Origin of the sequence: Streptomyces sp. RKAG337, from assembly GCF_023701715.1 — a bacterium.
Classification (GTDB): Bacteria; Actinomycetota; Actinomycetes; order Streptomycetales; family Streptomycetaceae; genus Actinacidiphila.
On sequence record NZ_JAJOZA010000001.1, the window covers coordinates 4647844 to 4702836 of the forward strand.

Annotated in this window: 61 protein-coding genes and 1 tRNA gene (2 of these 62 cut by a window edge); 39 read left to right on the forward strand and 23 right to left on the reverse strand. The window is 70.9% G+C overall.

Going from position 1 to position 54993, the window contains the following annotated elements; genetic code table 11:
• Nucleotides 1-193: the 5' end (the start) of a nicotinate phosphoribosyltransferase gene (locus LNW73_RS20625; RefSeq protein WP_250976072.1), read on the reverse strand. The gene continues 1136 nt to the left of window position 1, outside the view; 193 of the gene's 1329 nt are visible here — the first part of the coding sequence; it begins with the start codon at nucleotides 191-193; its stop codon lies off the left edge, out of view.
• Between the two features lie 102 nt (nucleotides 194-295).
• Here LNW73_RS20625 and clpS point away from each other — a divergent pair, with 102 nt between their 5' ends.
• The 7 genes from clpS to LNW73_RS20660 all read left to right on the forward strand — a co-directional run bounded on the left by clpS (nucleotide 296) and on the right by LNW73_RS20660 (nucleotide 5013).
• Nucleotides 296-652, forward strand: coding sequence for an ATP-dependent Clp protease adapter ClpS (clpS, locus tag LNW73_RS20630; protein WP_250990915.1), 357 nt, complete (start codon nucleotides 296-298; stop codon nucleotides 650-652).
• Entirely contained in the window at nucleotides 652-1185 is a 534-nt protein-coding gene (locus LNW73_RS20635; RefSeq protein WP_250990916.1) for a DUF2017 domain-containing protein, read from the forward strand. The genes clpS and LNW73_RS20635 overlap by 1 nt, the downstream gene beginning before the upstream one ends.
• A 263-nt stretch (nucleotides 1186-1448) precedes the next feature.
• Nucleotides 1449-2918, forward strand: coding sequence for an amino acid permease (locus tag LNW73_RS20640; protein ID WP_250976069.1), 1470 nt, complete (start codon nucleotides 1449-1451; stop codon nucleotides 2916-2918).
• 134 nt (nucleotides 2919-3052) lie between these two features.
• A complete protein-coding gene (locus LNW73_RS20645) occupies nucleotides 3053-3463 on the forward strand; it encodes a Mov34/MPN/PAD-1 family protein (protein ID WP_138356598.1) in 411 nt (136 codons plus the stop codon).
• Between the two features lie 58 nt (nucleotides 3464-3521).
• Nucleotides 3522-3665 (forward strand): putative leader peptide, encoded by a 144-nt coding sequence (locus tag LNW73_RS20650; protein WP_374118141.1) that lies wholly within the window; start codon nucleotides 3522-3524, stop codon nucleotides 3663-3665.
• A 92-nt stretch (nucleotides 3666-3757) separates the two neighbouring features.
• On the forward strand, nucleotides 3758-4063 hold the full coding sequence (locus LNW73_RS20655; protein ID WP_250976067.1) for a MoaD/ThiS family protein: 306 nt from the start codon (nucleotides 3758-3760) through the stop codon (nucleotides 4061-4063).
• Complete coding sequence (locus tag LNW73_RS20660; RefSeq protein WP_250976066.1) at nucleotides 4063-5013, forward strand: PLP-dependent cysteine synthase family protein; 951 nt, start codon at nucleotides 4063-4065, stop codon at nucleotides 5011-5013. The genes LNW73_RS20655 and LNW73_RS20660 overlap by 1 nt, the downstream gene beginning before the upstream one ends.
• 55 nt (nucleotides 5014-5068) lie before the next feature.
• Here LNW73_RS20660 and LNW73_RS20665 read toward each other — a convergent pair whose 3' ends face one another.
• Nucleotides 5069-5533, reverse strand: a complete 465-nt coding sequence (locus LNW73_RS20665; protein ID WP_250976065.1) for a type II toxin-antitoxin system PemK/MazF family toxin — start codon at nucleotides 5531-5533, stop codon at nucleotides 5069-5071.
• Nucleotides 5534-5758: 225 nt separating this feature from the next.
• Between LNW73_RS20665 and LNW73_RS20670 the strand changes: the two genes are divergently transcribed.
• Nucleotides 5759-6511, forward strand: coding sequence for an MBL fold metallo-hydrolase (locus LNW73_RS20670; protein WP_250976064.1), 753 nt, complete (start codon nucleotides 5759-5761; stop codon nucleotides 6509-6511).
• Nucleotides 6512-6545: 34 nt separating this feature from the next.
• On the opposite strand, the gene LNW73_RS20675 is transcribed toward LNW73_RS20670, so the two are convergent.
• The 3 genes from LNW73_RS20675 to LNW73_RS20685 form a co-directional block, all read right to left on the reverse strand.
• Nucleotides 6546-7100, reverse strand: coding sequence for a Uma2 family endonuclease (locus tag LNW73_RS20675; RefSeq protein ID WP_250990918.1), 555 nt, complete (start codon nucleotides 7098-7100; stop codon nucleotides 6546-6548).
• 144 nt (nucleotides 7101-7244) lie between these two features.
• Complete coding sequence (locus LNW73_RS20680; protein WP_250976063.1) at nucleotides 7245-8495, reverse strand: PTS transporter subunit EIIC; 1251 nt, start codon at nucleotides 8493-8495, stop codon at nucleotides 7245-7247.
• Between the two features lie 219 nt (nucleotides 8496-8714).
• On the reverse strand, nucleotides 8715-10013 hold the full coding sequence (locus tag LNW73_RS20685) for a PTS transporter subunit EIIC (RefSeq protein ID WP_250990919.1): 1299 nt from the start codon (nucleotides 10011-10013) through the stop codon (nucleotides 8715-8717).
• Between the two features lie 237 nt (nucleotides 10014-10250).
• On the opposite strand from LNW73_RS20685, the gene LNW73_RS20690 reads away from it, so the two are divergent.
• The 4 genes from LNW73_RS20690 (at nucleotide 10251) to rdgB (ending at nucleotide 12720) form a co-directional block, all read left to right on the forward strand.
• Nucleotides 10251-10490 (forward strand): glucose PTS transporter subunit EIIB, encoded by a 240-nt coding sequence (locus LNW73_RS20690; protein WP_138356607.1) that lies wholly within the window; start codon nucleotides 10251-10253, stop codon nucleotides 10488-10490.
• 121 nt (nucleotides 10491-10611) lie between these two features.
• Nucleotides 10612-11334: a ribonuclease PH gene (gene rph, locus LNW73_RS20695; protein ID WP_250976061.1), complete on the forward strand. Its 723-nt coding sequence runs from the start codon at nucleotides 10612-10614 to the stop codon at nucleotides 11332-11334.
• Between the two features lie 354 nt (nucleotides 11335-11688).
• Nucleotides 11689-12078 carry a hypothetical protein gene (locus tag LNW73_RS20700; protein WP_250976060.1) on the forward strand — a complete coding sequence of 130 codons (390 nt, stop codon included), beginning with the start codon at nucleotides 11689-11691 and terminating at the stop codon, nucleotides 12076-12078.
• A gap of 39 nt (nucleotides 12079-12117) precedes the next feature.
• Entirely contained in the window at nucleotides 12118-12720 is a 603-nt protein-coding gene (gene rdgB, locus LNW73_RS20705; RefSeq protein WP_250976059.1) for an RdgB/HAM1 family non-canonical purine NTP pyrophosphatase, read from the forward strand.
• 55 nt (nucleotides 12721-12775) lie between these two features.
• Here the strand turns inward: rdgB and LNW73_RS20710 are convergent.
• The 5 genes from LNW73_RS20710 to bcp form a co-directional block, all read right to left on the reverse strand.
• Nucleotides 12776-12859 (reverse strand) — tRNA-Leu (locus LNW73_RS20710).
• A 50-nt stretch (nucleotides 12860-12909) separates the two neighbouring features.
• Nucleotides 12910-13167: an HNH endonuclease signature motif containing protein gene (locus LNW73_RS36420; protein ID WP_308407696.1), complete on the reverse strand. Its 258-nt coding sequence runs from the start codon at nucleotides 13165-13167 to the stop codon at nucleotides 12910-12912.
• A gap of 213 nt (nucleotides 13168-13380) precedes the next feature.
• Nucleotides 13381-14058: an HNH endonuclease gene (locus LNW73_RS20720; protein ID WP_250990920.1), complete on the reverse strand. Its 678-nt coding sequence runs from the start codon at nucleotides 14056-14058 to the stop codon at nucleotides 13381-13383.
• 164 nt (nucleotides 14059-14222) lie between these two features.
• Nucleotides 14223-15731, reverse strand: coding sequence for a glycine betaine/L-proline transporter ProP (gene proP / locus LNW73_RS20725; protein ID WP_250990921.1), 1509 nt, complete (start codon nucleotides 15729-15731; stop codon nucleotides 14223-14225).
• Nucleotides 15732-15844: 113 nt separating this feature from the next.
• Nucleotides 15845-16312: a thioredoxin-dependent thiol peroxidase gene (gene bcp, locus LNW73_RS20730; protein WP_250976056.1), complete on the reverse strand. Its 468-nt coding sequence runs from the start codon at nucleotides 16310-16312 to the stop codon at nucleotides 15845-15847.
• A gap of 131 nt (nucleotides 16313-16443) precedes the next feature.
• On the opposite strand from bcp, the gene LNW73_RS20735 reads away from it, so the two are divergent.
• From LNW73_RS20735 to LNW73_RS20745, 3 genes are all read left to right on the forward strand, one after another.
• Entirely contained in the window at nucleotides 16444-16767 is a 324-nt protein-coding gene (locus LNW73_RS20735; protein ID WP_138356614.1) for a DUF3618 domain-containing protein, read from the forward strand.
• 49 nt (nucleotides 16768-16816) lie between these two features.
• Complete coding sequence (locus LNW73_RS20740; protein ID WP_250980180.1) at nucleotides 16817-17119, forward strand: GroES family chaperonin; 303 nt, start codon at nucleotides 16817-16819, stop codon at nucleotides 17117-17119.
• A 98-nt stretch (nucleotides 17120-17217) separates the two neighbouring features.
• Nucleotides 17218-17538 carry a DMT family transporter gene (locus tag LNW73_RS20745; protein ID WP_138356615.1) on the forward strand — a complete coding sequence of 107 codons (321 nt, stop codon included), beginning with the start codon at nucleotides 17218-17220 and terminating at the stop codon, nucleotides 17536-17538.
• A gap of 13 nt (nucleotides 17539-17551) precedes the next feature.
• Here the strand turns inward: LNW73_RS20745 and LNW73_RS20750 are convergent, their stop codons facing one another.
• Nucleotides 17552-19819: a transglycosylase domain-containing protein gene (locus tag LNW73_RS20750; protein ID WP_250990922.1), complete on the reverse strand. Its 2268-nt coding sequence runs from the start codon at nucleotides 19817-19819 to the stop codon at nucleotides 17552-17554.
• 287 nt (nucleotides 19820-20106) lie between these two features.
• Between LNW73_RS20750 and LNW73_RS20755 the strand changes: the two genes are divergently transcribed.
• The 3 genes from LNW73_RS20755 to LNW73_RS20765 all read left to right on the forward strand — a co-directional run bounded on the left by LNW73_RS20755 (nucleotide 20107) and on the right by LNW73_RS20765 (nucleotide 22827).
• Complete coding sequence (locus LNW73_RS20755) at nucleotides 20107-20907, forward strand: ABC transporter permease (protein ID WP_250980179.1); 801 nt, start codon at nucleotides 20107-20109, stop codon at nucleotides 20905-20907.
• A gap of 136 nt (nucleotides 20908-21043) precedes the next feature.
• Nucleotides 21044-21808 (forward strand): ABC transporter permease, encoded by a 765-nt coding sequence (locus LNW73_RS20760; protein WP_250992983.1) that lies wholly within the window; start codon nucleotides 21044-21046, stop codon nucleotides 21806-21808.
• 20 nt (nucleotides 21809-21828) lie between these two features.
• Nucleotides 21829-22827 carry an ABC transporter ATP-binding protein gene (locus LNW73_RS20765; RefSeq protein WP_250992984.1) on the forward strand — a complete coding sequence of 333 codons (999 nt, stop codon included), beginning with the start codon at nucleotides 21829-21831 and terminating at the stop codon, nucleotides 22825-22827.
• A gap of 60 nt (nucleotides 22828-22887) precedes the next feature.
• Here the strand turns inward: LNW73_RS20765 and LNW73_RS20770 are convergent, their stop codons facing one another.
• A complete protein-coding gene (locus LNW73_RS20770) occupies nucleotides 22888-24030 on the reverse strand; it encodes an aminotransferase class V-fold PLP-dependent enzyme (protein ID WP_250990923.1) in 1143 nt (380 codons plus the stop codon).
• A 156-nt stretch (nucleotides 24031-24186) separates the two neighbouring features.
• Between LNW73_RS20770 and LNW73_RS20775 the strand changes: the two genes are divergently transcribed.
• The 7 genes from LNW73_RS20775 to LNW73_RS20805 all read left to right on the forward strand — a co-directional run bounded on the left by LNW73_RS20775 (nucleotide 24187) and on the right by LNW73_RS20805 (nucleotide 30224).
• A complete protein-coding gene (locus tag LNW73_RS20775) occupies nucleotides 24187-25518 on the forward strand; it encodes a DUF445 domain-containing protein (protein WP_374118142.1) in 1332 nt (443 codons plus the stop codon).
• Between the two features lie 60 nt (nucleotides 25519-25578).
• Complete coding sequence (locus LNW73_RS20780) at nucleotides 25579-26397, forward strand: class E sortase (RefSeq protein ID WP_250990924.1); 819 nt, start codon at nucleotides 25579-25581, stop codon at nucleotides 26395-26397.
• 29 nt (nucleotides 26398-26426) lie between these two features.
• Nucleotides 26427-26624, forward strand: coding sequence for a DUF3311 domain-containing protein (locus LNW73_RS20785; RefSeq protein ID WP_374118144.1), 198 nt, complete (start codon nucleotides 26427-26429; stop codon nucleotides 26622-26624).
• Nucleotides 26621-28099: a sodium:solute symporter family protein gene (locus tag LNW73_RS20790; protein ID WP_250990925.1), complete on the forward strand. Its 1479-nt coding sequence runs from the start codon at nucleotides 26621-26623 to the stop codon at nucleotides 28097-28099. Before LNW73_RS20785 ends, LNW73_RS20790 begins: the two co-directional genes overlap by 4 nt.
• Nucleotides 28100-28147: 48 nt before the next feature.
• Nucleotides 28148-28456, forward strand: a complete 309-nt coding sequence (locus tag LNW73_RS20795; RefSeq protein ID WP_250976050.1) for a DUF6412 domain-containing protein — start codon at nucleotides 28148-28150, stop codon at nucleotides 28454-28456.
• Nucleotides 28457-28555: 99 nt separating this feature from the next.
• Complete coding sequence (locus LNW73_RS20800) at nucleotides 28556-29284, forward strand: YidC/Oxa1 family membrane protein insertase (RefSeq protein ID WP_250990926.1); 729 nt, start codon at nucleotides 28556-28558, stop codon at nucleotides 29282-29284.
• Between the two features lie 85 nt (nucleotides 29285-29369).
• Nucleotides 29370-30224: a fumarylacetoacetate hydrolase family protein gene (locus tag LNW73_RS20805; protein ID WP_250990927.1), complete on the forward strand. Its 855-nt coding sequence runs from the start codon at nucleotides 29370-29372 to the stop codon at nucleotides 30222-30224.
• Between the two features lie 403 nt (nucleotides 30225-30627).
• Here LNW73_RS20805 and LNW73_RS20810 read toward each other — a convergent pair whose 3' ends face one another.
• Nucleotides 30628-31098 (reverse strand): heme-degrading domain-containing protein, encoded by a 471-nt coding sequence (locus LNW73_RS20810; protein WP_250990928.1) that lies wholly within the window; start codon nucleotides 31096-31098, stop codon nucleotides 30628-30630.
• Nucleotides 31095-32171, reverse strand: coding sequence for a Gfo/Idh/MocA family protein (locus tag LNW73_RS20815; protein WP_250990929.1), 1077 nt, complete (start codon nucleotides 32169-32171; stop codon nucleotides 31095-31097). The genes LNW73_RS20810 and LNW73_RS20815 overlap by 4 nt, the downstream gene beginning before the upstream one ends.
• Before the next feature lie 56 nt (nucleotides 32172-32227).
• Between LNW73_RS20815 and LNW73_RS20820 the strand changes: the two genes are divergently transcribed.
• The 11 genes from LNW73_RS20820 (at nucleotide 32228) to LNW73_RS20870 (ending at nucleotide 42347) form a co-directional block, all read left to right on the forward strand.
• On the forward strand, nucleotides 32228-33322 hold the full coding sequence (locus LNW73_RS20820; RefSeq protein WP_250976045.1) for an ROK family transcriptional regulator: 1095 nt from the start codon (nucleotides 32228-32230) through the stop codon (nucleotides 33320-33322).
• A 31-nt stretch (nucleotides 33323-33353) separates the two neighbouring features.
• The gene (locus LNW73_RS20825; RefSeq protein ID WP_250992986.1) at nucleotides 33354-34109 is read left to right on the forward strand and encodes a GntR family transcriptional regulator; all 756 of its coding nucleotides are present in this window, start codon (nucleotides 33354-33356) and stop codon (nucleotides 34107-34109) included.
• Nucleotides 34110-34247: 138 nt separating this feature from the next.
• Nucleotides 34248-35366, forward strand: a complete 1119-nt coding sequence (locus tag LNW73_RS20830; protein ID WP_250990930.1) for a TIGR03364 family FAD-dependent oxidoreductase — start codon at nucleotides 34248-34250, stop codon at nucleotides 35364-35366.
• An 8-nt stretch (nucleotides 35367-35374) separates the two neighbouring features.
• Nucleotides 35375-36160 (forward strand): phosphonatase-like hydrolase, encoded by a 786-nt coding sequence (locus LNW73_RS20835; RefSeq protein WP_374118145.1) that lies wholly within the window; start codon nucleotides 35375-35377, stop codon nucleotides 36158-36160.
• The gene (locus LNW73_RS20840; RefSeq protein WP_250990932.1) at nucleotides 36157-37305 is read left to right on the forward strand and encodes an ABC transporter ATP-binding protein; all 1149 of its coding nucleotides are present in this window, start codon (nucleotides 36157-36159) and stop codon (nucleotides 37303-37305) included. Before LNW73_RS20835 ends, LNW73_RS20840 begins: the two co-directional genes overlap by 4 nt.
• Nucleotides 37302-38210 carry a 2-aminoethylphosphonate ABC transporter permease subunit gene (locus LNW73_RS20845; RefSeq protein ID WP_250990933.1) on the forward strand — a complete coding sequence of 303 codons (909 nt, stop codon included), beginning with the start codon at nucleotides 37302-37304 and terminating at the stop codon, nucleotides 38208-38210. Before LNW73_RS20840 ends, LNW73_RS20845 begins: the two co-directional genes overlap by 4 nt.
• A complete protein-coding gene (locus LNW73_RS20850; protein ID WP_250990934.1) occupies nucleotides 38197-38994 on the forward strand; it encodes an ABC transporter permease in 798 nt (265 codons plus the stop codon). The genes LNW73_RS20845 and LNW73_RS20850 overlap by 14 nt, the downstream gene beginning before the upstream one ends.
• 52 nt (nucleotides 38995-39046) lie before the next feature.
• Nucleotides 39047-40111: a 2-aminoethylphosphonate ABC transporter substrate-binding protein gene (locus LNW73_RS20855; RefSeq protein WP_250976038.1), complete on the forward strand. Its 1065-nt coding sequence runs from the start codon at nucleotides 39047-39049 to the stop codon at nucleotides 40109-40111.
• A gap of 93 nt (nucleotides 40112-40204) precedes the next feature.
• Entirely contained in the window at nucleotides 40205-40984 is a 780-nt protein-coding gene (locus LNW73_RS20860; RefSeq protein ID WP_138358361.1) for an HAD-IIA family hydrolase, read from the forward strand.
• A 136-nt stretch (nucleotides 40985-41120) separates the two neighbouring features.
• The gene (locus LNW73_RS20865; RefSeq protein ID WP_250990935.1) at nucleotides 41121-41690 is read left to right on the forward strand and encodes a hypothetical protein; all 570 of its coding nucleotides are present in this window, start codon (nucleotides 41121-41123) and stop codon (nucleotides 41688-41690) included.
• Nucleotides 41691-41696: 6 nt separating this feature from the next.
• Entirely contained in the window at nucleotides 41697-42347 is a 651-nt protein-coding gene (locus tag LNW73_RS20870) for a class F sortase (RefSeq protein WP_250990936.1), read from the forward strand.
• Between the two features lie 67 nt (nucleotides 42348-42414).
• Here LNW73_RS20870 and LNW73_RS20875 read toward each other — a convergent pair whose 3' ends face one another.
• The 5 genes from LNW73_RS20875 to LNW73_RS20895 form a co-directional block, all read right to left on the reverse strand.
• Entirely contained in the window at nucleotides 42415-42975 is a 561-nt protein-coding gene (locus tag LNW73_RS20875) for a hypothetical protein (RefSeq protein ID WP_250990937.1), read from the reverse strand.
• Between the two features lie 211 nt (nucleotides 42976-43186).
• The gene (locus LNW73_RS20880; protein WP_250990938.1) at nucleotides 43187-44311 is read right to left on the reverse strand and encodes a PP2C family protein-serine/threonine phosphatase; all 1125 of its coding nucleotides are present in this window, start codon (nucleotides 44309-44311) and stop codon (nucleotides 43187-43189) included.
• Between the two features lie 22 nt (nucleotides 44312-44333).
• The gene (gene mnhG, locus LNW73_RS20885; protein ID WP_250990939.1) at nucleotides 44334-44699 is read right to left on the reverse strand and encodes a monovalent cation/H(+) antiporter subunit G; all 366 of its coding nucleotides are present in this window, start codon (nucleotides 44697-44699) and stop codon (nucleotides 44334-44336) included.
• Complete coding sequence (locus LNW73_RS20890; RefSeq protein ID WP_250976032.1) at nucleotides 44696-44965, reverse strand: monovalent cation/H+ antiporter complex subunit F; 270 nt, start codon at nucleotides 44963-44965, stop codon at nucleotides 44696-44698. Before LNW73_RS20890 ends, mnhG begins: the two co-directional genes overlap by 4 nt.
• Nucleotides 44962-45483, reverse strand: a complete 522-nt coding sequence (locus tag LNW73_RS20895) for a Na+/H+ antiporter subunit E (RefSeq protein WP_250990940.1) — start codon at nucleotides 45481-45483, stop codon at nucleotides 44962-44964. Before LNW73_RS20895 ends, LNW73_RS20890 begins: the two co-directional genes overlap by 4 nt.
• 110 nt (nucleotides 45484-45593) lie before the next feature.
• On the opposite strand from LNW73_RS20895, the gene LNW73_RS20900 reads away from it, so the two are divergent.
• Nucleotides 45594-47051: a peptidoglycan D,D-transpeptidase FtsI family protein gene (locus tag LNW73_RS20900; protein WP_250990941.1), complete on the forward strand. Its 1458-nt coding sequence runs from the start codon at nucleotides 45594-45596 to the stop codon at nucleotides 47049-47051.
• Nucleotides 47052-47208: 157 nt separating this feature from the next.
• The gene (locus LNW73_RS20905) at nucleotides 47209-48708 is read left to right on the forward strand and encodes a M1 family metallopeptidase (RefSeq protein ID WP_374118146.1); all 1500 of its coding nucleotides are present in this window, start codon (nucleotides 47209-47211) and stop codon (nucleotides 48706-48708) included.
• A 19-nt stretch (nucleotides 48709-48727) separates the two neighbouring features.
• On the opposite strand, the gene LNW73_RS20910 is transcribed toward LNW73_RS20905, so the two are convergent.
• Genes LNW73_RS20910 through LNW73_RS20920 form a run of 3 tightly spaced genes read right to left on the reverse strand, consistent with a single transcriptional unit; the run spans nucleotide 48728 to nucleotide 53699 of the window.
• A complete protein-coding gene (locus LNW73_RS20910) occupies nucleotides 48728-50347 on the reverse strand; it encodes a Na+/H+ antiporter subunit D (RefSeq protein ID WP_250990943.1) in 1620 nt (539 codons plus the stop codon).
• Nucleotides 50344-50829, reverse strand: coding sequence for a Na(+)/H(+) antiporter subunit C (locus LNW73_RS20915; RefSeq protein WP_250976027.1), 486 nt, complete (start codon nucleotides 50827-50829; stop codon nucleotides 50344-50346). The genes LNW73_RS20910 and LNW73_RS20915 overlap by 4 nt, the downstream gene beginning before the upstream one ends.
• Nucleotides 50826-53699: a Na+/H+ antiporter subunit A gene (locus LNW73_RS20920; protein ID WP_250990944.1), complete on the reverse strand. Its 2874-nt coding sequence runs from the start codon at nucleotides 53697-53699 to the stop codon at nucleotides 50826-50828. Before LNW73_RS20920 ends, LNW73_RS20915 begins: the two co-directional genes overlap by 4 nt.
• Before the next feature lie 114 nt (nucleotides 53700-53813).
• Between LNW73_RS20920 and LNW73_RS20925 the strand changes: the two genes are divergently transcribed.
• Nucleotides 53814-54653: a metallophosphoesterase family protein gene (locus LNW73_RS20925; RefSeq protein ID WP_250976025.1), complete on the forward strand. Its 840-nt coding sequence runs from the start codon at nucleotides 53814-53816 to the stop codon at nucleotides 54651-54653.
• 76 nt (nucleotides 54654-54729) lie between these two features.
• On the opposite strand, the gene LNW73_RS20930 is transcribed toward LNW73_RS20925, so the two are convergent.
• Nucleotides 54730-54993, reverse strand: partial view of a hypothetical protein gene (locus LNW73_RS20930; protein ID WP_250976024.1) — the 3' portion only. 33 nt of this gene lie beyond the right edge of the window; 264 of the gene's 297 nt are visible here — the last part of the coding sequence; the start codon falls outside the window, past its right edge; it ends in the stop codon at nucleotides 54730-54732.

A 54993-nucleotide genomic window follows, 5' to 3' on the forward strand; every position in this document is an offset into this window, starting at 1 on the left:
GCACCCGTCCGGTGCCGCAGACGACGCCGTACCGGCGGCCCTCCGGCAGCCGGCGGGTGAAGACCTCGAACACCGAGTGCCGGTGCGCCGCCCCGCTGCGCAGCGCGGCCTGCAACATCGTCAACTCGTACCGGTCGGTGAACAGCGCGGTGGACGGTACGGCCACCGGCAGCCCCAGATCTGCAGCGCTCATGGAACGGGATAGTACCCCGACTACTCGTCAGAGTGACGATTTCTCTGCGCTTCCGCGTCCATTTGTGCGAAGCGCCGCCATAGCGGCAGCATTGGAGGAGTGATGAGTGCCCGCCCGTCTCCCTCCCCCGCCCCTCCAAGGACGCGCTCCGCGCGCTGTTCTGTCGCCCCCGCAGAGATCGCACGGCCCGAGTCGACCGAGGCCCCCTTCGAAGTGCCCGACCCGGACGTCCCCTGGGTGACCCTGGTGCACAACGACCCCGTCAATCTCATGAGCTACGTGACGTACGTCTTCCAGGCGTACTTCGGATACTCCAAGGACAAGGCCGTCAAACTCATGAAGGACGTCCACCACAAGGGCCGCGCCGCCGTCTCCAGCGGCACCCGCGAAGAGATGGAGCGCGACGTGCAGGCGATGCACGGCTACGGCCTGTGGGCGACCCTGCAGCAGGACCGCTGATGGCCGGCTACTTCGAACCCGCCCCGGGCGGCGGCGCCGTCATCACCCTCGACACCGTCGAGATCTCCATCCTGCGCAGCCTCACCGTGCAGCTCCTGGAGATGATCGGCCCGGGGGAGGAGCCGGTCTCCGACGACCCGCTCGCCGCGCTGTTCCCGGCCGACGGGCCGACGAAGCCGCCGGCCGACCCGGCGCTGGCCCGGCTGTTCCCCGACGCCTACGAGGACACCGCCCAGTCCTCGGAGTTCCGCCGCTTCACCGAGAACGACCTGCGCACCCGCAAGCGCGAGGACGCGCTGGCCGTGGTCCGCTCCCTCGACGACGCCGCCCCTGAGCTGCTGCTCTCCCCCGAGGACGCCCGCCGCTGGCTCGGCGCCCTCAACGACCTGCGGCTGACCATCGGCACCCGGCTGGAGGTCACCGACGAGGACACCGAGCTCTACCGGCTGCCGGACGACGATCCGCTCAAGCCGATGGTGATGGCGTACCTGTGGCTCGGCGGTCTGCAGGAGACGCTGATCGAGACGCTGTGACGTCCCGCATTCGCTCAGCGGACGCTCAAATCCGGATAACGATCATGTCACCGTGATCATCCGATATGCCGCTTCACTTCACCTTCGGGGCGTTTTTCCTGTGACCCGCGCCACATCCGACCTTTCGGTTGGCGTCTCAGCCCGTGGTACTAATTCCGACCACTGGCCGGGACGCCATCCCTGTTCCGCCAGGCGCTGAGCCGGCCGATCGCCGGCTCGCAACTCCACTGTCCGGGGGATATGGAGAAAGGCGCACCACCACCATGCCGACGGAACACACCCGACACGAGGCAGCCGCGGCCGACGCGGCCGCCGCGCCGGTCACCGAAGAGGGCTACCAGCGAGGGCTCGGCAGCCGGCAGATCCAGATGATCGCCATCGGCGGTGCCATCGGCACCGGCCTCTTCCTGGGCGCCGGCAAGGCCATCCATCAGGCCGGACCGAGCCTGATCATGATGTACGCCATCGCCGGCGTCATCATCTTCTTCATCATGCGGGCGCTGGGCGAACTGCTCACCTACCGCCCCGTATCCGGCTCCTTCGCCGACTACGCCCGCGAGTTCCTGGGCCCGTTCTGGGGGTTCGTCACCGGCTGGACGTACTGGCTGATGTGGGTGGTGACCGGCATGGCCGAGGTCACCGCCGCCTCGGTGTACATCACCTACTGGTGGAAGGACATCCCGCAGTGGATCTCCGCCCTGATCTTCCTGCTGGTGCTCTTCGGAGTGAACCTCATCTCGGTGAAGGTCTTCGGCGAGGTCGAGTTCTGGTTCTCGATGATCAAGGTCACCGCGATCATCGGCATGATCCTCATCGGGATCGGCGTCCTGACCATCGGGTTCTCCGCCGCCGGCGACACCGCCTCGCTCAGCCATCTGTGGGGTGACGGCGGGGTCTTCCCCAACGGCGTCGGCAAGTCCCTCATGACGCTCCAGATCGTGATGTTCGCCTACCTCGCCGTCGAACTCGTCGGCGTCACCGCCGGTGAGGCCGAGAACCCCCGCGAGACCCTCCCCAAGGCCATCAACACGCTGCCCTGGCGGATCGGCGTGTTCTACGTCGGCGCGCTCATCGTGATCCTCGGCGTCGTCTCCTGGACCGAGTTCCAGCCGGGCGTCAGCCCGTTCGTGGCCGCCTTCGCCAAGATCGGCATCCCGTTCGGCGCGGCCATCGTGAACTTCGTGGTCCTCACCGCCGCCCTGTCGTCCTGCAACTCCGGCATGTACTCCACCGGCCGCATGCTGCGCGACCTGGCCGTCAACGGCCAGGGCCCCAGGGCCTTCGCCAAGCTCAACTCCCGCCAGACCCCGGCCGCCGGCATCCTCGTCTCCGTGGCCCTGATGGGCATCGGCGTCTGGATCAACTACGTCGACCCGGACGGTGCCTTCACCTACATCACCGCCTTCGCGACCGTCGCCGGCGTCTGGACCTGGGCGATGATCCTCATCTCCCATCTGCGCTACCGCGCGGCGGTCAAGGCCGGCCGCGCCGCCGAAGCCTGGTTCAAGGCGCCCGGCGCCCCGTACACCAGCTGGATCGCGCTGATCTTCCTGGCCGGCGTGATGGTCCTGATCGGCATTGACAAGGACGCACGGATTTCGCTCTACAGCGCCCCCGTGTGGTTCGCGATCCTCGGCATCGGGTACGCCTGGCTCAAGCGGAAGAACCCGGAGGCGTTCGCCCCCAAGCCGCACGTCGCCCCGGAACCCGCACTGGCCGACGCCGCGAGCTGAGCCACCGCGCGCCGAAACCACCACCTGCCGCGAAGGCCCGCCCCCGCACCCCTGGGGCGGGCCTTCGTACGCACTCCGCGCGCTGTCACCCCCACCCTTATGGCGAGCGCTTCGCGCCCTGTTAGCTTTTCGCCATGCTGACCATCACGCAGGAGATCCACGACGCGATCGTCGCCCACGCCCGCGCCGACCACCCCGACGAGGCGTGCGGCATCGTCGCGGGACCTGAGGGCAGCGGCCGTCCCGAGCGCTTCATCCCCATGCTGAACGCGGCCCGCTCACCCACGTTCTACGAGTTCGACTCCACCGACCTGCTCAAGCTCTACCGCGACCTGGACGACCGCGACGAGGAGCCGGTGATCGTCTACCACTCGCACACCGCCACCGAGGCGTACCCGTCCCGCACCGACATCACCTACGCGAACGAGCCGGGCGCGCACTACGTCCTGGTCTCCACCGCGGAGGAGTTCCAGTTCCGCTCGTTCCGCATCGTGGACGGGGTCGTGACCGAAGAAGACGTGCGGGTAGTGGCCTCCGGCGCCTGACGTCCGAATCGTGGGACGCCTGTCTCGGACGTCGCCCGGGAATCGATACGATGAGCCCATGGTTCCCCACGACGTGAAGAACAACCCGCCGGGCATGCTGCTCGTCGCGCGGCTGCACGTCGACCTCTGCCGTGTCGCCAGCTCTCTGGGGCATCCCCCGCGCAGCGTGGGGACCTGTCCGCGCCACGCGTTCTCTGCGTGACGCGCCCGCCCCCGCGCTCCCGGCCTCCGGTACGTCTGTGCCGTAGGTATGACGACTTGCCTCGCCCTACCCCCGACAGGAGAACACCACCCATGGCCATCGAGGTCCGCATTCCGACCATCCTCCGCACCTACACCGACGGCGCCAAGGCCGTCGACGGTGCGGGCAGCACGCTCGACGAACTCTTCTCGGACCTCGAGAGCCGGCACACCGGAATCCGCGAGCGCATCGTCGTCGACGGCGGCCTGCGCCGTTTCGTCAACGTCTACCTCAACGACGAGGACGTCCGCTTCCTCGACGGCATCAGCACCAAGCTCACCGACGGTGACAGCGTCACGATCCTCCCGGCCGTCGCCGGCGGCTCCAGCTCCGCGGCGATCGAAACGAACGCCGTCTGATGCGCTACGACAGCCCGCTGGCCGCGGTGGGCAACACCCCGCTCGTCCGCCTCCCGCGCCTGTCCCCGTCCGACGCCGTCAGCGTCTGGGCCAAACTGGAGGACCGCAACCCCACCGGCTCGATCAAGGACCGCCCCGCGCTCCACATGATCGAGCAGGCCGAGGCCACCGGCCGGCTCACCCCCGGCTGCACCATCCTCGAACCCACCTCGGGCAACACCGGCATCTCGCTGGCCATGGCCGCCCGCCTCAAGGGCTACCGCATCGTCTGCGTCATGCCCGAGAACACCTCGTCGGAGCGGCGCGAACTGCTCGCGATGTGGGGCGCCGAGATCATCTCCTCACCGGCCGCGGGCGGCTCCAACACCGCCGTCCGGATGGCGAAGGAGATCTCCGCCGAGCACCCCGACTGGGTGATGCTCTACCAGTACGGCAACCCCGCCAACGCGGGCGCCCACTACGCGACCACCGGCCCGGAGATCCTCACGGACCTCCCCACCATCACCCACTTCGTCGCCGGCCTGGGCACCACCGGCACCCTGATGGGCGTCGGCCGCTACCTGCGCGAGAAGGTCCCCGGAGTCGCCATCGTCGCCGCCGAGCCCCGCTACGACGACATCGTCTACGGCCTGCGCAACCTCGACGAGGGCTTCGTCCCCGAGCTCTACGACGAGTCCGTCCTCACCACCCGCTTCTCCGTCGGCTCCGAGGACGCCGTCCGCCGCACCCGCGAGCTCCTCCAGCAGGAGGGCATCTTCGCCGGCGTCTCCACCGGCGCGGCCCTGCACGCCGCACTCGGCGTCGCCGCCAAGGCCCACAAGGCGGGGGAGCGCGCCGACATCGTCTTCGTCGTCGCCGACGGCGGCTGGAAGTACCTCTCCACCGGCATCTACACCGCCCCCAGCACCGAAGCCGCGGTCGAACAGCTGCACGGCCAGCTCTGGGCCTGACCACCCCCGCGCACCCGTGCGGCGCCGGCCGGCCCACCCGGGCGGCCGGCCGCGGTCAGCGCACCATCCGCCGCACCTGCTGCCACAGCGCGGCGTCCAGCACGCCCGCCCGGCGGCGGAACGCCGCGGAACGCACCTCCCGCAGCTCGTCGGTCTCCAGATAACTCGTACGGCCCTGCGCGTCGCCCACGGTTCCCGGCGGCAGGGCGATCACCCCCGGCAGCTCCTCGTGGAACTTGCTGGTGATCTTCGCGACGCGCACCGTGCCGCCCTTCACGGACAGCACCAGACACGGCCGGTCCTTCGCCCCGGACCCGTCCTCGAACGGCACGTTCGCCCACCAGATCTCCCCCGCGGCCGGCGCCCGCCGCCCGCCACGCCCGGGCCCCGGACGATCCGCCGCGCGCGGCGGCCGCACCGGACCACCCGGCCGCCGGCGCCCCGCCGACCGCCTCCACGCCGTGAAAACAGCCAGTACGACCACGGCCGCGACCGCCACCAACCACCAGGTCATGTCCATATGGGCTCCCACAGTCGAAAATCTGTCGAAGAAGATCCTCAATCGGAACCGACCGTACCGGCCGCCCCTCGTACTGGTGATTCCGCCCACAACAGGGCACTGAGGAGGCGCGTCGGCCCGCCCCGCGCCTTACTCTCGTCAACACATGGCGGACCGCACCCGCCTAACCCCCCACTCCAACCGGTATGGGGGCGATCTGTGGCGCGCCCACGGAGGTTTCACGGCATGAAGCTCACCGTCGTCGGCTGCTCGGGGTCGTTCCCGTCCGCGGAATCGGCCTGCTCGAGCTACCTCGTCGAGGCCGACGGCTTCCGGCTGCTGCTCGACATGGGCAACGGAGCCCTGGGCGAACTGCAGCGCCACTGCGGCCTCTACGACCTGGACGCGGTCCTGCTCAGCCATCTGCACGCCGATCACTGCATCGACATGTGCGGCTACTTCGTGGCCCGTTACTACCGCCACGACGGCGGCCCCGCCGACGCCATCCCCGTCTACGGCCCCGAAGGCACCGAACGCCGGCTCTCCACCGCCTACGGCGACATGCCCGACGAGAAGTGCATGAGCGAGGTCTTCGACTTCCGCACCCTGGAACCCGGCAGCTTCACGCTCGGCCCCTTCACCATCACCACCGACCGGGTCAGCCACCCCGTCGAGGCGTTCGGCTTCCGCATCGAACACGCCGGCCGGACCCTGACGTACTCCGGCGACACCGGCCCCTGCGACGCCCTGCTCGGCCTCGCCGAAGGCACCGACCTCTTCCTGTGCGAAGCCTCCTTCACCCACGGCAAGGAAGACATCCCCGACCTGCACCTCAACGGCAGCCAGGCCGGCGAACACGCCGACCGCGCCGGCGCCGGGCGCCTCGTCCTCACCCACATCCCGCCGTGGACCGACCCCGCCCGCAACCTCACCGACGCCCGCGCGGTCTTCGACGGCCCGGTGGAACTCGCCACGTCGGGCGCGGTGTACGAGATCTGAGCCTGCCGGCACCGATCCGCCGCGCGAGCCCGACTCAGAATTCGGACGTGTCCAGGTCCAGATCGAAGGGCTCGGGAAGCCGGATCACCCGGCCGAACGGATGCGGCCCCTCCGCGTGCGTGTACCCGAGCCGCGACGGCTCCGAGTAGAGCGTGCACGTTCGCTCCTGGCGGTCCACCAGCAGATACAGCGGCGCGCCGTACTCGGCGTAGCGGCGCCGCTTGACCGTACGGTCGGGGTCCGCGTTGGACTCCGACGTCACCTCGACGACCAGCAGCGTCTGATCCGGCAGCAGCGCCCCGGCCCCTTTGGTCAGCGCGCGCGGAACCACCGCCACATCGGGCACGTACCAGTTGCTGCTGCCCGGAAGATCCAGATTGCCCGAGCCCGAGACGCATTCCAGCCGACGCACGACCGGCCCGATCTGCTCACGGATGCTGTCGGCGGCGGCCTCATGATCCCAGCTCGGAGACACGGGCTCGATGACTCCCTCGATGATCTGGACGCGATCGCCCTTGATGTGCTGGATGGCGAATTTCAGAGCCGCTTCCGGATCGACGTCGGCGTAGGCATGCGATTCGGCACTCACAGCTCCTCCTTGCACGAGGGCGGCCCGTTCCGGACGCCGGTCTCCTCACTCACCGTAACAGCGCGAGGCCCCCGGAACCGTACGGTTCCGGGGGCCTCGCGCTGTTCTCGACGAGCGGTTCTCAACGAGCGGGGTTCACATGGCTCACGCCTTGGTGAGGTCCTCGATCTCCTCCTCGGGCTCGCGGCCCGGGGTGGTGAGGTTGAACTTGGTGATCGCGAAGCGGAAGACCACGTAGTAGATCACCGCGAAGCAGAGCCCGATGGGAATGATCAGCCACGGCTGTGTCGCGAACTTCCAGTTCAGGACGTAGTCGATGGCTCCCGCGGAGAACGTGAAGCCGTCGTGCACACCCAGGGCCCAGGTGACCGCCATCGAGACGGCGGTGAGGACCGCGTGGATCGCGTACAGCACGGGGGCGATGAACATGAACGAGAATTCGATCGGCTCGGTGATGCCCGTGACGAACGAGGTCAGCGCGAGCGACATCATCATGCCCATGACGGCCTTGCGGCGCTCGGGGCGGGCACAGTGCGCGATGGCCAGGGCGGCGGCCGGCAGGGCGAACATCATGATCGGGAAGAAGCCCGACATGAACTGTCCGGCGGAGGCGTCGCCGTGGAAGAAGCGGTTGAGGTCGCCGTGCCACACCGCGCCGGCGGCGTCGGTGTGACTGCCGATCTCCTGCCAGGCGACCGTGTTGACGAACTGGTGCATACCGATCGGGAGCAGCGCGCGGTTGATCAGGCCGAAGATGCCGGCGCCGACGGCGCCCAGACCGGTCATCCACTCGCCGAAGTCGGTGATGACGTCACCGATCGGACCCCAGCACAGGCCGAATATGACGCCCATGAGGGTGCCGACGAAGGCCATGATGATCGGGACGAGACGGCGGCCGTTGAAGAAGCCCAGCCAGTCCACCAGCTTGGTGCGGTGGAAGCGCTGCCACAGGACCGCGGACAGCAGGCCCATGATGATGCCGCCGAAGACCTTCGGGTCGTTGTACGTCGCGGCGACGTCCGCACCGGCCTGGATCTTGGCGTCGGTGACGGGGAACGCGGTCAGCACGTTCTTGTAGACCAGGAAGCCGACCAGCGCGGCGAGCGCGGTCGAGCCGTCGGCCTTCTTCGCGAAGCCGATGGCCACGCCGATACAGAACAGCAGCGGGAGGTTGGAGAAGACCGCGTCACCGGCGGTGGCGAAGACCGTGGCGACCTTCCCCCAGCCGAGACCGTCGGCCCCGAACACATCGGGCTGGCCGAGGCGGAGCAGGATGCCCGCGGCCGGCAGAACGGCGATCGGCAGCTGGAGGCTGCGACCGACCTTCTGCAGACCGGAAAAGAGACCGGAGCCCCGCTTCTTCGCGGGGGCCGCCGTAGCGGTGGCCGTACTCATCAGATTCCTCCTGGTGAGGCGGGCACTTCAAGGGGGACGGCCCGCCGCTATGGTCTATACCACTGAGTGGTGTAGACCAGTTTTAACACGTCGGGGCGGGATAAAGGAATCCCCAGTTCCGGTGGTCTAAACCACATGCCGAACGGCCCCCGGGTCCAAGGACTCGGGGGCCGTTCGAGGCGGGACTTTATGCCCGGATTTCTCCGGTCCGCTCACGCACTACTTGATGTTCTCCTGCACCAGTTCCTCCTCGACCTCCTCCGGCTCACGGCCGGGCGTCGCGAGGTTGAATTTGGTGATCACGAAGCGGAAGAGGACGTAGTACACCACCCCGAAGGCGAGCCCGATCGGAATGATCATCCAGGGCTTGGTGGCCAGCCCCCAGTTGATGACGTAGTCGATCAGACCCGCCGAGAAGCTGAAGCCGTCATGGACCCCCAGCCCCCAGGTGACCGCCATCGAGACACCGGTCAGCACCGCATGGATCGCGAACAGCAGAGGGGCGATGAACAGGAACGAGTACTCGATCGGCTCCGTGATACCGGTGATCAGCGACGTCAGACCGATCGACAGCATCATGCCGCTGACCTCCTTGCGGCGGTGCGGCTTGGCGCAGTGCGCCATCGCCAGCGCGGCGGCCGGCAGCGCGAACATCATGATCGGGAAGAAGCCCGAGGTGAACTGACCCGCGGTCGGGTCACCCGCCAGGAACCGGGTGATGTCGCCGTGCACGACCGTCCCGTCCGGCTTGGTGAAGTTGCCGAACTGGAACCACACGAACACGTTCAGGAACTGATGCAGACCGATCGTCAGCAGCGCGCGGTTGGCGACACCGAAGATGCCAGAACCGCCCGAACCCAGGTCCACCAGCCACTCGCTGAAACTGGTGAGCGCATCCCCGATCGGCGGCCAGATCCACAGGCAGAGCACCGCGAAGACGATCGCCACGAACGACATGATGATCGGCACCAGTCGGCGGCCGTTGAAGAACCCGAGCCAGTCCACCAGCTTGGTGCGGTGGTACCGCTGCCAGAAGTAGGCCGTCGCCAGACCGATCACGATGCCGCCGAAAACCCCCGGATTCTGGTAAGCGGCCGCGGTGACCGACGTGCCCGCGAGACAGACCCCCTGAAGGAAGTCGCCGGCCTCGCAGTCCTGCGGGAACTGCCGCAGCACGTTGTAGTAGACGAGGAAGCCCGCGACCGCCGCCAGCGCGGTCGAGCCGTCCGCCTTCTTGGCCATACCGATCGCCACACCCACGGCGAACAGCATCGGCAGACCCAGCGAACCGTCCAGCAGCGCCCCGCCGGCACCCGCGAAGACCTTCGCGACCTTGTCCCAGCCCAGCCCGTCCGCGCCGAAGACATCCGGTTGGCCGAGCCGGTTCAGGATGCCCGCCGCGGGAAGCACCGCGATCGGCAACTGCAGGCTGCGCCCCATCTTCTGCAGCCCCTGGAAGAAGACGCTGGTCCACTTCTTCCGGGGTTGCTGCCCGACGGCGGCGTTCTCCGAACTCATCGGTGGCCTCCTGGTGGCTGCCGGCCCGGCAGCTGTCGCGTCGCCTGTGTTTTGTCGCCAGGCCCAAAGTGGTGTAGACCATTTACGACGTGGGTGGCACTACGCCCCCGAGGGCACGGCACCAGTGATCGTTATCTTTCGTCACAAACCGGAACCCTGCCCGCGAAGATGGGCCAAACGTGCGTTACCGTTTGAAACCGGGCCGGGCCGCCGGGCCGAGACACTCAGGAGTGAGCAATGGCCACCAAGGCTGAGCAGATCGTCGCCGGACTCGGCGGACTCGACAACATCGAAGAGGTCGAGGGCTGCATCACCCGCCTCCGCACCGAGGTGAAGGACCCCGGCCTCGTCGACGAGGCCGCCCTCAAGAAGGCCGGCGCCCACGGCGTCGTCAAGATGGGCACCGCGATCCAGGTCGTCATCGGCACCGACGCCGACCCCATCGCCGCCGACATCGAAGACATGATGGACAACTGAGCTCACCGGACAACTGAGCCCACAGCACAACTGAGCTCACCCCTCAGCGCACCACCCACACCCGCAGGGGCCCGTTCCGACACCGGAACGGGCCCCCGCCGTTTGTCGATAGGCTCGAACCATGTCTCGATTCGATGGCCGCACCCCCGAACAGCTCCGCCCCGTCACCATCCAGCGCGGATGGAGCAAGCACGCCGAGGGCTCGGTCCTCGTCTCCTTCGGCGACACCAAAGTCCTCTGCACGGCCAGCGCCACCCAAGGCGTACCCCGCTGGCGCAAGGGCAGCGGCGAAGGCTGGGTCACCGCCGAATACTCCATGCTCCCGCGCGCCACCAACACCCGCGGCGACCGCGAATCCGTCCGCGGCAAGATCGGCGGCCGCACCCACGAGATCTCCCGCCTCATCGGCCGCTCGCTCCGCGCCGTCATCGACTACAAAGCCCTCGGCGAGAACACCATCGTCCTCGACTGCGACGTCCTCCAGGCCGACGGCGGCACCCGCACCGCCGCCATCACCGGCGCCTACGTCGCCCTCGCCGACGCCGTCACCTGGATGCAGCAGAAGAAGCTCATCCGCGCCAGCGCCAAACCCCTCACCGGCACCGTCGCCGCCGTCAGCGTCGGCATCGTCGACGGCGTACCCCTCCTCGACCTCGCCTACGAGGAAGACGTCAAGGCCGAGACCGACATGAACGTCGTCTGCACCGGCGACGGCCGCTTCATCGAAGTCCAGGGCACCGCCGAAGGCGCCCCCTTCGACCGCACCGAACTCAACGCCCTCCTCGACCTCGCCGTCGGCGGCTGCGCCGAACTGACCGCAGCTCAGCTCGCAGTACTCGGCTAGGCCGGGTCTGACAAATAGCGGCGTCCGCCCGGAGGGCGGGGCCCGGGGCGTCTGGTGCGTGCGATCGCAAGGCGGAGGGTCGTCCTCGTACCGGGGTACGTGGATGAGCCCGACAACTGGGGGCACCTCCCAGCGGTAGCTGGGGGAGAGCGTGCGTGCCAGGCGCCCCGGGCTGGGGGCACCTCCCAGCGGTAGCTGGGGGAGGGATTTGTCTGACACGGCCTAGGGCCTGTTCGGCTCGAGCACCCACCACGAAACCTGTCACTTTCGCGCAACCAGGCAACTGGGGCGGTGCGCGGCGCGTGTCTACCGATACAGATCTCACACGGAGATCCCCCGGGGAGGAACCCACCCATGGCCACGCGCCGCCGCATCACCGTCGCCGCCCTCGCGGCGGCCGCCGCCCTGACGCTCCCGGCCGCCGCCGGCTGCAGCGCCATCGACAAGGCACTCGACTGCGCCCACGTGGCCGCCGCGGTCGCCGGCGACGTCCAGAACCTGCAGAACGCCGTCGGCAACGCCGGCAACAGCCCCCAGGACGCCGTCAACGCCCTCGACCAGATCTCCCGCGACCTCAAGGACGTCGGCAACAAGACCGGCAACGCCGACGTCAGCAAGGCCGTCAACGACCTCAACACCGCGGTCAAGAACGCCCGCACCGCCGCCAACAACGGCACCACCCCGGACGTGACGCCGGTCGCGGACGCGGCCGGCGAACTCACCAAGGTCTGCACCCCGGGCTGACGGCCGGGCCGCGCTTCCCGCCAGGAGATAATCGACGCCATGCAGCGCCTTGTCCTCGCGACCCGAAACGCCCACAAAGTCACCGAACTCCGCGCCATCCTCGCCGACACAGGTCTCGCCGTGGACCTCGTCGGTGCGGACGCCTACCCCGAGATCCCCGACGTCAAGGAAACCGGCGTCACCTTCGCCGAGAACGCCCTCCTCAAGGCCCACGCCCTGGCCCAGGCCACCGGCCTGCCCGCCGTCGCCGACGACTCCGGCCTCTGCGTCGACGTCCTCGGCGGCGCCCCCGGCATCTTCTCCGCCCGCTGGGCCGGCACCCACGGCGACGACGCCGCCAACCTCGCCCTCCTGCTCGCCCAGCTCTCCGACATCGACGACACCCACCGCGCCGCGCACTTCGCGTGCGCGGCCGCCCTCGCCCTCCCCGACGGCACCGAACGCGTCGTGGAAGGCCGCCTCCCCGGCACCCTCCGCCACACCCCTGCCGGGAGCGGCGGCTTCGGCTACGACCCGATCCTCCAACCACTGGGCGACACCCGCACGTGCGCGGAACTGACCCCGTCGGAGAAGAACGCGATCAGCCACCGGGGGGAAGCGTTCCGTGGGCTGGCGCCGATCGTGGCGGAACTTCTCGGCTGAGAGCCAACGAAAAACGACCTGCGGATCAATCCTTCGATCCGCAGGTCGTCTGCTGTGCGGCGGAAGGGATTCGAACCCTCAAGCCGTTTCACGGGCCACAGATCCTAAGTCTGCTGCGTCACCACTGCGCCACCGCCGCTAGCCGCCGCCCATGATATCGGGTGGCGGCTCTTCCGGTGAAAGGTGCGGCTACGAACGTGTCCGGCGCCCTCCCCGGCACCAGGTGTCGGTGATCGCGTGGCAATTGGGGCAGAGCAGCCGCAGATTGTGAGGCCGGTCGTCGCTCCAGTCGCCGTTGATGTGGTCGATCTCCAGAGTCATCGGCCTTCCACCCCACACCGGGCCGGTGTCGCAGATCGCGCACCGTTCCAGAACGCCGATCTGACGCAGCGCCCGACGCAGCATCACCGTCCTGGTACGGCGGTTGCTGTCGTGCTTGACCAGCACCTGCTCGGGGGCTTCAGCGGGGTCGGCGACGCTTTGCCACGCTGGTGCGCCTGTCCGAGAAAGTGCGAGGTGTCGATACCGTCCTCGGCGATCCAACGACGGAAGTGGGCGCGCGCGGTTGCGTTGTCGGCTCGCTCCAGCCGTCGCAAGGCATCGGCGATCGACAGGGATTGAGCAACGGCGCTGAGCAATTGTGTTGCCGACGGGCGCTGCCTACTCATCAGGCCCACCACCGGCCACCGGCTCGTGCCGCCCCTTGTTGCGGCCCCGGTAGGTGTCTGTCGCCGAGTGGCAGTTGGGGCACAGGATGCGCAGGTTCTGCCTGCGGTTGTTGCGCCAGTTGCCGTCGACGTGATCCACCTCCAGCGGAAGCGGCCGGTCGCGCCAGCGAGGGCCGGTCCCGCACAGCGCGCAGCGGTGCTCGGCGCCGGACTCCAGCATGGCCCGCTTGAGTCGCTCGCTGGGCACGCGTCGGGCTTGGTGGGAGTCCTGCTCGACGAACAGTTCATCGGGGGTTCTGCGACGCCGGTTCGCCTTCATCGCCTCAGTTCGGGGCAGGGCGACGAAGTGTGAGGTGTCGAGTCCGTATGCCTTGATCCGGCGACTGATGTTGGTGTGATGACCGCCGACGACCTCGATGCCGAGATGGCGCAGTACGCCGTAGACGCTGGTGGACGAGGCGACCGCCGGCTCGAGGATCTCCCTGGTCCAACGGGATCCCTCCCGCTCGAAGTGGGAGACATCGACCCCCAGTCGCTTCATCCGCCCGAGAACGTAGCGGCGGCGCGAGCTCTTCGGGTCGATGCCGAGTTTCGACAGCGCCTCGGTCAGCGTCCGCGACGATGTGGCCGCCTCTTCGAGGCGTTCGCGGGTGTACGGGCTGGGTGGCATGGGATCCCCCTCCGGATCGGGTCGGTGGGAGGGGGATTCCGTGCAGCCGTGGGCGGGGGGAATCCCTCGCTCACCGGTGGTGGCTGCAGAGCCTGGGTGCGGCCGTGTGTCGCAGCCTCGTACGTATTAACGAGGCATTCGGGTGACGGTCACGCCGGGGTGGGTCAGAAGCGGGGGGACGGGGCCTGGGCGGCGCAGAGTTCTGCGGCTTCGGCGTCGGTGGCGACGGCGGGTGGGGAGCCGGCCAGGGGCTTCTGGGCGGTTTCCTTCATGCAGGCGACGGCGATGACGCCGACGAGGGCCGCGGCCATGGAGTAGTACGCGGGCATCATGTCGCTGCCGGTCAGGCTGATGAGGCCGGTGATCACCAGGGGGGTGGTGCCGCCGAAGAGGGAGGCGGAGAGGTTGTAGCCGACCGAGAGGGAGCCGTAGCGGACCTGGGTGGGGAAGAGCGCCGGGAGGGCGGCGGACATGGTGCCGAGGAGGCAGACGAGGGAGAGGCCGAGCATCAGCATGCCGGCGGCGACGGCGGGCAGGCTGCCCTGTTTGACGAGCAGGAACGCGGGGGCGGTGAGGACGAGGAAGCCGAGCATGCCGGTCATGAGGAGCGGTTTGCGGCCGAAGTGGTCGCTGAGGCGGCCGACCTGATTGATCACCAGCATCAGGAAGACCATGACGGCGAGCAGGATGAGCAGGCCGTGGGTCTCGTTGTAGTGGAGTTCGTCGGTGAGGTAGGTCGGCATGTAGGAGAGCAGCATGTAGTCGGTGATGTTGTACGCGCCGACGAGGGCGATGCAGAGGATGAGCGTCGGCCAGTAGTTGGTGAAGATCTTGGCGAGGTCGCCCTTGGCGGTGGTCTCGACGCCGTTGGCGGCGTCGGAGGCGCGGGCGGTGTCGTTGCCGAGTTTCTGGAAGGCGGGGGTCTCCTCGAGCTTGAGGCGGAGGTAGAGGCCGATCAGGCCGATCGGGCCGGCGACGAGGAAGGGGATGCGCCAGCCCCAGCTCTGCATGCTGCCGTCGTCGAGGACGGTGGTGAGGATCGTGACGAGTCCGGCGGCGCCGATGTAGCCGGCGAGGGTGCCGAATTCGAGGAAGCTGCCGAAGTAGCCGCGGCGTTTGTCGGGGGCGTATTCGGCGATGAAGGTGGAGGCGCCGCCGTATTCGCCGCCGGTGGAGAAGCCCTGGACCAGCCGGAAGAGGATCAGCAGGACGGGTGACCAGAAGCCGATGGCGGCGTAGGAGGGGATCAGGCCGATCGCGAAGGTGCCGACGGCCATCATGATCATGGTGAGGGCGAGGACCTTCTTGCGGCCGACCTTGTCGCCCATGGGTCCGAAGACCATGCCGCCGATGGGGCGGACGAGGAACGCGACGGCGAAGGTCGCGAAGGACGAGAGCAGCTGCACGGTGTCGCTTCCCGAGGGGAAGAAGACATGGCCGATGGTGACGGCCAGGTAGCTGTAGATGCCGAAGTCGAACCACTCCATGGCGTTGCCGAGCGACGCGGCTTTCACGGCGCGCTTGACGGCGGCCTCGTCGGTGACGGTGATGTCGCTGCGGCGCAGGGGTGGGTTCTTGCTGCGCCGGATGACCCGGAAGAGGCCGGGGTGGCGGCGGCGGGCGCCGTGCTCGGCCTCGGTTTCGGCCGTGGGGTCGGCTTCGCGGGTCGGCACAGGGAGTCCTCTCGTTCGGTGGTTCTCGTCCGAGGGTCTCTTCTGCGCGATGGGTGCGGGAGTAAACCAAAGCCCCGTTTTCCGGGACTTTGGTCACTCCGCCGCTGATCTGCTCAGACCTTGAGGTCCTTGATGAGCTTGGCGACGTGGCCGGTGGCCTTGACGTTGTAGAAGGCGTGTTCGACCTTGCCGTCGGCGCCGACGATGACGGTGGAGCGGATGACGCCGGTGACGGTCTTGCCGTAGAGCTTCTTCTCGCCGAAGGCGGCGTAGGCCTCGAGGACCTTCTTGTCGGGATCGCCCACCAGGGTGACCTTCAGGTTTTCCTTTTCGCGGAACTTGGCGAGCTTCTCGGGCTTGTCGGGGGAGACGCCGATCACGTCGTAGCCGGCGGCGGCGAGCAGGTCGAGGTTGTCGGTGAAGTCGCAGGCCTGCTTGGTGCAGCCGGGGGTGAGGGCGGCCGGGTAGAAGTACACGATGACTTGGCGGCCCGCGTGGTCGGCGAGGGAGACGGGTTTGCCGTCGGCGTCCGGGAGGGTGAAGGCGGGGGCGGTGTCGCCGGGCTGGAGGCGTTCGGTCATGGGTGGTGGCTCCTTACGCGGTACACGCGGGGTACTCCCGGGTACGCAAACGGGGTGCCGACGGGGCGCGGTCCGCGTCGGGCTGACAGACTGTCCGTCACGGTACCGGTCTAGGCGTTGGAGGCAGTGCGGTGTCGGAAGGCAGGACTCCCGCCCAGATTGAGGCGGAGATCTCCCGTAGGCGGCAGGATCTGGCCGCGACGCTGGACGAGATCGCGGTAAGGGTGCATCCGAGCACGGTCGCGCGGGACATGAAGGCGAAGGCCTTCTCCGCGGTGGACCGCACGGCGGGCCGGGCCTTCGTGGGGGTGAATCGCGCGGTGAGTGATGCGCGCGGGCACTTCGTGTCGGAGGACGGTGTGCTGCGGGTGGACCGGGTGGTGCCGGTGGCGGTGGCCGCGGTGGCGCTGGTCGCGGTGGTGGCCGGGCTCTCGGTCCGCCGGCGTCGCCGGTAACGTCGTCGCCGTGAGTTCCAAGAATGAGCACGACAAGCTGCCGATCCGGATGCTGCATGACCGGGTGCTGGTCAGGGCCGAAGGTTCCGAGGGGGAGCGCCGCTCGGGTGGCGGCATCCTCATTCCCGCCACGGCCGCGGTGGGCCGCCGGCTGGCGTGGGCCGCGGTGGTCGCGGTGGGCCAGAACGTGCGGACGGTGGAGGTCGGGGACCGGGTGCTGTACGACCCGGAGGACCGGGCCGAGGTCGAGGTGCGGGGTGTCGCGTACGTGCTGATGCGTGAGCGGGATCTGCACGCGGTCGCGTCGGAGCGGCTGCAGGGGTCGGAGGACTCTACGGGCCTTTACCTGTAGTTTGCTATGGTCGGAGAGAGCCCGACGAGACGCGCCGTACCGGGACCCATGCAAAGACGACGCACCCCCTGGAAGCAAGCAACCATGGAGGTGCCGTCATGGCATGGGTCCTTTTGTGCGTCGCGGGTCTGGTCGAGGTCGCCTGGTCGATCGGTATGAAGTACACCGAGGGGTTCACCCGGCTGTGGCCGAGTGTGTTCACGGGTGCGGGCATCGTGGTGAGCATGGTGCTGCTGGCGCAGGCCGCGAAGACGCTGCCGATCGGTACGGCGTACGGCGTGTGGGTGGGCATCGGTGCCGCCGGGGCGGCGGTCCTGGGCATGGTGGTGCTGGGTGAGCCGGCGACCGCCGCCCGGATCTTCTTCATCTGTCTGCTGCTGGTGGCCGTGGTGGGCCTGAAGGCCACCTCGGGCCACTAGGCCCGACCGGGCGCTAGCCCCCGTCCGGGCCGCCGTCCCCGCCGTCCCCGCCGCCGCCTCCGACCGCGCCGCCGCTGGGCAGCAGGGTCGGGGGTCCGCTGGTCTCGGGCGGGGTCTCGGTGGGGGTTTCCGTCGGGGTTTCCGACGGTGTCTCGGACGGGGTCCGGGACGGTGTCTGCGACGGGGTCCGGGAGGGCGTTTGCGACGGGGTCTCGGACGGTGTCGATGACGTGGGCGGTGTGCTGGGGGCCTCGGTCGGGGCGGTGGCGCCGTCCTGCAGTTGGAGGTCGAAGTCGATGTCCTCGGTGCCGCTGAGGGCGGCCTCGGTGTAGGCGGCCCAGACCTCGCCGGGCGCGCCGCCGCCGTTGACGCGCGGTACTCCGAGTGCTCCGTTGAGCGATTCCAGTCTGCCGGTGTCGGAGTTCTGGCCCATCACGGCGACGACGGTGACGAGGTTCGGGGTGTAGCCGGCGAACCAGGCGGCCTTGTCGTCGTCGATGGTGCCGGTCTTGGCGGCGGAGGTGCGGCCGGACTCCTGGGCAACGGAGGCGGTGCCGCCGTCGACGACGCTCTGCAGGATGGACGTGGTGGTGTCGGCGGCCTCACGGGAGACGGCCTGTTTGGCGTCGCGCTTGGGGAGGCCGAGGTCGCCGCCGTCCTTGGTGATCTTCTCGACGAGGGTGTACGGGATGTACTTGCCGTGGTTGGCGAGGGTCGCGTAGCCCTGGGCCATGGCGAGGGGACTGGCTTCCATGGTGCCGAGCGCCATCGAGGGAAAGGCGTTGAGCGACTTGGTGGCCGGCAGGCCCAGCGCGTGCACGGTGTTGACGACGTTGTCGGGACCGACGTCCTGGGCCATCTGGGCGTAGACCGCGTTGACCGAGTTGTCCATGGCCTTGGTGACGGTGATGTCGCCGTAGTCCCGCTGGTCCTCGTTGGGCGGCGCGTAGCCGACGGGGCCGTTGGGGCCGATCACCGGGCGGCGGTTGTCGCCGTCGTAGATGGTGCGCGGGGTGATCGTGCGGCCGTCCTGCGTCTGGGAGTTGTTCTGGACGGCGGAGGCGAAGATGTAGGGCTTGAACGTCGAGCCGACCTGGTAGTCGGTCCTGGTGGCGTTGTTGACGTACTGCTTGGTGTAGTCGATGCCGCCGTACATGGCGACGACCTTGCCGGTGGCGGGGTCGATGGAGGCGCCGCCGGCGCGGACGTAGCTGTCGGCCTTGGTGGTGCCGAGCTGGTCGTAGACCTTTTTCTTGGTGGCGGCGACGAAGGCGTCCTCCTTGTCCTTCTGGATCGTGGTGACGATCCGGTAGCCGCCGGCGCGCAGGGTTTCCGCGTCGATGATGTTGTTGTCGGCGAGGTAGTCGTTGACGGCTTCGATGAGGTAGCCGCGCTGGCCGGTCTTGCTGGCGGCGGCCTTGGGCTTGCCGGGGGTGGGGAAGGTGATGACGGCGCGTTCGGCGGCGTTGAGCCAGCCTTCCTTCACCATGCCGTCGAGGACGTAGTTCCACCGGGCCTGGGCCTTGGGGATGTTCTGCGGGTGGGCGACGACGTCGTACTCGCTGGGGGCGTTGAGGAGGGTGGCGAGGTAGGCGCCTTCGGCGGTGGTGAGTTTGTCGGCGTCCTTGCTGAAGTAGGCCTGGGAGGCGGCCTGGATGCCGTAGGAGTTGCGGCCGAAGTAGCTGGTGTTCAGATATCCCTCAAGGATTTCGTCCTTGGTTTCATTGCGGTCGAGTTTGATCGCGATGAAGAATTCCTTGACCTTGCGAAGTGCGGTCTGCTCCTGGTTGAGGTAATAGTTCTTCACGTACTGCTGGGTGATCGTGGAGCCGGACTGTTTGCCCTTGCCGGTGACGGTGTTCCAGGCGGCGCGGATCATCGCTTTCGGGCTGACGGCGGACTCGTGGTAAAAGCCGCGGTCCTCGGCGGAGAGCGCCGCGTACTGGGCGGTCCTGGCGATCTGGGCGAGGGTGACGTTCTCGCGGTTGATCTCGCCGTCGCGGGCCAGTTCGGTCTTTCCGTCGGCGTAGAAGTAGACGTTGCTCTGTGCGGTGGCGGCGGCGTTGGGGTTCGGGATCGGCACCAGGGCGTAGCCGATGAAGAACCCGCCGATGCTGATGAGCAGGACGACGATGACGGTGCTGGTCACCATCCGCCAGGTCGGGATGAGCCGGCCGAGGCCGGTGCGCTTGGGCCGTCCTCTCCGGTTGAGGACCGGCGGTCGGGGCTCCCAGCCTGGCGAAGCGTTACTGCTTTTCTGCTGCTCCGGCTCGTCGCTCATGTCTGTCAGGACTCCTCCGCCGCCGCCGGGGTTGGTCCGCGACGGAACATCTTGGGTCAATCGTTACGTACGCCCCGTTGAACACTGTCGCATCATCCGTGCTTGTGCGATCAACGGCGCGCACCCGTGACAGGGCTGTGACAGGCCGAATGGCTGATCCGGTGCACTCGAAAGGGTGGAAAACCATTGGCAGGTCCTCCCGATGGGCGATTAAGCTCGGCAGCTTTGGCGCGAACGGCGGGTGCGGGACCAGGCCCTGACAGAGGGGACGTGGGGGAGTGGGCGGCATCCGGCTGTACGCGGCGGTCGCGCTGAGCGGGTTCCGGCGGTTCGCGACGTACCGGGTGGCGACGGCCGCCGGTGTCTTCACCAACACCGTCTTCGGCTTCATCCTCGCCTACACCTACGTCGCGCTGTGGGACGCGCGTCCGGGGCTGGGCGGTTACGACCGGTCCCAGGCGCTGACGTATGTGTGGGTCGGCCAGGCGCTGCTGATGACCACGGCGATGATGGGCGGCGGTTTCCAGGACGAGTTGATCGAGCGGATCCGTACCGGGGACGTGGCGATCGATCTGTACCGGCCCGCCGACCTGCAGTTGTGGTGGCTCGCCACCGACCTGGGCCGGGCGGCCTTCCATCTGCTGGGCCGGGGCGTCGTCCCGCTGCTGATCGGCTCGCTCGCCTTCGATCTGGCGCTGCCGGCCGGCCCGCTGACCTGGCTGTTGTTCCTGGTGTCGGTGGCGCTGGGGGTCGTCGTCAGTTTCGCGCTGCGCTATCTCGTCGTGCTGAGCGCGTTCTGGCTGCTCGACGGTGCGGGGGTGAGCCAGATCGCCGGGCTGGCCAGCATGTTCTTCTCGGGCGCGCTGCTGCCGCTGACGCTGTTCCCGGGCTGGCTGGGGGAGCTGGCGCGGGCGCTGCCGTGGGCGGCGCTGCAGCAGATCCCCGCCGATGTCTTCCTCGGCCGGCACACCGGCACCGGTCTGCTGCGGGTGTTCGCCTTCCAGGCCGGCTGGGCACTGGCGCTGCTCGCCGCCGGGCGGGCGCTGCAGTCCGTGGCGACCAGGAAGGTGGTGGTGCAGGGTGGTTGAGGGCGGAGCAGTCGAGAACCGGGCGGCCGAGCGGGCGGTGGCCGGCGGCGGTGCGGCCGGGTTCCGGGCGGTCGACCACAGCGCGCCCGAGCGCCGGGTGGTCGACGGGCTGCGGGTGTACGGGCTCATCGTCGCGATGTGGGTGCGGTCGACGATGGCGTACCGGGCGTCGTTCCTGATGACCGCGCTCGGGAACTTCGCGACCACCGGACTGGACTTCGCCACGATCCTGTTGATGTTCTCCCACGTCACGACGCTGGGCGGGTTCTCGCTGCCCGAGGTGGCGTTCCTGTACGGGACGACCAGCACCGCCTTCGGGCTGGCCGATCTGACGATGGGCAGCATGGACCGGCTCGGGCGCCGGGTGCGGGACGGCACGCTGGACACGCTGCTGCTGCGCCCGGCGCCGGTGCTCGCGCAGGTGGCCGCCGACCGGTTCGCGCTGCGGCGGCTGGGGCGCATCACGCAGGGCTCGCTGGTGCTGGGGTGGTCGCTGAGCCGCCTTGACATCGACTGGACGGTGCTGAAGGTGCTGATGATGCCGATGATGCTGCTCAGCGGGGGTGCGATCTTCGGGGCGGTGTTCGTGGCCGGGGCGGCCTTCCAGTTCTGGGCGGGCGACGCGTCCGAGGTGCAGAACTCCTTCACGTACGGCGGGAACACTCTGCTGCAGTACCCGCCGTCGATCTTCGCCAAGGACCTGGTGCGCGGCGTCACCTTCATCGTGCCGCTGGCGTTCGTCAACTGGCTGCCCGCGCTGCGGATCCTGGGCCGCGACGATCCGCTGGCGCTGCCGGGGTGGCTGGACTTCGCGTCGCCGCTGGTGGCGGTGGCGTGCTGCGCGGTGGCCGGGCTGGCGTGGCGGACGGGTCTGCGGTCGTACCGGAGCACGGGAAGCTGAGGGAACGGAAGGTGGGGACAGTGGACGGCGACGGCGCGCACATCGAACTCGACGCGGTGGAGAAGGTCTTCGACGTACGCCGCAAGGCCGGGCGGTGGCGGCGGGAGCGGCATCAGGTGCGGGCGGTCGGCGGGATCTCGTTCTCGGTGCCGCGCGGCGAGATGGTCGGTTACATCGGGCCGAACGGGGCCGGGAAGTCCACCACCATCAAGATGCTGACGGGGATCCTGATGCCCAGCGGCGGGCGGGTGCGGGTCGCGGGGATCGACCCGTCGCGGGACCGGACGAAGCTGGCGCGGCGGATCGGTGTGGTCTTCGGGCAGCGCACCACCCTGTGGTGGGACCTGCCGCTGAAGGACTCCTACCAGCTGGTGCGGCGCATGTACCGGATCGAGGACGGGCGGTACGCGAAGAACCTCGCGCGCTGCGTCGACCTCCTCGACCTCGGCCCGCTGCTGGACGTGCCGGTGCGCCAGCTGTCGCTGGGGCAGCGGATGCGCGGCGACATCGCGGCGGCGCTGCTGCACGATCCGGAGGTGCTGTACCTGGACGAGCCGACCATCGGTCTCGATGTGGTCAGCAAGGCGAAGGTGCGGGAGTTCCTGCGGACGGTCAACGCCGAGCAGGGCACGACGGTGCTGCTGACCACGCACGATCTGACCGACATCGAGCAGCTCTGCGAGCGGGTGATGGTCATCGACCACGGGCGGCTGATGTACGACGGCGGGCTGAGCGGGCTGCACGCGGTGGGGGAGAGCGAGCGCACGCTCGTCGTCGACTTCGAACGCGAGCTGCCGGCGGTGGTGGTGGCGGGCGCGCGGTGCGTGAAGGTCGAGGGGCCGCGTCAGTGGCTGGCGTTCCCGGCGGCGGCCAGCGCGGCGCCGCTGGTCGCCGACCTGGCGGCGCGCTATCCGCTGGTGGACCTGTCGGTGCGGGAGCCGGCGATCGAGGACGTCATCGCGCGGATGTACTCGTCCTCGCCGGTGCCGGCTCAGACGGCCGGACGTTCCGCGGAATGAGGACGTTCCGCGTGGTGCGGACGTTCCGCGGCGTGCGGACTTTCAGCGCGGTGCGGACGTTCAGCGCAGTGAGGCGAGGGCCGCGTGCACCCGGTCGACGGCGGCCAGCGGGGTCGAGGCGTGCGCCGACAGGCGCAGCGAGTCCGCGCGGACCGTCGGGGTGACCTCGTACCCGTGCAGCGCCTTGGCGACGAGCCGCGGGTCGGTGCCGGGGATGCGGAAGGAGACGATGCCGGCGCGCTGTTCGGGGGCGACGGGGGACAGCACCTCGCCGCCGCAGGCCAGAACGGTGTCGATGAGTTGGGCCACCCGGGTGGTGATGTGCTCCTCGATGGCGGGCACCCCGGACCGTTCGACGAGTTCCAGGGCGGCGGCGAAGGCGGCCGCGGTGACGGGGCTCAGGTTGGTGATGCTCCACCGCTGGGCGCCGGCGGCGGGCGGGTGCTCCCGGTCGTCGAAGAGGCCCGCGTCCTCGACGCCGGTCCAGCCGGTGAGGACGGGCTCCAGCCGCTCCAGCGCCCGGTCGGACAGCGCGGCGAAACCGGTGCCCCAGCCGGCCCGCAGCCACTTCTGGCCGCCGGTGACGACGACGTCCGCGACCTGCCAGGGCAGGTCGGCGACCCCGAAGCCCTGGATGGCGTCCACGACGAGCAGCCGGTCGCCGATCACCTCGCGGATCGCGGCCAGGTCGGCGCGGTGGCCGGTGCGGAAGTCCACGGCGCTCAGCGCCACGGCCACCACGTCACCGGCGCCGGGTCCTGCCAGGGCGTCGCGGACGGTGTCGGGGGTGATCAGACCCCGCTGGTCGGGCTCCAGCAGGCGCGGTACGGCCCTGCCGAGCTGCCCGGCACGCTGCCACGGGTACCGGTTGGAGGGGAATTCCCCGGACGGGACGAGCACGGTGCCGCCGGTGATGCCGAAGGCGGCGTGGAACAGTCCGGTGGACGTGTTCGGCAGCAGCACGATGTGGCCGGGGTCGGTCCCGGCCAGCCGGGCGGCGGCCTCCCGGGCCCGGGGTTCGGCGCGCATCAGGTCGTCCACCGTGCTGTGGGTGGCACGGGCGGAGTCGGCCAGGGCCTGCGCCGTGGCGTCCAGGACGTCGCGGGACGGCGGGCCGTAGCGGGCGAAGTCCAGGTACCCCTCGGGCTCCTCGAAGTGTCCGGCGTAGCCGGGCAGCCCTCCGGTCCTGTCCTGCGCTGTCATGGCGGCTCGCTCCCTCGGTGCGGGGTCCCCGGACGGCGTCCGCGGCCGTCCCGCCGTTCCTGGCGTGACTTCCCGGGACGCGGGGAACCTGTTGTTCGTTCCCAGGTTGGCAGTGGCGGTGACAATACGCGGGTGGAGCGGATGGAAGCAGCGGTAATGAGCGATCCAGGCGGCGGTCCGGACGACGGTCCACGCGGCGGTGCACCGGCCGGTCCGGGTGCGGTGCTGAGCGCGACGGAGGTCGCCGACGCGGGGCGGCGGCGCGGGGTCCGCCGGATGAAGGTGATCGCGACCGGGCTGCTGCTCGCCGCGACGGTGGTCTACGCCCTGGCGAAGTGGGCGGACTCGGCCGGCGCCGGTCCCTGGGCGGGGTACGTCGCGGCGGCCGCGGAGGCGGGCATGGTCGGTGCGATGGCGGACTGGTTCGCCGTCACGGCGCTGTTCCGCCGCCCGCTGGGACTGCCGATCCCGCACACCGCGATCATCCCGACGAAGAAGGACGCCCTCGGCCACAGCCTGGGCGATTTCGTCGGCGAGAACTTCCTGTCGGCCGATGTCGTCAGGACCCGGCTGCGGGCCGTCGGCATCGGCTCGCGGCTCGGCACCTGGCTCGCCGATCCCGAGCACGCCGACAAGGTGACGGAACAGGCCGCGGCGGCGCTGCGCGGGGTGCTGAAGGTGCTGCGGGACTCCGACGTCCAGGCGGTGGTCGGTGAGGCGATCACCCGGCGGGCGGAGGGTCAGGAGGTGGCGCCGGGCGTCGGCAGGATGCTGGAGCGGGTCGTCGCGGACGGCGGCCACCGGCGGGTGGTCGACCTGGTCTGTGTGCGGGCGCACGACTGGCTGGTGGAGCACGGCGACTCGGTGATGGACGCGGTGCAGGGCGGCGCGCCGGGGTGGACGCCCCGGTTCGTGGACCGCAAGGTCGGTGAGCGGGTCTACAAGGAGCTGGTGCGCTTCACCGCCGAGATGCGCGACATGCCGGACCACCCGGCGCGCGGGGCGGTGGACCGGTTCCTGGCGGACTTCGCCGTCGAGCTGCAGTCCGATCCGGACACCCGTGAACGCGTCGAGCGGCTGAAGAAGGACCTGCTGGCGCGCGGCGAGGTGCAGGATCTGATCGAGTCGGCGTGGACCGCGGTCCGCGGCATGGTCGTGGCAGCCGCCGAGGACGAGCGCAGTGAGCTGCGGCTGCGGACCCGCGCGTCGCTGCTGTCGCTGGGCGCCCGGATGGCGACCGACCCGGCCCTGCAGGCGAAGGTGGACGGCTGGCTGGAGGACGCCGCCACGTATGTGGTGACGACCTACCGGGACGAGATCACCTCCCTGATCACCGAGACGGTGGCGGGCTGGGACGCCGACCAGACGTCCCGCAAGATCGAGGCGCATGTGGGGCGTGACCTGCAGTTCATCCGGATCAACGGCACGGTCGTCGGAGCGCTGGCGGGGCTCGCGATCTACTCGGCGTCCCGGCTCTTCGCCGGCTAGGAACGTTCCGCAGGACAGGCCCCTGTCCGGCGGGCCGGGAACGGCCGTATCGTCACCCGTATGACGGTGCGTCAGAAATCCAGGCCGGTCCGGGTCGTCGTCCAGGGCCGGGGGCGGCTGCTGCGGCGCGGCGGCGCGCGGCGCACTCCACTGGGGCGGACGCTGTGGGGCGCCGCCGAACTCGCGGTGACGTTCGGGGTCGTCGTGCTGCTGCTGGTGGCGCACCAGTTGTGGTGGACGAATCTGCGGGCGCACGAGTCCGCCCGGCGCGAGGTCGCGGCGCTGGAACAGCAGTGGAGCGCGGCCCCCGCACCGGCGCCCTCCTCCGGTCCGACGCAGGCTCCCGTCGATACACCGACGATGGATACATCCGATGACAAGACGTCCGCCGGGCCCTCCCAGCGGCAGGTGACGGCGCCGGAACGGGACGATCTGGCCTACGCCGTGATCCGCATCCCCGCGATCGGCGTGACCGCCCCGGTCGCCCAGGGCATCAGCAAGAGCGCCATCCTCAACCACGGCTACGTCGGCCACTACCCGCAGACCGCCCAGCCCGGCCAGACCGGGAACTTCGCCGTCGCCGGGCACCGCAACACCCACGGAGAGCCGTTCCGCTACATCAACCGGCTGCGGGCCGGCGACACGGTGACCGTCGAGACGGCCACCGGCCGCTTCGTCTACGTCGTGGAGAAGACCGTGCCGCAGACGAATCCCTCCGACGGGTCCGTGATCGCCCCGGTGCCGTTCAGCTCCGTGCACCCGGACGCCCGGATGACCGGCGCCGGCGCGTACATCACGCTCACCACCTGCACGCCCGAATACACCTCCAAGTACCGGCTGGTGGTGTGGGGGCGGCTGAAGTCGGCGCAGGCGCGCTAGGGTCGGGCCGCGTGTCCAAGGTGCCCAGGGTGTTCCGAGGCCGACGCCATCTGCTGTGGCTGCTCGTGCCGTACGTGCTGTACCTCGGCGTGCTGCCGCTGGTGAACCGGGTGCACCCCGTGGTGTTCGGGATTCCCTTCCTCTTCTTCTGGATGCTGGCCGCCACGCTCGCCACCCCGCTCGCGGTGTGGCTGGCCTACCGCGGCGACCGGCGGAGGCGTACGTGAACGCCGCGGTCGCCACCTCGATCTTCGGCGCCTTCATGGTGGTGACCGTCGCGCTCGGACTGCTCGCCGTCCGTGGGCGCGGCTCGCAGGGCGGCCTCACCGAGTGGTCGGTGGGCGGCCGCAGCCTCGGCCCGGTCTTCATCTGGGTGCTGATGGCCGGTGAGAGCTACACCAGCTTCAGCTACCTGGGCGCGGCCGGCTGGGGCTACAACTTCGGCGCGCCCGTGCTCTACGTCCTGGCGTACCTGTCGTGCGGCTACGCGGTCGGCTACGTCGTCGGCCCCATGCTGTGGGCCTACGCGCGCCGCCACGACCTGGTCGGCATCACCGACATGATCGCCCACCGCTACGCCAGCCCGCGGCTCGGCGCGCTCGTCGCCGTCCTCGCCACCGTCTGCCTGCTGCCGTACATCCAGCTGCAGATCACCGGCATGGGCGTCGTCGTCTCGACGATCTCCTACGGGGCGATCAGCCTGAACTGGGCGTACTTCCTCGGCTTCGCCGTCACCACCGGATTCGTCGTGGTCAGCGGGCTGCGCGGCAGCGCCTGGGTGTCGGTCCTCAAGGACGTCCTCGTCATCGCGACCCTCGGCTTCCTCGCCTGCTACGTCCCCTTCCACTACTTCGGCGGCTACGGCGAGCTGTTCCGGCGGCTGACCGAGGAGAAGGCGCAGTGGCTGACGTTCCCCGGGCACGCGTCCGGCGGCCTCGGCGAGAGCTGGTTCATCACCACGAGCCTGCTCAACTCGCTCACCGTGGTGATCTTCCCGACCACGGTCGCCGGCTATCTGAGCGCGCGCGACGCGGACGCGCTGCGCCGCAACGCCATCGCGCTGCCCTTCTACCAGGTGCTGCTCCTCGTCCCGATCCTGCTCGGCATGGCGGCACTGTTCGTCGTGCCGGGCCTGACCGGCGCCGGCTCCAACCTCGCCCTGTTCGAGCTGATCACCGACTCGCTGCCGGCCTGGGCCGTCGGGATCATCGGGGTGGCCGCGGCCCTGTCGTCCATCGTGCCGATGGCGGTGTTCATGCTCGTCATCGGCACCATGTGGGGCCGCAGCGTGCTCGGCGCGGTCCCGCGGCTGGCCGGCCGGCAGAAGTTGTGGTCGCAGCTGGTCGTGGTCGCCGCCGGCTCGCTGGCCCTGCTGCTGACGTACACCCTCCCCAACACCCTGGTGCGGCTGTCGCTGATCTCCTACGAGGGCATGGCGCAGCTCGTCCCGATGCTGCTGCTCGGCCTGCTGTGGCGCCGGCTGACGCTCGCGGGCGCGCTCAGCGGTCTGCTGGCGGGCGGCACGGCCGTGTGCTGGCTCGTCTTCACCGGCCGCGATCCCCTGTGGGGCGTGAACGCGGGGCTGCTCGCGCTCGCGCTGAACGTGGCCGTCGCGCTGGCCGTGACGTACGTCATGCCGGCGCCGGCCGATGCACGGCCGGACGAGGAGGTCCTCGCGCAGGAGGCACTGCCCGCCGGCTAGAGCGCGGGGCTACCATCGGAATCCGGACCGACCGAAGGAGGCGAGCTCGTGCGACGTGACACCGCGGCGTTCCGCCTCTTCGTGGGCGCGTTCTTCCTCGCCCTGTCCGGGGTGCTGCTGACCCAGACCGGTCTGGTGTCCAGCGCCGCTGCCGCCGCGACCACGGTCGCCGCCGCCTTGCTGTGCCGCGCCTTCATCGTCACCGCCGCCTGGCCGGGGCCCGTGGTGCCCGGCCGGATCCGGACCGCGATCCGGGACCGGGAGCGCCGTACCGCCTTCCTCGTACAGCGCGATCCCGACGCCGCGGGCCGTCCGCGCCCCCGAGCGCCCGGCCGTCTCGTCCCGACGGCCGCGTAGGCGCTCCTGCACCGGTACCCACCGGTTCCCGCTGCGCCCCGCGCGGCTCGTCACGCCGACTTCTTCCGGCTCGACGAGACCCCGTGGAGGGCTCACCCCATGTCCGTATTCGCTCATTTCGTCATGTCCGTCGCCTCTCTGCTCGGCCCGCTCCTGGGCGCCTCGGCGACCGCGGCCGCCATCGTCGCGATCACCGTCGCCGTACGCCTGGCCCTGCATCCGCTGGCGCGGGCCGCCGCCCGCGGCGAGAAGGCGCGGGCCGCGCTGGCACCGCGGGTGGCCGAACTGAACCGCAAGCACAAGAAGAACCCGGAGCGGCTCCGGAAGGCACTCGCCGACCTCTACGCGAAGGAGGGCGCCTCCCCGTTCGCCGGCTTCGTCCCGATGCTCGTGCAGCTGCCGGTCTTCTTCCTCATGTACCGGGTCTTCTCCTCCTCGGGCGGAGACCTCCTCGACCACACCCTCTTCGGCGCACCCCTCGGCGGCCGGTGGACCGACGCACTCGCCGACGGCGGGGTGGCCGGGCCGCACGGGGTCGTCTTCCTCGGGCTCTTCGCGGTGATCGCGGCCGTCGCGGGCTGGACGTATCTGCGGGCCCGGAAGGCCGCCGCGACCGCCCCGGCCACCGCCGCGCCCGCGGCACCCGGTGCCGCGACAATGGCGAAGATCCTTCCGCTGCTCTCCTTCGGCACCCTGCTGACCGCGGCCTTCGTCCCGCTGGCGGCCGGGCTGTATCTGGCCACCACCACCGCCTGGAGCGCCGCGGAGCGCGCCTGGCTGCAGCGTGCCCCACATGTGGCACTGAATGCCGCGAAGTCCACTTCGTGAAAGGGGGCTTGCGGGACGGCCGCGACTGATTGGAGGATCTGCCAAGACATCCGATGACCACCCTCGCCCAACAGGGAGTACGTCTGTGAAACTGCTGCGTGTCGGACCCGCCGGAGCGGAAGCTCCGGCCCTGCTGGACGGCGACGGAATCCTGCGCGACCTGTCCGGCGTCGTGCCCGACATCGACGGCGCACTCCTCGCCGACGATGCCGCCCTCGCGCGGATAGCCACGGCCGCGGCGGACGGATCCCTGCCCCGGCTGGACCCCGCCCTGCGCGTCGGCCCGCCGCTCGCCCGCATCGGCAAGATCGTCTGCATCGGTCTCAACTACCACGACCACGCGACGGAGACCGGCGCGGCGATTCCGGCCGAGCCGATCGTCTTCATGAAGGCCCCGGACACGGTCGTCGGGCCCGACGACACCGTCCTGGTGCCACGCGGCAGCGTGAAGACCGACTGGGAGGTCGAGCTCGCCATCGTCATCGGACGGCGACTGCGGTACGCGGCGTCCCACGAGGAGGCGCTGGCCGCGGTCGCCGGTTACGCCCTCTCCCACGACGTCTCGGAGCGCGAGTTCCAGATCGAGCGCGGCGGCCAGTGGGACAAGGGCAAGAACTGCGAGACCTTCAACCCCATCGGCCCCTGGTTCGTCACCGCCGACGAAATCCCGGACCCGCAGGCCCTGGGCCTGCGCCTCTGGGTCAACGGCGAACCGAAGCAGGCCGGTTCCACCGCGGACCAGATCTTCCCCGTGGCGGAGGTCGTCCGGTACCTCAGCCAGTTCATGGCGCTGTACCCGGGCGACGTGATCAACACGGGGACACCGGCGGGGGTGGCGATGGGCCAGCCGGATCCCAAGCCGTATCTGAGGGCGGGGGATGTGGTGGAGCTCGAGATCGACGGGCTCGGTCGACAGAGGCAGGTCCTGGCGGACGCGTAACGCCTGCCGGCGGGGGCCCGGGTACGTCGGCCCGCGCGGGCCGGTGCGCGCCGCCTCCGGCGGGGGTGCGGTGACCTCGGCGTCCGCCCCGCCGTTGCGCCTGCGGCGGGCTTTCCCCACCCACCCGCCCATACCGGCACGGATGCACGCGCGTCGGCACCCGCGGGCGTATGAGGGGACGGGAGACGGATGCACGTGCGTCGGCCGCCGCCTCGTCTCCCAGCCGGGCGTTCCCCGCGACCCGCGCACCAGCGAGCCGGTGGTGACGTGAGGGGGACGGGGCCGCAGGGGGAGGGGTCCGAAATGCTGCCGTGTATTTGTGGGCCGCCAGGCCCGTAAATATACGATTTCGGACCCCTCCCCCGGAGGGCCCGGCCCCCGACCCTCAACGCACCGGCAACCGCTACCCGCGCACCATGCGCGACAACGCCTCCACCACCAGCGCGTGGTCCTCCGACTGCGGCAACCCCGACACCGCCGCCGTCCCAACGATCCCCACCCCCGCCACACGCAGCGGCACCGCGCCCCCATGGGCGGCGTAAAGGTCCGGGTCCAGGCGGGAGGACTCCTCGAAGGTGGTGCCCTTGGCGCGGAAACGGGCGCCGACGAGGTACGACGACGCGCCGTAGCGCTCCGCGACGCGGGACTTGCGGGCGAGCCAGGCGTCGTTGTCCGGGGAGGTGCCCTCCAGCGCGTAGTGGAAGAGTTGCTGGCTACCGCGACGGATGTCGATCGTCACCGGGGCTTCGCGCTCGCGCGCCAGGTCGACCAACAGGCACCCCAGCCGCCAGGCGTCGTCGTTCGTGAAGCTCGCGAGAACCAGGTCGCGCTCCTGCGCTTCGAGCTCGGCGACAAGGTCCGTGGGAGTGCTCATGAGCGCGCCTCCAGTTCCACCGTGCGCCCCTCGCGGGCGGAGAGCCGGGCCGCCTCCAGGACTTCGAGGGCCGCGGCCGCTTCCAGGGCGGTGACCGGCGGGGCCGAACCGTCGCGGAGGGCGGCGGCGACCGCCGCGTAGTAGGCGGGGTAGTCGCCGGGCAGGGTCGGGACGGGGCGAACGGAGTCGCCGGCCCCGAGGGTGCCCCAGTCGGACTCCGGCTCGACGCCCCAGTCGCGGTCGGCGGAGCCGGGCCGCAGGCCGTCGCGGAGGGCGGCCTCCTGCGGGTCGAGGCCGTACTTGACGTAGCCGGCGGTGCTGCCGAGCGCGCGGAAGCGGGGGCCGAGCTGGGCGGTGGTGGCGCTGGCCCACAGGTGGGAGCGGACGCCGCCGGCGTGGGTGATCGCGATGAACGTGTCGTCGTCGACCTCGGCGCCGGGGCGGCGAACGTCGGACTCGGCGTAGACGCGGACGGCCGGGCCGAAGAGCGTCAGGGCCTGGTCGACGAGGTGGCTGCCGAGGTCGTAGAGGAGCCCGCCGATCTCGGCGGGGTCGCCGGACTCGCGCCAGCCGCCCTTGGGCCGCGGCCGCCACCGCTCGAAGCGGGACTCGAAGCGCTGCACCGTGCCGAGCTCGCCGCTGTCCACGAGGTGGCGCAGGGTGCGGAAGTCGTTGTCCCAGCGGCGGTTCTGGAAGACGGAGAGCAGCAGGCCGCGGTCCTTGGCGAGGGCGGCCAGCTCGTAGGCCTCGGCGGCGGTGCCGGCGAGCGGCTTGTCGACGACGACGGGCACACCGGCCTGGAGGGCGGCGGTCGCGAGCGGCACGTGGGTGCGGTTGGGGGAGGCGAGCACCACGAGGTCGACGGGGTCGCCGGTCCACAGCTCGTCGGGGGAGGAGGCGAACCGGACGCCGGGGTGCTCGGCGCGGGCCTGCTCGCGGCGCTCGGGGTTCGAGGTGACGACGGTGTCGAGGACCAGGCCGTCGGTGGCGGCGACGAGCGGGGCGTGGAAGACGGAGCCGGCCAGGCCGTAGCCGACCAGTCCGACGCGGAGGGGGGTGGCGGGACTACTCATGCCCTCCACTTTCGCAACAGTGTTGCCAAAGAGCAAGCACCGAGGACAATGGAGGGGTGAACAGGGGAATCTCAGGGGCGAATCTGCCCGCGCTGCGGCACCACAACGCCGCTCTGGTGCTCGATCTGCTGCGCGCCGCCACCCGGCACGGGACCGGCGGCATCAGCCGGCTGGAGCTCGCCGAGCGCACCGGGCTCACCCCGCAGGCGGTCAGCAAGATCACCGCGCGGCTGCGGGCCGAGGGGCTGGCCGAGGAGTCGGGGCGGCAGGCGTCGACCGGCGGCAAGCCGCGGACCGAGCTGCGGCTGGTGCGCCGGGCGCGGTACGCGGCCGGGGTGCACCTGGACCGTGACGAGCTGACCGTCGTCCTCGCCGACCTGTCGGGCGAGCGGGTGCAAGCGCGTACGTCCCGGCTCGACCTCGGCCGCCCCGCAGGGGAGGTGCTGGAGGCGGTGGCGCGCGAGGTGCGGGCGCTGGACGCCGGCCCCGCCATTCTCGGCGTCGGCGTCGCGGCTCCCGGGCCGCTCGACCACGCCTCGGGCGTGCTGCACCGCGTCACCGGCTTCCCGGACTGGGACGGCTTCCCGCTGCGCGACGCCCTGGAGCGGCGGCTCGGACTGCGGGTCGTCGTCGACAAGGACACCAACGCGGCGGCGCTCGCCGTTCTCGGCCAGGACGCGGGCGGCGGTTCGTTCGCGTATCTGCATCTGGGCACCGGGCTGGGCGCCGGGCTGGTGCTGGACGGCGCGGTCTTCCGCGGCGAGCGCACCGGGGCGGGCGAATTCGGGCACCAGGTGGTGCAGTTGGACGGTCCGGTGTGCGGTTGCGGCAACCGCGGCTGCATCGAGGCGATGTGCCTGGCCGCGGTCGACCGCGGTGACTCGGCGGGCGCCGCGTACCTGCTGGGCGTCGGCGCGGCCAATCTCGTCTCGCTGCTCGACATCGACCGGGTGGTGCTCGGCGGGCGCACCGTGCTGGCCGACGAGACGCTGTTCCGGCAGGAGGTCGCGGCGGTGCTGACCGAGCGCACGGCCCGTTCCGTGGGGCGCACGGTGCCGGTCTCGGTGGCCCCCGGCGGAACGCGGGTGGTGGCCGACGGCGCGGCGCTGCTCGTGCTGGCCTCGGTGTTCGGCGGCGCCGCACTCGGCTGAGGGGCAGGTGGACCGCCGCTGTTCTGCGAGGATCGATCCCGTGACAGATCCACATGCCCCGATCCGGTCCGGCATTCCCGAGCACGGCCGGGTGCCCAAGTACTACGCCGTGAAGACCCGGCTGGAGGCCGTGCTCGACGAGCTCGGCGAGGGCGGACTGCTGCCGACGGAACGGGAGTTGGCGGCCACGTTCGAGGTGGCGCGGGAGACCGTGCGGCAGGCGCTGCGCGAGCTGCTGATCCAGGGCCGGGTGCGGCGCAAGGGGCGGGGCACGGTGGTGGCCGGCCCGAAGCTGGAGCAGCCGCTGTCGCTGGCGAGCTACACTGAGGGCGTCCGGCGGCAGGGCCGGGTCCCGAGCCGCCATCTGATCACCCTGGAGCGGCTGGCGGCGGACGCGGTGCTGGCCCGCGAGTTGCGGATCTCGGCCGGTGACGAGGTCTGGCACATGGAGCGGGTGCTGCTCGCCGACGAGGAACGGGTCGGCCTGGAGAGCACCTATCTGTCGGTGGCCCGACTGCCTTATCTGGAGCGGGACTTCGCCCCCGACTCGTCCTTCTACGTGTATCTGCGCGACCAGGTGGGGCTGGAACTGGCGGCGGCCGACGAGCGGATCGAGACGGTGCTCGCTACGCCCCGCGAGGCGCTGCTGATCGGTACGCCGCCCGCGCTGCCGATGCTGCTGCTGCACCGGACGAGCCGGGACGGCGGGGGCGTGCCGATCGAGCGGGTGCGCTCGCTCTACCGCGGCGACCGGTTCAGTTTCACCACGCAGATGTCCAAGGAGTAGCCGGGCCGACGGGAGGCTGTGCGGAGGATTTCGATCACGAAATGGTAACGGGTCTAGTCCAAGCGTTGCTGGGCTGTTCACCATCGGTTCATGCACGAGATACGTACGCTTCCGAAGGCCCGAGCACCTTTGGGCCACATGAGAGTCCTGATCGTCGGCGCCGGTGCGCTCGGCACGATGCACGCCTGGCAAGCCGTCCACCGCGGCCATGAGGTCGTCCACCTGGAGCGCGAGCGGGAGGCCCGCGGCGCCTCCGTACGCAACTTCGGCCTGGTGTGGGTCGGCGGCCGGTCGGCCGGCGAGGAGCTGGAGACCGCGCTGCGGGCCCGTGAGCTGTGGGAGGACATCGGCGCCCGGGTGCCGGGTACCGGCTTCCGCGCCAACGGCTCGCTCACCGTGGTCCGCACCGCGGCCGAGAGGGCCGTCGTGGACGAGGTCATCGCCCGCCCCGACGCCGCCGAGCGCGGCTTCAAGTGGCTGGACGCCGCGGGCGCCAGGGAGCACAACCCGGCGCTGCGCGGCGACATCACCGGGGCGCTGCTGTGCGAGCGGGACGCCGCCGTCGAGTCCCGGGTCGCGCTGCCCGCGCTGCGCGAGCACCTGGCGGCGACCGGCCGCTACACGTTCCTCCCCGGCCGTGAGGTCCGCGAGGTCGGGCCCGGCACGGTCCGCGACGACCACGGCGAGGTGCACCGGGGAGACAGCGTCGTCCTGGCCACCGGGGCCTGGCTGTCCGGGCTGGTGCGCGAGCTCGCCCCCGAACTGCCGGTCCGCCGGGTGCGGTTGCAGATGGCGCAGACCGACCCGCTCGGCGAGCGGCTGACCACCTCGGTCGCCGACGCCGACAGCTTCCGCTACTACCCGGCCTACGAGGGCGACGCGCTCGACGCGCTGCGCGCCGGACAGCCGCAGCCGCCGGTGGCCGCCGCGCACAAGATGCAGCTGCTGATGGTCCAGCGCCTCGACGGCGGACTGACCATCGGCGACACCCACGAGTACGACGCGACGTTCAACTTCGACGTCGTCGAGGACCCGTACGACCACCTGCTGGAGCGGGCCGGACAGCTGCTCGGCCGGCCGCTGCCGCGCATCAGGCGCCGCTGGGCCGGGGTGTACGCGCAGTGCGTGGACACCGCGCGGGTGGTGCACCGGCAGGAAGTACTGGACGGAGTGTGGCTGGTCACCGGGCCCGGCGGGCGCGGCATGACCTGTTCCCCGGCGATCGGTGAGACGACCGCCGACGCGTTGGGCTGGTGAGGGAAGCGATGACGGACAGGACGGACACCATGACGGATTCCATGACGGACGGCAGCATCAAACTGGTCGTGCTCGACATGGCCGGGACCACGGTCGCCGACGGCGGCCTCGTGGAGCAGGCCTTCTCCCGCGCCGCCGAACGGCTCGGCGTGGAGCCCGGCAGCGACGACCACGCGAAGAAGCTCGACTACGTCCGCGCGACGATGGGCGAGTCGAAGATCACCGTCTTCCGCGCGCTCTTCGGCGACGAGGACATCGCCCAGCGCGGCAACGCGGCGTTCGAGAGCGCCTACGCGGAACTGGTCGACGGCGGCCGCTGCGCGCCGCTGCCCGGCGCCGCCGAGACGATCGGGAAGCTGCGCGAAGAGGGCCGCACGGTCGTGCTGACCACCGGCTTCTCGCGCGTCACCCAGGACGCGATCCTGGACGCGCTCGGCTGGCAGGACATCGCCGACCTCACCCTGTGCCCGGCCGACGCCGGACGCGGGCGCCCGTTCCCCGACCTGGTGCTCGCCGCACTGCTGCGCACCGGGGCGGCCGACGACGTACGGGAGATCGCCGTGGCGGGCGACACCTCGTACGACATGCTCTGCGGCCGCCGCTCCGGCGCCTCGGTGGTCGCCGGCGTGCTGACCGGCGCGCACGACGAGGCCGCGCTGCGCGGCGCCGGGGCCACCCACGTCCTGGCGTCCGTCGCGGAACTCCCGCGGACGATCGCCGGGTTCACCGCCGCCGCCGGGTTCACCGCCGCCGCCGGGTTCGCCGCGGCCGCCGGGGCGGGGCAGCAGCGATGAGTACGGAGCCGGGCGGGCCCGAGGCGGTCCCGACGTCGCGCGCGGTGCGCAGCGGCATTCGTTTCGACCACGTCAGCGTCCGGTACGGGGACCTGACGGTGCTCGACGCGCTCGACCTCACCGTCGAGCCGGGCGAGGTCCTCGCCCTGCTCGGCCCGTCCGGCTCCGGCAAGACCACCGCGCTGCGGGCGGTCGCCGGCTTCGTGCGGCCGTCCGGCGGGCGGGTGCTGATCGGCGGGCGGGACGTCACCGATCTGCCGCCGCACCGGCGCGGCATCGGGATGGTCGTCCAGCAGTACGCCCTCTTCCCGCACCTGCGCGTCGACCAGAACGTCGCGTTCGGCCTCAGGGCGCAGCGCTCGCCGCGGGCCGGGATACCCGGCCGGGTCGCGGAAGCCCTGGAGATGACGGGGATGGCCGGCTACGCCCGGCGCTATCCGCGCGAACTCTCCGGCGGCCAGCAGCAGCGCGTCGCGATCGCCCGCGCGCTGGCCATCAGGCCCGGCGTCCTGCTGCTCGACGAGCCGCTGTCCGCGCTGGACGCGCAGCTGCGCTCGGGCATGCTCGCCGAGCTGGCGCGGCTGCACCGCGAACTGCCCGACGTCTCCATCCTGTACGTCACCCACGACCAGATCGAGGCGCTCACCCTCGCCGACCGCATCGCGGTCATGGACAAGGCGCGGCTGCAGGACTGCGGTACCCCGCAGGACCTGTACCGCCGCCCGCGCACCGAGTTCACCGCCTCGTTCGTCGGCAGCGCGAACCTGCTGCCGGTCCGGGTCGCCGGGGAGGGGGCGCTGCACTTCGGCGACGCGGTGGTGCGCGCCGCCGAGGTCCCGAAGGGCGCGGTCGAGGGTGCCGAGGCCACGATGTGCGTCCGTCCGCACGCCCTGCGGCTGGCCGCCGAGGGCGCGGCCGACGGCGCGGCCAACTCGCTGCGCGGCACGGTGACGGGCGTGCAGTGGCGCGGTTCGACCCACCGGCTGCTCGTCGACTCCGGTGGCCACGAGATCCGCGCGGACGTCGGCGACCTGCGGCGGCCGCCGGTGGTCGGGGCGACGGTGACGCTCGCCTTCGACCCCGAGGACACGGTGCTCCTGCCGGCCGGCGTCGGCACCGGACGACCGCTCCTGGAGCGGGTATGAGCACCGGGACCGTGCGGACCCCGGAGCTGGCGGCGCCCGCGCCCCGTCCGGCGCGGACCCCGCGCGCGGTGCCCCGCTGGGTCTGGGCGCTGCCGCCCGTGGCCGGGCTGGCGCTGGCGTTCCTGTACCCGCTCGCTCTGGTCGTCCAGCAGTCGTTCACCCCGGAAGCCGGCGGTCACGATCTGTCCGCCTACCGCGAGGTGTTCGCCTCGACGGGTTTCCGCGAGGCGCTGTGGACGACGGTCTGGATCGCGGTCGGCTCCACCGTGGGCTGCCTGGTACTGGGCTTCGCGCTGGCGCTCGTGATCGCCTTCGTACCGTTCCCCGGCGGGAAGGCGCTCAGCCGGTTCATCGACATCTTCCTCGCCTTCCCGTCCTTCCTGATCACGCTCGCGCTGCTGTTCGTCTACGGCACCGTGGGCATGGCGAACGGCCTGTGGACGGATGTGACGGGCGCGGCGAGCGGCCCCGTCGACTTCCTGCACACGCCGTGGGGCGTGCTGCTCGCGGAGATCACGTACTTCACACCGTTCGTCATGCGGCCGCTGCTCGCCGCCTTCTCGCAGGTGGACACCGCGCAGATCGAGGTCGCGTCCTCGCTGGGCGCGAAGGCGCCGCGGATCGTGCGGCAGGTGATCCTGCCGGAGGCGCTGCCGTCGCTCGCGGCGGGCGGCAGCCTGGTGCTGGTGATGTGCCTGAACGAGTTCGGCATCGTGCTCTTCACCGGCGCCAAGGACGTCACCACGCTGCCGATGCTCGTCTACAGCAAGGCGATCCTGGAGTCGGACTACACCGGCGCCTGTGTCGTCGCGGTCGTGAACATCGCCCTGTCGGTCGCCCTCTACGGGCTGTACCGCGTCGTCGTCGCCCGAACAGCCGCCGGAGGCCGTCGTGCTGGTGCATAGCCGCAGTGGCCGCTGGGCCGTGTGGGCCGTCTTCTTCGTCCTGTTCCTGCCGCTGTTCGCGCTGCCGTTCGCGGTGATCGCGCTGGCGTCCTTCGCGACGAACTGGAGCGGGGCCTTCCCCTCCGGCGCGACGCTCACCCACTACCAGGACATCACCCGCGGCGAGTCGCTGGACGCGCTCACCACCAGCCTGGTCACCGCGCTCGCCGCGAGCGTGCTGGCCCTGCTGGTCGGCGGCTGGGCGGCGCTGGCCGCCGACGCGCTGCGCGGTAGGGGCCGCCGGGTGCTGGACGCGCTGTTCATGCTGCCGGTGGCGGTGCCGTCGGTGGTGGTCGGGCTGTCCCTGCTGGTGGCGTTCTCGAAGCCGCCGCTGCTGCTCAACGGCACCCGCGGCATCGTCGTCCTGGCCCATACGGTGCTGGTCACGGCCTTCGCCTACCAGTCCGTCGCGGCGGCCGTCGCCCGGCTCGACCCCGCCTACGAGCAGAGCGCCGCGAGCCTGGGCGCCCGCCCCGCGTACGTGCTGTGGCGGGTGAAACTGCCGCTGCTGCTGCCGTCCCTCACCGCGGCGGCCGGCCTCTGCTTCGCCCTGTCCATGGGCGAGTTGAGCGCCACCATGATGCTCTACCCGCCCGACTGGCTCCCGCTGCCGGTCAAGATCTTCGGTGCCACCGACCGGGGTTCGCTCTTCTCCGGAGCCGCCCTCGCCGTGGTGCTGATGGTGACGACGCTCGTCGTCCTGCTCGGCGTGAGCCGGATCCGCACCAGGGCCGCCTACCGCTGACGTCCCGCACCACCCCGGCAATTCCCTTACCCAGCAAGGAGATCGATCTGCCATGCCCGCACACAGCCTCAAGCCGCTCGCCGCCGTCGCCGGCGCCCTGGTCCTCGCCGGTTCGCTCACCGCCTGCGGCGGTTCCTCGGCCGCGAGCGACGCCAAGGAGATCACCGTCTACAGCGCCGACGGCCTCAAGGCCGACGACGGCTCCGGCTTCTACGACAAGGCCTTCAAGGACTTCACCGCCAAGACCGGCATCAAGGTGAAGTACGTCGAGGGCGGCTCCGGCGAGATGGTGCAGCGGCTGGCCCGGGAGAAGTCCAACACCCAGGCCGACGTCGTCGTCACCCTGCCGCCGTTCATCCAGCAGGCCGACAGCAAGGGACTGCTGGACGCCTACCGGCCGGCCGGCTCCGACCAGGTCGCCGCCGCCGACAAGGACGCCGGCGGCAAGTGGACCTCGGTCGTCAACAACTACTTCTGCTTCATCTACAACACCAAGGAGCTGAAGCAGGCCCCCAAGACCTGGGACGACCTGCTCGACGCCCGGTACAAGGGCAAGCTGCAGTACTCCACGCCGGGCGTCGCCGGTGACGGCACGGCCGTCGTCATCAAGGCGATCCACGACTTCGGCGGCCTGGAGCCGGCGATGGCGTACCTGAAGAAGCTGCAGACCAACAACGTCGGACCGTCGAAGTCGACGGGCGCGCTCGCGCCCAAGGTCGACAAGGGCGAGCTGGTCGTCGCCAACGGCGATGTGCAGATGAACTACGCCGACATGAAGTCCATGCCGAACCAGGGCATCTTCTTCCCCGCCGCGAACGCGACCGGCAAGCCCACCAGCTTCGCCCTCCCGTACGCGGCCGGCCTGGTCAAGGACGCCCCGCACGCGGAGAACGGCAAGAAGCTGCTGGACTTCCTGCTCACCCCCGAGGTGCAGCAGGAGGTGTCCTCGGTCGGCGGCGGCTTCCCGGCCCGTACCGATGTGACGGCGACGGACGCGAACGCGGTGAAGCTGAAGGCGATCATGTCCGGCGTCGAGATCTTCACGCCCGACTGGGCCACCGTGAACACCGGCCTGACGTCGTACGTCGACGCCTGGAAGAAGGCGACCGGCAGCTGATCAGCGGATGAGACGGCCGGGGCGTACGCGGTGCGCCCCGGCTACGCTGGGCAGCGCAACGCAGCCGCACACCAGGATCAGGAGAACACGCCCGTGTCGACACGCAAGCCGATCGAATCCTGGCTCACCGACATGGACGGGGTGCTGATCCACGAGGGCACGCCGATCCCCGGCGCCGACGCCTTCATCAAACGGCTGCGGGAGTCCGGCAAGCCGTTCCTGGTGCTGACGAACAACTCCATCTACACCGCCCGTGACCTGCACGCCAGGCTGTCGCGGATGGGTCTCGACGTTCCGGTCGAGAACATCTGGACCTCGGCGCTGGCCACCGCGAAGTTCCTCGACGACCAGCGCCCCGGCGGTACCGCGTACGCGATCGGCGAGGCCGGTCTGACCACCGCGCTGCACGACGTCGGGTACATCCTCACCGACGTCGAGCCCGACTACGTGGTGCTGGGCGAGACCCGCACCTACAGCTTCGAGGCGCTCACCAAGGCGATCCGGCTCATCAACGGCGGTGCGCGCTTCATCTGCACCAACCCGGACGAGACCGGCCCGTCGGCCGAGGGCCCGCTGCCCGCCACCGGCTCGGTGGCCGCGCTGATCACCAAGGCCACCGGCAAGGACCCGTACTTCGTCGGCAAGCCGAACCCGCTGATGATGCGGGCCGGGCTGAACGCGATCGGTGTGCACTCCGAGACCAGCGCGATGATCGGCGACCGGATGGACACCGATGTGCTCGCCGGGCTGGAGTCCGGCATGGAGACCTTCCTGGTGCTGACCGGCCTGACGTCCAAGGCCGACATCGACAAGTACCCGTTCCGGCCGTCGCGGGTCGTGAACTCGATCGCGGACCTCGTCGACGAGATCTGAGCGCTCGCACTGTGTGTGACCGGCACCCCCTGATGGCGTAACCAAACGCCGTCCGGGGTGCGGCGGAACCCTCCTGGATGGATGTTCGAAGCACCGGGTACCGCTGGCCGTACCCGGCCGAGCGGAGGTTCCCCCGATGCTAGATATCCGACGACCGGCTGCTGCCGGTGCGGCCGTACTGTTCCTGCTCAGTGGTGCTGTCCCGGCATTCGCCGACAACGAGAGTTCGGCGTCGGCCTCGGGGACGGTGACCGTCACCCCGGGCAAGACCTGGGCGGGCGCGGTCATCACGCTGCATGTGAAGAGCGCCTGCCGGTCGGCGAAGGCCAAGGCCAGTGCCGAGGTCTTCGTGAGCCCGGTGACGCTGGCGCCGCCGGTCGACGGCCAGGACGGACTCGTCAGTGACGCGTCCATCCGGTCCGACGCGGTGGCGGGCACCTACTCCGTCTCCGTCGAGTGCGACGGCAACACCCACGCCGCCCAGGGCAGCGTGGTCATCATCAACCAGGTCGCGCCCGTCACCCCCGTGAAGCCCGAACCGCTCTGGCCGACGGCCCCGGTTCCGGCGGGCGGCGGTGGAACCGCGCAGCTGGCGGCCGGCCCGGCCGAGGCCGGTCCCGGCACCGACTCGGTGCTGGCGGTCGGCGGCGCGGCAGCGGCATCGCTCGCGGCCGTGGCGGTGTACCGCCGACGCCGCCACGGTTAGGCCGCGGTGCCCGACGAGGAACGCACGTCCGTCAGCGGCCGCACCTGGGCCGCGGTGGCGATGGGGCTGGTGCTCTTCGCCGCCTGGCTGATGGGCCACCCCGGCGACGGGGTGGACCCGGCCGGCCCCGGCGGACAGCCGGCGGCCGGCTCCGCCGACCGGCCGCCGCAGGTCTACGCCCCGCACCTCCCGCTGCCGGACTCCAAGCCGGTGCGGGTGGACATCGCGTCGATCGGGCTGCACGCCGGGATCGTCGAACGGGGCCTGGCGAACGGTGCGGTGGATCCGCCGCCGTACAGCACCCCGGACGTCGCCGGCTGGTTCCGCGGCGGTCCGGCGCCGGGTGCGGCGGGCGCGGCGCTGCTCGTCGGCCATGTCGACACCGAGACCAGGCCCGCGGTCTTCTACGGGCTGAGCACGGTGACGCCGGGCGCCGAGGTGGAGATCCAGCGGGCGGACGGCTCCGTCGCGGAGTTCACGGTCGAAGGCGTCGAGGTCGTCGACAAGGACCACTTCTCCGCGGACCGGGTCTACGGCGCGGGCAGCCGGCCGGAGCTGCGGCTGATCACCTGCGGTGGCACGTTCGACCAGGAGAAGCACGCGTACTCGGCGAACGTGGTCGTCTTTGCCGCGCTGACCGGATCACATCAGGACTGACCGCCGCCGCACGTCATTCGCGCCCGGCCGGCGACCCGCTCCCCCGGAGCCGCCGGCCGGGCGCACCTCACCCTCGGGCGCCTGGACTGCGGGAGTGGTCCGGCGCGGCCGGGGGAGGCTGGGGGAGCCCTGGGGCGGAGTCGTCGGCGGCCTCGGCCGCGGAGGCGGGAAGCAGGGCGCGGAAGCGGATCAGGACCGCTCCGTCGGTGGCGTGGTGCACCTGCACACCGTCGATCCGCGCCCCGTTCTCCGTGGGGTGGGCGAGCTGCTGGCACAGGGCGGTCGCGGCGTACGAATGCGGTGGGTCGGGCGGGACCGTGAGCGGTTTGTCGTAGCCGTAATCGGTCACCGAGACCGTGCACCGCGCCCCGTCCACACCCAGGGTCACGCGGTACCGGTGCGCGAACCCGTGGTCGACGACATAGCCGCACGCCAGGGCGATCGCGGTGGCCAGTTGGGCGCTGACCTGCCCGTACGGCCCCAGGGTGTCGAGCGCGGCGCACGTCATCCTGGCGGCCAGCTCATCGCTCCCCGGGGTGCGGTGCAGCGAGAACGTCCAGGAGACGTCGAGAGTCGAACGCCGCGGGTCGGAGAGGGGGAGTCGCGAGATCGCCGCAAGCTTCGCCATGACGCCGGTCCACGTCCTGCAGAGTTGGAGGCACTGGAGCCCTGCCGGGCTCCGCCTGGAGCGGGGCCGGGGTCCAGGGCCACGTAGTAACCCTAGAACAGGCGAACGCCTTGCCGCTAGGGCATCTTGACGACACGTCATCGAGTGGGTACTCAGTGCGATGCTTCCAGCCACGCGGCGGGGTCGTACCGGCGGTGTCCCCGGTTCCGCCTCAGACCGGCCGCGCCGGGGGCCGGGCGGGCGCGAGCAGCAGGAGGACGACGTCGTCGCCGAGAGAGCCGCCCGCGTGGCGCAGCAGGTCGGCGTAGACGCGCTCGACGGCCTCCTCCAGGTTCTGGGCCAGCCCCGCCACCAGGGCCCCGACCCGTTCGGCGAGGGGGTAGAAGGAGCCGTCCACCGGGCTGCGGGCCTCGATCACCCCGTCCGTGCACAGCACGAGCACGTCCTCGCCGCCGAGCGGTGACCGCCAGGGCACGGCCGTCCCCTTGACCAGCCGGCCGAGGCCCAGCGGCACCCAGGGGTCCGGCGGGTTCAGCGTCGTCACCGTTCCGTCCGGGGTGATGCGCAGCGGTGCCACATGGCCGTAGTGCAGGAACTCGACGGAGCCGGGGCCGTCGAACTCGGCGAAGAGGGCGGTGGCGAACTCGCCGGAGACGACATGGCGCTGCACGCTCGCCTCGACGCGCTGCGCGACGCAGGTCAGCCCGCCCTCGTCGTACGCGGCCTCGCGGAACGCGCCGAGCACGACCGCCGAGGTCTGGACGGCGTCCAGGCCCTTGCCGCGGACGTCGCCGATGAGCGCGCGCACGCCGTGCGGGGTGTCCAGGACGGAGTACAGGTCGCCGCCGATCTGGGCCGCGTCCGCCGCCGAGACGTACCGGACGGCGAGCCGGACGTCACCGACCCGGTCGCCGGGGGGCCGCAGCAGGGCGCGCTGGGCGGCCTCGGCCACCGAGGTGATCGCGGTGAAGGCCCGCTGCCCGGTCTCGCGCCGCCAGGCGATGTAGGCGCTGACCAGGCTGACCACGATGTAGGTGGCGAGCTGGCCGGTGAGCAGAACCCAGTCGCGGACCTGGGTGACCCCGTTGTACGGCGCGAGCGCGGTCTGCGCGACGAGGCCGAGGACGGCGACGAGCAGGGTGCGCCGCCAGGTCGTCGTGATGCCGGCCAGCGCCGGGGCGACCACCATTCCGGGCCCGATGTAGTGGTCCCGGCCGGCCGCGAGGTCGGCCGCGGAGACGACCGCGATGGCCAGCAGGGGCAGCGCCATGCCCTGGCGGGCCAGGACGGCGGATTCCAGGGACCGCAGTGCTCCGACGATCCGAGCATTTGTCACATATCGAACTTACCGGTTGGACTCAGCCGGGGTCGGGTCGGGTCAGATGATCGTCCAGCTCGTCGAGGACCAGCTGGTCGCCGCGCACCTGGCCGGTGCGGTACGCGGCCCGCCCCACCATGTGCGCCGCCACCGGCACCGTCATCAGCTGAAACGCCCCGATCAGCACCAGGGTGCCCACGTCCACCCAGGACCGCAGCCGCAGAGCCACCCCCACCAGCACCAGCAGCAGGCCCAGGACCTGCGGTTTGGTCGCCGCGTGCATCCGGGTGAGGGTGTCGGGCAGCCGCAGCAGCCCGACCCCGGCCACGAAGCAGAGCGCGGCGCCGAGCAGCAAAAAGACCGCGGCGGCCCAGTCGCACACGGAACCCCAGTCCGGGGCGGTCATGACGAGTCCTCGTCCCGGAGGGCGATGAAGCGGGCGATCGCGACCGAGCCGGTGAAGCCGAGGAAGGCCAGCACCAGCAGGACCGGGAGCGAGTACGGGGTGCGGTCGGCCGCCGCCTGCGCGCCCAGGCCGGCGACCACGACGGCCAGCAGCGCGTCCACCGCCACCGCCCGGTCGAGCATCGAGGGCCCGCGCACCAGCCGGACGAAGACCATCACACCGGCCGCGATCAGCAGCCCCAGGACGGCCGCGGTGACCCATTTCACGATGTGCCTCCCTCGTCGAGCGCCGCGATCTCGGCGCGGGTGCCGAAGGCGCGCACCACCAGCTCCTCCAGCCGGCGTACCCCGTCCCTGGCCTCCTCGGTGTCCGAGCCCATGACGTGCACGAACAGCGTCGCCGTGGACCGCTGGACCTCCAGCACGGCGCTGCCCGGCACCGCCGAGACGGCGATCGCGGTGGCCGTCAGCATCAGGTCGCCGGAGCAGCGCAGCGGGACCGCCAGCACCGCGCAGGGCAGCGGGGCGGGGGTCAGGGTCTGCCATGCCGTCCGCAGCCCCGAGAGGGTCAGATCGGCGAGGAAGAGCGCGGCGAACCGCACTAGGCCGACCGGGTGAATCCGCAGTCCCAAACTGAGCGGCGGCAGCGGGAAGACCAGGCACAGCACGACCGCCACGACCAGGCCCGTGACGACGTTCGCGGCGGTGATGCTGCCCCACAGCAGCACCCAGACGACGACGAGCCAGCCGACCAGCGGCCACTCGATCCCTCGCAGGGTGCGCACGGTGGCGATCCTCACAGAGCGGGGCGGTTCCGTGCGGGAGCCGCGACCTGTGAGGAACCTGTGCTCACCCGCCGGAACCAACGAATCCCCCTGGAACGTTCTTGCAGGGGATGAACAAGACAATCAGGCGTGCGTCGGTCTTCAGCCTCCTGCTCGTCCTCGCGGTCATGGTGCGGGTGACGTGGATGCAGGCGGTGGACGGCCGGGCGCTCGCGGACGACCAGCACAACCGGCGGAACATCATCGCGCAGTACGCGAACCCGCTCGGCGACATCGTCGTGGGCGGAAAGCCGGTGACCGGCTCCACCACCACCAGCGGCGGCGACCTGCGCTACCAGCGCACGTACACCGGCGGCGGGCTGTACTCGGCGGTCACCGGCTACAGCTCGCAGGTCTACGGCGCCACCCAGCTCGAAGGCATCTACCGCGGCATCCTTGGCGGCACCGACCCGCGGCTGAAGAGCCTGCCCGACTCGCTCACCGGCAAGGCCACCGAGCCGGGCGATGTGATCACCACCATCGACCCCGCCGTGCAGCAGGCCGCCTTCAAGGGGCTCGGCGACAAGAAGGGCGCAGCCGTCGCCATCGACCCGGCGACCGGCCGGATCCTCGGCATGGTCAGCACCCCCAGCTACGACCCGTCGAAGATCTCGGGCGGTTCGAAGGCCGACGGCGCGGCATGGAGCGCCCTGCAGGCCGACAAGGACCAGCCCATGCTCAACCGGGCGCTGCGCGCCGCGTACCCCCCGGGGTCGACGTTCAAGCTGGTCGTCGCCGCGGCGGCCCTGGAGAACGGGCTGTACTCGTCGATCGACGAGAAGACCGCCAGCCCGAACCCGTACCCGCTGCCCGGCACCTCGCGGGTGCTGGCCAACGAGTCGGCGTCCGCTCCCTGCGAGAACGCGAGCATCAACACCGCGCTCCAGTACAGCTGCAACAACGTCTTCGGCAAGATGGCCGTCGACCTCGGCCAGGACAAGGTGCGCGCCGCCGCCGAGAAGTTCGGCTTCAACACCGACGGCCTGGACATCCCGGTGCGCGCGGCCAAGAGCGTCTACCCGAAGGGCATGGACAAGGCGCAGACCGCCCTGTCCGGCATCGGGCAGTTCGACGACACCGCGACCCCGCTGCAGATGGCCATGGTCGTCGCGGCCCTCGCCAACGGCGGCGAGCTGGCGAGCCCGCACATGGTCTCGCAGGTCACGGACGGCAACGGCACCGTGCTGCAGTCCTACCCGGACGGCGAGAGCACCCGCGCGGTCAGCGCGGACACCGCGGCGAAGCTGCGCAAGGCGATGGTCAACGTCGTCGACAACGGCACCGGCAGCAACGCGAAGATCAGCGGTGTCGAGGTCGGCGGGAAGACCGGCACCGCCCAGCACGGCGAGAACAACAGCGGGACGCCGTACGCCTGGTTCGTCTCCTACGCCGACGACGGCAAGGGCCACCAGGTCGCGGTCGCCGTGGTCGTCGAGCAGTCGGACGCTGCCCGCTCGGAGGTCAGCGGGAACGGGCTGGCGGCGCCGATCGCGCGGGCGATGATGAAGGCGGCGTTGAAGACAGGTTGAGCCGGCGTCACGGCGGGCGTGCGCCGGACGGTGTTTTGAGACGTTGTGTTGCGCACGGTGAAGGTCTTGAGACAGCAGTGGGTGAAGGGGTAGCTGGGACACACCGCTGGTTCCTAGGGTCGGGGTGTCCGAACTCACCCCGCGCTGGAGGACCCCTGTGCGTAAGAGAGCGATCGTTTCCGCCGTGAGCGCCGCCGGCCTGTTGCTGGCGATCCCGGCAACCGCCGCCGACGCCGGACCGGGCGCGCCCGGCATCGGCGACCCGTACTACCCGACGTACGGGAACGGGGGTTATGACGTCTCCCACTACGACCTGCGGCTGAAGTACCAGCCCGCCACCGACGAACTGGAGGGCACTGCCACCCTGCTGGCCACCGCCACCCAGGGACTGACCCGCTTCAACCTCGACTTCGCGCTGGACGTCAGCGAGGTCCGGGTCAACGGCCGGGTCGCGAAGTTCGCCACCAGCGGCGAGCAGGAGCTGGAGATCACCCCGGCCACCCCGCTCGCCAAGGGCCAGCAGGCCACCGTCGTCGTCCGCTACTCCGGCGTCCCGGGCAAGGTGAAGCGCTACGGCTTCACGTCCTGGCAGCGCACCCCCGACGGCGGCGTCGCCGCCAACGAGCCGGAATCCGCCTGGTGGTGGTTCCCCAGCAACGACCACCCGCTGGACAAGGCCACCTACGACGTCTCGGTGCTCGTCCCCGACGGCTCGGCCGCGATCAGCAACGGTGTACTGGTCTCGCAGAGTTCGAAGCTCGGCTGGACGCGCTACAACTGGCGGCAGAACAAGCCGCAGGCCACGTACCTGGCCACCCTCGCGGTCGGGAAGTTCGACATCACCCGCAACACCACCGCCAACGGCCTGCCCGTCATCAACGCCTACAGCAAGGACCTGGGCGACAACGACGGCGCCGCCCGCGCCAGCATCGAGCGCACCGGCGAGATCATCGACTGGGAGAGCGGCTACTTCGGCCCGTACCCGTTCAGCGCCGCCGGCGGATACGCCCCCAACGTGCCCACCCACTACGCCGTGGAGACACAGGGCCGGGTCTTCTACAGCCCCGCGCAGTTCGCGGGGGGCGCGAACCCCTCGGTGATCGTCCATGAGCTGGCGCACCAGTGGTGGGGCGACAGCGTCTCCCTCTCCCGCTGGTCGGACATCTGGCTCAACGAGGGCTTCGCCAGCTACGCCCAGTGGCTGTGGTCCGAGCACGAGGGCGAGGGCACCGCGCAGGAACTCGCCGACTGGGTCTACAGCCAGCACCCGGCCGACGACCCGTTCTGGACGGTCAAGCCCGGCGACCCCGGTGCGGCGAACCAGTTCGACGGCGCCGTCTACGACCGGGGCGCCGTCGCCATCCAGGTGCTGCGCAACAAGATCGGCGACAAGGCGTTCTTCGCCCTGCTGAAGGCCTGGCCCGCCCAGCACCAGTACGGCAACGGCTCCATCGCGGAGTTCCAGAAGCTCGCCGAGAAGATCTCCGGGAAGAAGCTCGGCCCGCTCTTCGAGACCTGGCTGTTCACCGCGGCCAAGCCCGCGGCGCCGCCGGCCGCCCCGAAGGCCGGCGCGCTCCGTGCCGCCCCGGCCGCACCGCAGGCGGAGCCGAAGTCCTGGAAGCAGATCGCGGCGACGCACACGATTCACGACCGCTGACCGGCGAGTGATCCCCGCGTCAGTGCGCCAGAACCGCCTGTACGTAGGGCGTTCGTGACAGGAGCTCGCCGGCCGCCCGGTCGGCGAGCCCCGTCAGCGGGCCGGCCAGCACGGTGTAGGCCAGCCCGAGGGCGACCAGCGCCATGGTGGCGGCGAGCATCGTGCGGGGGAGCGCGGCGGTGGTGGTGATCGAACGGCCGCTGAGGGACGCCGACTCGGGGCGCCCGGCGGGCATCAGGGTCTCCTCGTCGGAGTCGTCCTGGTCGTCGCTGTCGTCCGTCTCCAGCACGGTGCCGTCGGCGCACAGATCGGGCGGCGCGGCCCGCCAGAAGGCCAGGTTCCAGACCTTGATCAGCGCGTAGAGCGTCAGCAGACTGGTCACGACACCACCACCGACCAGCACATACGCCCAGGCGCCGCCGTCGGCGACCCCCGCGCGCAGCAGTCCGAGCTTGCCGAGGAACCCCGACAGCGGTGGGATCCCGGCGAGGTTCATCGCGGGCACGAAGAAGACGGCGGCGAGCAGCGGGGAGATCTTGGCGAGCCCGCCGAGCCGTTGCAGATCGGTGGTGCCGCCCCGGCGTTCCACCAGCCCGGTGACCAGGAAGAGCGTGGTCTGCACGGTGATGTGGTGGGCGACGTAGAAGACCGCGCCCGCGATGCCGCCGCGGGAGGCCAGCGCGATGCCGAAGACCATGTACCCGATATGGCTGACGAGGGTGAAGGACAGCAGCCGTTTGAGGTCGGTCTGCGCGACCGCGCCCAGGATCCCGACGACCATCGACAGCAGGGCGATCAGCATCAGCGGCTCGGCGAGCCGGGTGCCGGGGAAGAGCAGCGTCTGGGTGCGCAGTATCGAGTACACGCCGACCTTGGTGAGCAGCCCCGCGAAGACGGCGGTGACGGGCGCGGGCGCGGTCGGGTAGGAGTCGGGGAGCCAGGCGGCGAGCGGGAAGACGGCCGCCTTGATGCCGAAGACGGTGAGCAGGGCGAGTTGCAGCACCAGCCGGATCCCGGCGGGCAGATCGGCCAGCCGCACGGAGAGCTCCGCGAGGTTCATGGTGCCGGTGGCCGCGTAGACCATGCCGATCGCCACCAGGAAGAGCACCGAGGACAGCAGCGACACCACGATGTACGTGGCCCCGGCGCGGATCCTGGCCGCCGTGCCGCCGAGCGTCAGCAGGACGTAGCTGGCGGTCAGCATGATCTCGAAGCCGACGTAGAGGTTGAACAGGTCGCCGGACAGGAACGTGTCGGAGACCCCGGCGACGAGGATCAGATACGCGGGGTGGAAGACCGACAGCGGCGTCGCCTCGTCGCGGTCGGCCATGCCCTGGCCGATGGAGTACACCAGCACGCACAGCGTCACCGCGGACGAGACGACCAGCATCAGCGCCGACAGCCGGTCGGCGACCAGCGCGATGCCGATCGGGACCGGCCAGCCGCCCGCGTGCATCACCTGCGGGCCGTCCCGGTCGGCCGCCACCAGCAGCGTGACGGAGGCGGCCAGCACCACGCTGAGGACGGCCGCGCTGATGAACCGCTGGATGCGGGGGAGCCGCAGTCCGACGGCGAGTTTGAGGCCCGCGGCGAAGAGCGGGAGGACGACGGGCAGCGGCAGCAGTGCGGTCGCGTTCATCGGTCGGCCCCCAGCACGTTGTCCCACAGTTCGTCGTCGAGGTCCTCGGAGTCCTCGGCCCGCGCCTGCCGGGCCCGGTCCGCGCGGATCACCGTCCGCAACTCGGCGCGCGTACCCTCGTGTTCGGCCCGCAGCGCGACCCGGATGTCCTCGACGTCGTCCTGTACGTCGTCGCTGCCGGTCAGCTGCCAGCTGCGGTACGCCATCGCGAGCAGGAACGCGGTCAGCGCCAGGGTGATCACGATCGCGGTCAGCGCCATCGCCTGCGGGAACGGGTCGGAGACGACCGCCGGATCGGTGCCGGGGGACAGCAGCGGCGCCTTCCCCGAACGGCCCGAGGTGGCCAGCACCAGCAGGTTCACCCCGTTGCCGAGCAGGACGGCGCCGAGCAGGATGCGGGTCAGCGGGCGGGCGAGCAGCAGCACCGTCCCGCAGGCGAACAGCACCCCGCCGGCGGCGATCAGGGCGACGGTGGCGTTCATGCCTTCCTCCGGGCTTCTTCGCGCTCGATCTGCTGGTCGATCTTCGCGCCGAGGCTCCGCAGCACGTCGAGGACGACCCCGAGGACCAGCAGGTACACGCCGAAGTCGAAGAGCACGGAGCTGGGGACGTGCACCTCGCCGAAGAGCGGCAGCGGGGTGTGGAACACCCCGCTGTCCAGGACGTCGGAGCCGAGCACCAGCCCGCCGAGACCCGTTCCGACGGAGATCATCAGGCCGGTGCCGAGCAGGAACCCGGCGTCGACGGGCGCCGCCTCGGCCAACTCGTAGCGCCCGCCCGCCAGATACCGCACGACGAGCGCCAGCCCCGCGACCAGCCCGGCCGTGAAGCCGCCGCCCGGCAGGTTCTCAGCGCAGAACAGCAGATACAGCGAGAGGACGAGGATGGGGTGGAAGACCAGCCGCGCCACCACCTCGAAGACCACCGAGCGCCGGTCGGGGTCGAGGGTGTCACCGGCCGCCAGCCAGGTGCGCTCGGGCGCCGCGCGCGGCCCGGCCCGCACCTCCGACGCCCACACGCCCGCCGTGCCGCCGTCCTCCGGCACGCGCGGCAGCGCACCGGCCCGGCGGCGCAGATAGACCAGGCTCGTCACGCCGACGGCCGCGACCGCCAGCACCGCCGACTCGCCCATCGTGTCCCAGGCCCGCAGGTCGACGAGGATCGTCGCGACCACGTTCTTCAGCCCGTCGTGCGCGGTCTCGGCCACCATGGCGGCGCCCGCGGACGGATGCCGGCGGGCCGCCACCGCCAGATACGTCAGACCCGCCGCCAGCGTCCCGGTGGTGACGCCGAGCGCGGCGTGCAGGGCGCGGCGCCAGGCCGTCGCCGTCGGCGGGAAGCGGTGCGGGAGGCGGCGCAGCACCAGGACGAACACGACGATGCTGGTCGTCTCCACCGTGAACTGCGTCAGCGCGAGGTCCGGCGCCCCCTGCAGCACGAACAGCACGCCGGTGCCGTAACCGGTCGTGCCGGCCAGCACCACCGCCTTCATCCGCTGCCGGGTCGGCAGGCACAGCACGCCCGCCGCCGCCACGGCGGCCGCCACCGCGATCTGGCCCGCGTCGTCCCACAGGTGTGGCGAGCCGCCCCACGCCCACGGCCGGTCGGTGAACAGCGCCGCCGCCTCGGCGCCGGAGAAGACCAGCAGCGCCGTGCCGAGATAGACCGGCAGCGAACCGCGCTGGATGCTCCCGGTCAGTTGCAGCGCGAAGCGCTCGGTCTGCCACAGGATCTGGGCGAACGCCGCCTCGGCGCTCGGCAGCGCCAGCCGCTTGCCCCAGCGGACCAGGTGGTTCCGAACGACGAACAGCGCCACACCGGCCGCCCACGCGATCTCCGACAGGGTGAGCGGGAGGCCGGCGCCGTGCCACAGGGCCAGGTGGTACGGGGTGCCCCGGGACGGGAACGCGGCCGCGTAGCGCTCCATCAGCGGCGCCAGCAGGCCCACCCCCGGGCCCAGCACCAGGCCCGCCAGCGCCAGCAGCGCGGTGGGAGCCAACAGGGCCGCTGTCGTCCGCCCGCCGTGCGCGGTCGCCCGCGGCAGGTCGGGCGACGTGGCAGGACCGAACGCGCCGTACAGGAAGCGCAGGGTGTACGCCGTGGTCAGGGCCGATCCGGCGACGGTCGCGTAGAGGGTGAGGCGGTCGGCGGTGCCGCCCGCCCAGAGCGCGGCGAAAGAGGCCTCCTTGGCGGCGAAGCCGAGGAAGGGCGGCAGGCCCGCCATCGAGGCACCGGCGAGGCAGGCGGTGCCGCAGACCACCGGCATCGCGCGCGCCAGACCGGCGAGCCGGCGGATGTCGCGGCTCCCGGTGGCGTGGTCGACGATGCCGACCACGAGGAACAGCGGCGCCTTGAACAGCGCGTGCGTCAGCAGCATGGTGGTGCCGGCCAGCGCGGTGTACCGGGACCCGGCCCCCACCAGCGCGGTGAGGAAGCCGAGTTGGCTCACCGTCCCGTAGGCGAGGATCCGCTTGAGGTCGGTCTCGCGCAGCGCCCGCCAGCCGCCGAGCAGCATCGTGGCGGCGCCGAGCGTCAGCGTCACACCCCGCCAGGGCGCGACCGCGGCGAAGGCGGGGGAGAACCGGGCGACGAGATAGATGCCGCCCTTCACCATGGCCGCCGCGTGCAGATAGGCGCTGACCGGCGTCGGCGCCGCCATGGCACCGGGCAGCCACAGACTGAACGGCCAGATCGCGGACTTCGACAGCGCTCCCGCGAGCACCAGCACCAGGGCGACCGGCACCGCCGTGCCGCCCAGCGGCGGCGGATGCGCGACGAGGACGGAGATCCGGTAGGTACCGGCCGCCTGACCGAGCATCAGCAGTCCGACGAGCATGGCCAGGCCGCCGACCGTGGTGACGAGCAGCGCCTGCAGCGCGGAGCGCCGGTTGGCCTTCTTCTCCGACAGATGGCCGATGAGCAGGAACGAGAAGACGGTGGTCAGTTCCCAGAAGACGTACAGCAGGATCAGGTCGTCGGCGAGGACGAGCCCCAGCATCGCCCCCGCGAAGGCGGTCAGGGCGCCCGCGAAGTTCGCCAGTCCCGGCTCGTCGTCGCCGAAGTAGCCGGTGCAGTAGACGAGTACGAGCGTGCCGACGCCGCCGGCCAGCACGGTCAGCAGCAGCCCGAGGGCGTCGAGCCGCAGTGCGATGCTCAGATCGAGGGCAGGCGCCCACCGCCACTGCTCGGTGCGCACCGCGCCGTCGGCGACGGCCGCCCACTGGGTGAACGCCCACACCGTCGTGGCGGCCGGTGCCAGCGCGAGGACGAGGAAGGCTCGCCGGCCGAGCCACCGCACCAGAGGGGTGGCGCAGGCGGCGAGCACGAAGTGGGCGGCGATCAGGGCGAGCACGCGGCGAACACTTCCGCCGCCCGGGCGGCACGGGGGACCGGCGCGCCCGGCGTAGGCCAGGATCACCCATTGGGCGGGGTACCGCCCGTGCCCGGATCCGCCTACCGTCTGCATATGCCGGATGGAAAGCTCTGGGGGATCAGCGACCTGCATGTGGCGTTCGCGGAGAACCGGAAGATCGTCGAGGGCCTGCGCCCCGAGTCGGACACCGACTGGCTGATCGTCGCGGGCGACGTGGGCGAGCTGACGGACGGCATCGAGTGGGCGCTGACCCTGCTCAGCGGCAGATACGCCCGGGTGGTGTGGGCGCCCGGCAACCACGACCTGTGGACCCCGGCCGAGGACCCGGTCCAGTTACGCGGCGAGGCGCGCTACCGCCATCTGGTCGAGATGTGCCGCTCGCTGGGCGTGCTCACCCCGGAGGACCCGTACCCGGTCTGGGAGGGCGCGGGCGGCCCGGCCGTCGTGGCGCCGCTGTTCGTCCTCTACGACTACACGTTCCGCACCGACACCGCCGCGAACAAGGAGGAGTCGCTCGCCCAGGCGTACAAGTCCGGGATCGTGTGCAGTGACGAGTTCCTGCTGCATCCCGATCCGTACCCGAGCCTCGACGCCTGGTGCCGGGCCCGGCTGAAGGAGTCCGAGCGGCGGCTGCGGGACTGCGATCCGGCCCTCCCGCTGGTCCTGGTCAACCACTTCCCGCTGGTCCGCCAGCCCACCCGGATCCTGCACTACCCGGAGTTCGCCCAGTGGTGCGGCACCGAGCGGACGGCCGACTGGCACCGGCGGTTCACGGTGAGCGCGGTGGTCTACGGCCATCTGCACATTCCCCGGACCGCCTGGTACGACGGGGTGCGCTTCGAGGAGGTCTCCGTCGGCTACCCCCGCGAATGGAGCCGCCCGGGCCACCCCAGAACCGTCCCCCGCCAGATCCTGCCGGAGCCGGCCCGCTGAGGCAGGCGGCCCGCAGTGCCGCGGAACCCGGAAGGCCCCCCGCTTCCGCGAGGGGCCTTCGATCCGGATGCCGGGACTACGGGGTCACCAGGTTGAACACCGGGTAGGTCTTCGGCTGCGCGTCCTTGATGCCGATCTCGGTCAGGATCGGCACGATGATCTCGCCGAACTTCTGGAACGCCTCCTCGGACTCCCAGACGTCGGCGACGATCCAGCCGTCGGCGGTGGGGGCGGCGGTGTGCGAGATGAGGCCGGGCACCGGCCAGTCCGCGGAGTTCTTGACCGTGTCACGGCCACCGGTCACCTTGACGACGCTCTGCTGGTAGTCGGCCTGGGTCAT

Coding starts and splice junctions, on each gene's coding strand:
- LNW73_RS20800 (WP_250990926.1), top strand. CDS start 28,556: ATGTCCGTATTCGCTCATTTCGTCATGTCCGTCGCCTCTCTGCTCGGC.
- mnhG (WP_250990939.1), bottom strand. CDS start 44,699: ATGACCGCCCCGGACTGGGGTTCCGTGTGCGACTGGGCCGCCGCGGTC.
- LNW73_RS20750 (WP_250990922.1), bottom strand. CDS start 19,819: ATGAGCGACGAGCCGGAGCAGCAGAAAAGCAGTAACGCTTCGCCAGGC.
- rph (WP_250976061.1), top strand. CDS start 10,612: ATGTCTCGATTCGATGGCCGCACCCCCGAACAGCTCCGCCCCGTCACC.
- LNW73_RS20660 (WP_250976066.1), top strand. CDS start 4,063: ATGCGCTACGACAGCCCGCTGGCCGCGGTGGGCAACACCCCGCTCGTC.
- LNW73_RS20760 (WP_250992983.1), top strand. CDS start 21,044: ATGTGGGTGCGGTCGACGATGGCGTACCGGGCGTCGTTCCTGATGACC.
- LNW73_RS20840 (WP_250990932.1), top strand. CDS start 36,157: ATGAGTACGGAGCCGGGCGGGCCCGAGGCGGTCCCGACGTCGCGCGCG.
- LNW73_RS20855 (WP_250976038.1), top strand. CDS start 39,047: ATGCCCGCACACAGCCTCAAGCCGCTCGCCGCCGTCGCCGGCGCCCTG.
- LNW73_RS20925 (WP_250976025.1), top strand. CDS start 53,814: ATGCCGGATGGAAAGCTCTGGGGGATCAGCGACCTGCATGTGGCGTTC.
- LNW73_RS20910 (WP_250990943.1), bottom strand. CDS start 50,347: ATGAACGCGACCGCACTGCTGCCGCTGCCCGTCGTCCTCCCGCTCTTC.
- clpS (WP_250990915.1), top strand. CDS start 296: ATGAGTGCCCGCCCGTCTCCCTCCCCCGCCCCTCCAAGGACGCGCTCC.
- LNW73_RS20810 (WP_250990928.1), bottom strand. CDS start 31,098: ATGAGCACTCCCACGGACCTTGTCGCCGAGCTCGAAGCGCAGGAGCGC.
- LNW73_RS20815 (WP_250990929.1), bottom strand. CDS start 32,171: ATGAGTAGTCCCGCCACCCCCCTCCGCGTCGGACTGGTCGGCTACGGC.
- LNW73_RS20770 (WP_250990923.1), bottom strand. CDS start 24,030: ATGACAGCGCAGGACAGGACCGGAGGGCTGCCCGGCTACGCCGGACAC.
- LNW73_RS20865 (WP_250990935.1), top strand. CDS start 41,121: ATGCTAGATATCCGACGACCGGCTGCTGCCGGTGCGGCCGTACTGTTC.
- LNW73_RS20720 (WP_250990920.1), bottom strand. CDS start 14,058: ATGCCACCCAGCCCGTACACCCGCGAACGCCTCGAAGAGGCGGCCACA.
- LNW73_RS20670 (WP_250976064.1), top strand. CDS start 5,759: ATGAAGCTCACCGTCGTCGGCTGCTCGGGGTCGTTCCCGTCCGCGGAA.
- LNW73_RS20655 (WP_250976067.1), top strand. CDS start 3,758: ATGGCCATCGAGGTCCGCATTCCGACCATCCTCCGCACCTACACCGAC.
- LNW73_RS20665 (WP_250976065.1), bottom strand. CDS start 5,533: ATGGACATGACCTGGTGGTTGGTGGCGGTCGCGGCCGTGGTCGTACTG.
- LNW73_RS20875 (WP_250990937.1), bottom strand. CDS start 42,975: ATGGCGAAGCTTGCGGCGATCTCGCGACTCCCCCTCTCCGACCCGCGG.
- LNW73_RS20640 (WP_250976069.1), top strand. CDS start 1,449: ATGCCGACGGAACACACCCGACACGAGGCAGCCGCGGCCGACGCGGCC.
- rdgB (WP_250976059.1), top strand. CDS start 12,118: ATGCAGCGCCTTGTCCTCGCGACCCGAAACGCCCACAAAGTCACCGAA.
- LNW73_RS20680 (WP_250976063.1), bottom strand. CDS start 8,495: ATGAGTACGGCCACCGCTACGGCGGCCCCCGCGAAGAAGCGGGGCTCC.
- LNW73_RS20830 (WP_250990930.1), top strand. CDS start 34,248: ATGAGAGTCCTGATCGTCGGCGCCGGTGCGCTCGGCACGATGCACGCC.
- LNW73_RS20900 (WP_250990941.1), top strand. CDS start 45,594: ATGAACAAGACAATCAGGCGTGCGTCGGTCTTCAGCCTCCTGCTCGTC.
- LNW73_RS20650 (WP_374118141.1), top strand. CDS start 3,522: ATGGTTCCCCACGACGTGAAGAACAACCCGCCGGGCATGCTGCTCGTC.
- LNW73_RS20745 (WP_138356615.1), top strand. CDS start 17,218: ATGGCATGGGTCCTTTTGTGCGTCGCGGGTCTGGTCGAGGTCGCCTGG.
- LNW73_RS20635 (WP_250990916.1), top strand. CDS start 652: ATGGCCGGCTACTTCGAACCCGCCCCGGGCGGCGGCGCCGTCATCACC.
- LNW73_RS20685 (WP_250990919.1), bottom strand. CDS start 10,013: ATGAGTTCGGAGAACGCCGCCGTCGGGCAGCAACCCCGGAAGAAGTGG.
- LNW73_RS20690 (WP_138356607.1), top strand. CDS start 10,251: ATGGCCACCAAGGCTGAGCAGATCGTCGCCGGACTCGGCGGACTCGAC.
- LNW73_RS20915 (WP_250976027.1), bottom strand. CDS start 50,829: ATGAACGCCACCGTCGCCCTGATCGCCGCCGGCGGGGTGCTGTTCGCC.
- bcp (WP_250976056.1), bottom strand. CDS start 16,312: ATGACCGAACGCCTCCAGCCCGGCGACACCGCCCCCGCCTTCACCCTC.
- LNW73_RS20740 (WP_250980180.1), top strand. CDS start 16,817: ATGCTGCATGACCGGGTGCTGGTCAGGGCCGAAGGTTCCGAGGGGGAG.
- LNW73_RS20845 (WP_250990933.1), top strand. CDS start 37,302: ATGAGCACCGGGACCGTGCGGACCCCGGAGCTGGCGGCGCCCGCGCCC.
- LNW73_RS20645 (WP_138356598.1), top strand. CDS start 3,053: ATGCTGACCATCACGCAGGAGATCCACGACGCGATCGTCGCCCACGCC.
- LNW73_RS20775 (WP_374118142.1), top strand. CDS start 24,187: ATGAGCGATCCAGGCGGCGGTCCGGACGACGGTCCACGCGGCGGTGCA.
- LNW73_RS20835 (WP_374118145.1), top strand. CDS start 35,375: ATGACGGACAGGACGGACACCATGACGGATTCCATGACGGACGGCAGC.
- LNW73_RS20780 (WP_250990924.1), top strand. CDS start 25,579: ATGACGGTGCGTCAGAAATCCAGGCCGGTCCGGGTCGTCGTCCAGGGC.
- LNW73_RS20700 (WP_250976060.1), top strand. CDS start 11,689: ATGGCCACGCGCCGCCGCATCACCGTCGCCGCCCTCGCGGCGGCCGCC.